The 57671-nt window shown below is 44.7% G+C and carries 48 protein-coding genes and 3 pseudogenes (1 of these 51 running past the window's edge); 18 read left to right on the plus strand and 33 right to left on the minus strand.

The window, feature by feature from the left end; translation table 11 throughout:
• Nucleotides 1–302 (minus strand): annotated as a pseudogene (locus tag Q5691_RS09185) (transposase); the annotation flags it as partial.
• A 75-nt stretch (nt 303–377) separates the two neighbouring features.
• A complete protein-coding gene (locus Q5691_RS09190; protein WP_333344576.1) occupies nt 378–1925 on the minus strand; it encodes a DUF4347 domain-containing protein in 1548 nt (515 codons plus the stop codon).
• A gap of 532 nt (nt 1926–2457) precedes the next feature.
• Here Q5691_RS09190 and mtnA point away from each other — a divergent pair.
• Genes mtnA through Q5691_RS09205 form a run of 3 tightly spaced genes read left to right on the plus strand, consistent with a single transcriptional unit; the run spans nt 2458 to nt 4906 of the window.
• A complete protein-coding gene (mtnA, locus tag Q5691_RS09195) occupies nt 2458–3519 on the plus strand; it encodes an S-methyl-5-thioribose-1-phosphate isomerase (protein ID WP_333211358.1) in 1062 nt (353 codons plus the stop codon).
• Between the two features lie 49 nt (nt 3520–3568).
• Nucleotides 3569–4045, plus strand: a complete 477-nt coding sequence (locus Q5691_RS09200; RefSeq protein WP_333211360.1) for a type IV pilin-like G/H family protein — start codon at nt 3569–3571, stop codon at nt 4043–4045.
• Nucleotides 4046–4048: 3 nt separating this feature from the next.
• Nucleotides 4049–4906, plus strand: a complete 858-nt coding sequence (locus tag Q5691_RS09205; RefSeq protein WP_333344578.1) for a rhodanese-like domain-containing protein — start codon at nt 4049–4051, stop codon at nt 4904–4906.
• Between the two features lie 114 nt (nt 4907–5020).
• Here Q5691_RS09205 and Q5691_RS09210 read toward each other — a convergent pair whose 3' ends face one another.
• On the minus strand, nt 5021–5368 hold the full coding sequence (locus Q5691_RS09210; RefSeq protein ID WP_333211364.1) for a hypothetical protein: 348 nt from the start codon (nt 5366–5368) through the stop codon (nt 5021–5023).
• A gap of 241 nt (nt 5369–5609) precedes the next feature.
• Here Q5691_RS09210 and Q5691_RS09215 point away from each other — a divergent pair, with 241 nt between their 5' ends.
• Nucleotides 5610–6530 (plus strand): cation diffusion facilitator family transporter, encoded by a 921-nt coding sequence (locus tag Q5691_RS09215; protein WP_333344580.1) that lies wholly within the window; start codon nt 5610–5612, stop codon nt 6528–6530.
• Nucleotides 6531–6656: 126 nt separating this feature from the next.
• Here Q5691_RS09215 and Q5691_RS09220 read toward each other — a convergent pair whose 3' ends face one another.
• Both Q5691_RS09220 and Q5691_RS09225 read right to left on the minus strand, forming a co-directional pair.
• Nucleotides 6657–6854 carry a hypothetical protein gene (locus tag Q5691_RS09220; protein WP_333344582.1) on the minus strand — a complete coding sequence of 66 codons (198 nt, stop codon included), beginning with the start codon at nt 6852–6854 and terminating at the stop codon, nt 6657–6659.
• Nucleotides 6855–7072: 218 nt separating this feature from the next.
• Nucleotides 7073–10195 (minus strand): NACHT C-terminal alpha/beta 1 domain-containing protein, encoded by a 3123-nt coding sequence (locus tag Q5691_RS09225; protein WP_333344584.1) that lies wholly within the window; start codon nt 10193–10195, stop codon nt 7073–7075.
• Between the two features lie 361 nt (nt 10196–10556).
• Here Q5691_RS09225 and Q5691_RS09230 point away from each other — a divergent pair, with 361 nt between their 5' ends.
• The gene (locus Q5691_RS09230) at nt 10557–10835 is read left to right on the plus strand and encodes a hypothetical protein (RefSeq protein ID WP_333310209.1); all 279 of its coding nucleotides are present in this window, start codon (nt 10557–10559) and stop codon (nt 10833–10835) included.
• A gap of 15 nt (nt 10836–10850) precedes the next feature.
• Complete coding sequence (locus Q5691_RS09235; protein ID WP_333344586.1) at nt 10851–11384, plus strand: DUF2726 domain-containing protein; 534 nt, start codon at nt 10851–10853, stop codon at nt 11382–11384.
• Between the two features lie 96 nt (nt 11385–11480).
• Here the strand turns inward: Q5691_RS09235 and Q5691_RS09240 are convergent.
• A pseudogene (locus tag Q5691_RS09240) lies at nt 11481–11603 on the minus strand (GMP synthase (glutamine-hydrolyzing)); the annotation flags it as partial.
• A gap of 402 nt (nt 11604–12005) precedes the next feature.
• Between Q5691_RS09240 and Q5691_RS09245 the strand changes: the two are divergent.
• Both Q5691_RS09245 and Q5691_RS09250 read left to right on the plus strand, forming a co-directional pair.
• Nucleotides 12006–13469 (plus strand): ABC transporter substrate-binding protein/permease, encoded by a 1464-nt coding sequence (locus Q5691_RS09245; protein WP_333344587.1) that lies wholly within the window; start codon nt 12006–12008, stop codon nt 13467–13469.
• Nucleotides 13435–14184: an amino acid ABC transporter ATP-binding protein gene (locus tag Q5691_RS09250; protein WP_333211378.1), complete on the plus strand. Its 750-nt coding sequence runs from the start codon at nt 13435–13437 to the stop codon at nt 14182–14184. The genes Q5691_RS09245 and Q5691_RS09250 overlap by 35 nt, the downstream gene beginning before the upstream one ends.
• 172 nt (nt 14185–14356) lie before the next feature.
• Here the strand turns inward: Q5691_RS09250 and Q5691_RS09255 are convergent, their stop codons facing one another.
• Both Q5691_RS09255 and Q5691_RS09260 read right to left on the minus strand, forming a co-directional pair.
• Nucleotides 14357–18925 (minus strand): DUF4347 domain-containing protein, encoded by a 4569-nt coding sequence (locus tag Q5691_RS09255; RefSeq protein ID WP_333344589.1) that lies wholly within the window; start codon nt 18923–18925, stop codon nt 14357–14359.
• A 331-nt stretch (nt 18926–19256) separates the two neighbouring features.
• Nucleotides 19257–20306, minus strand: a complete 1050-nt coding sequence (locus Q5691_RS09260) for a UPF0104 family protein (protein WP_333310199.1) — start codon at nt 20304–20306, stop codon at nt 19257–19259.
• A 384-nt stretch (nt 20307–20690) separates the two neighbouring features.
• On the opposite strand from Q5691_RS09260, the gene Q5691_RS09265 reads away from it, so the two are divergent.
• On the plus strand, nt 20691–22736 hold the full coding sequence (locus tag Q5691_RS09265) for a S8 family serine peptidase (protein ID WP_333344591.1): 2046 nt from the start codon (nt 20691–20693) through the stop codon (nt 22734–22736).
• Nucleotides 22737–22877: 141 nt separating this feature from the next.
• Here the strand turns inward: Q5691_RS09265 and Q5691_RS09270 are convergent, their stop codons facing one another.
• The 4 genes from Q5691_RS09270 to Q5691_RS09285 all read right to left on the minus strand — a co-directional run bounded on the left by Q5691_RS09270 (nt 22878) and on the right by Q5691_RS09285 (nt 29314).
• Complete coding sequence (locus Q5691_RS09270; protein WP_333344593.1) at nt 22878–23357, minus strand: hypothetical protein; 480 nt, start codon at nt 23355–23357, stop codon at nt 22878–22880.
• A 175-nt stretch (nt 23358–23532) separates the two neighbouring features.
• Nucleotides 23533–25197, minus strand: a complete 1665-nt coding sequence (locus tag Q5691_RS09275; protein ID WP_333344595.1) for a glycosyltransferase family 39 protein — start codon at nt 25195–25197, stop codon at nt 23533–23535.
• A 132-nt stretch (nt 25198–25329) separates the two neighbouring features.
• Nucleotides 25330–28305 (minus strand): L-glutamate gamma-semialdehyde dehydrogenase, encoded by a 2976-nt coding sequence (pruA, locus tag Q5691_RS09280; protein ID WP_333344597.1) that lies wholly within the window; start codon nt 28303–28305, stop codon nt 25330–25332.
• 85 nt (nt 28306–28390) lie between these two features.
• Nucleotides 28391–29314, minus strand: coding sequence for a hypothetical protein (locus Q5691_RS09285; RefSeq protein WP_333344599.1), 924 nt, complete (start codon nt 29312–29314; stop codon nt 28391–28393).
• Between the two features lie 239 nt (nt 29315–29553).
• Here Q5691_RS09285 and Q5691_RS09290 point away from each other — a divergent pair.
• A pseudogene (locus Q5691_RS09290) lies at nt 29554–30075 on the plus strand (RNA-guided endonuclease InsQ/TnpB family protein); the annotation flags it as partial.
• A gap of 19 nt (nt 30076–30094) precedes the next feature.
• Nucleotides 30095–30274, plus strand: a complete 180-nt coding sequence (locus Q5691_RS09295) for a hypothetical protein (protein ID WP_333211391.1) — start codon at nt 30095–30097, stop codon at nt 30272–30274.
• 132 nt (nt 30275–30406) lie between these two features.
• Here Q5691_RS09295 and Q5691_RS09300 read toward each other — a convergent pair whose 3' ends face one another.
• The 5 genes from Q5691_RS09300 to Q5691_RS09320 all read right to left on the minus strand — a co-directional run bounded on the left by Q5691_RS09300 (nt 30407) and on the right by Q5691_RS09320 (nt 37363).
• Nucleotides 30407–33106 (minus strand): protein-arginine deiminase family protein, encoded by a 2700-nt coding sequence (locus Q5691_RS09300; RefSeq protein ID WP_333344601.1) that lies wholly within the window; start codon nt 33104–33106, stop codon nt 30407–30409.
• A 101-nt stretch (nt 33107–33207) separates the two neighbouring features.
• Nucleotides 33208–33549 carry a DUF5615 family PIN-like protein gene (locus Q5691_RS09305; RefSeq protein WP_333163649.1) on the minus strand — a complete coding sequence of 114 codons (342 nt, stop codon included), beginning with the start codon at nt 33547–33549 and terminating at the stop codon, nt 33208–33210.
• A 3-nt stretch (nt 33550–33552) separates the two neighbouring features.
• Nucleotides 33553–33879 (minus strand): DUF433 domain-containing protein, encoded by a 327-nt coding sequence (locus Q5691_RS09310; protein ID WP_333211394.1) that lies wholly within the window; start codon nt 33877–33879, stop codon nt 33553–33555.
• A gap of 53 nt (nt 33880–33932) precedes the next feature.
• On the minus strand, nt 33933–34259 hold the full coding sequence (locus tag Q5691_RS09315; protein WP_333211396.1) for a DUF433 domain-containing protein: 327 nt from the start codon (nt 34257–34259) through the stop codon (nt 33933–33935).
• A gap of 20 nt (nt 34260–34279) precedes the next feature.
• Complete coding sequence (locus tag Q5691_RS09320; RefSeq protein WP_333211397.1) at nt 34280–37363, minus strand: type ISP restriction/modification enzyme; 3084 nt, start codon at nt 37361–37363, stop codon at nt 34280–34282.
• 219 nt (nt 37364–37582) lie between these two features.
• Here Q5691_RS09320 and Q5691_RS09325 point away from each other — a divergent pair, with 219 nt between their 5' ends.
• Entirely contained in the window at nt 37583–37924 is a 342-nt protein-coding gene (locus Q5691_RS09325) for a hypothetical protein (RefSeq protein WP_333211399.1), read from the plus strand.
• Nucleotides 37925–37944: 20 nt separating this feature from the next.
• On the opposite strand, the gene Q5691_RS09330 is transcribed toward Q5691_RS09325, so the two are convergent.
• Nucleotides 37945–38640 carry a hypothetical protein gene (locus Q5691_RS09330; protein WP_333211401.1) on the minus strand — a complete coding sequence of 232 codons (696 nt, stop codon included), beginning with the start codon at nt 38638–38640 and terminating at the stop codon, nt 37945–37947.
• 260 nt (nt 38641–38900) lie between these two features.
• Here Q5691_RS09330 and Q5691_RS09335 point away from each other — a divergent pair, with 260 nt between their 5' ends.
• A complete protein-coding gene (locus Q5691_RS09335) occupies nt 38901–39170 on the plus strand; it encodes a type II toxin-antitoxin system HicB family antitoxin (RefSeq protein ID WP_333344604.1) in 270 nt (89 codons plus the stop codon).
• Here Q5691_RS09335 and Q5691_RS09340 read toward each other — a convergent pair.
• Nucleotides 39167–39646, minus strand: coding sequence for a helix-turn-helix domain-containing protein (locus tag Q5691_RS09340; RefSeq protein WP_333226804.1), 480 nt, complete (start codon nt 39644–39646; stop codon nt 39167–39169). The genes Q5691_RS09335 and Q5691_RS09340 overlap by 4 nt on opposite strands.
• Nucleotides 39647–39708: 62 nt before the next feature.
• Here Q5691_RS09340 and Q5691_RS09345 point away from each other — a divergent pair, with 62 nt between their 5' ends.
• Nucleotides 39709–40071, plus strand: a complete 363-nt coding sequence (locus tag Q5691_RS09345; RefSeq protein WP_333211406.1) for a tetratricopeptide repeat protein — start codon at nt 39709–39711, stop codon at nt 40069–40071.
• A 98-nt stretch (nt 40072–40169) separates the two neighbouring features.
• Here Q5691_RS09345 and Q5691_RS09350 read toward each other — a convergent pair whose 3' ends face one another.
• The 3 genes from Q5691_RS09350 to Q5691_RS09360 all read right to left on the minus strand — a co-directional run bounded on the left by Q5691_RS09350 (nt 40170) and on the right by Q5691_RS09360 (nt 43373).
• Nucleotides 40170–41582 carry an NAD(P)(+) transhydrogenase (Re/Si-specific) subunit beta gene (locus Q5691_RS09350; RefSeq protein WP_333280323.1) on the minus strand — a complete coding sequence of 471 codons (1413 nt, stop codon included), beginning with the start codon at nt 41580–41582 and terminating at the stop codon, nt 40170–40172.
• Nucleotides 41579–41872 (minus strand): NAD(P) transhydrogenase subunit alpha, encoded by a 294-nt coding sequence (locus Q5691_RS09355; RefSeq protein ID WP_106150865.1) that lies wholly within the window; start codon nt 41870–41872, stop codon nt 41579–41581. The genes Q5691_RS09350 and Q5691_RS09355 overlap by 4 nt, the downstream gene beginning before the upstream one ends.
• Nucleotides 41873–42224: 352 nt before the next feature.
• Complete coding sequence (locus Q5691_RS09360; RefSeq protein WP_333211410.1) at nt 42225–43373, minus strand: Re/Si-specific NAD(P)(+) transhydrogenase subunit alpha; 1149 nt, start codon at nt 43371–43373, stop codon at nt 42225–42227.
• Between the two features lie 562 nt (nt 43374–43935).
• Here Q5691_RS09360 and Q5691_RS09365 point away from each other — a divergent pair.
• On the plus strand, nt 43936–44448 hold the full coding sequence (locus Q5691_RS09365; RefSeq protein ID WP_333211412.1) for a DUF2808 domain-containing protein: 513 nt from the start codon (nt 43936–43938) through the stop codon (nt 44446–44448).
• Nucleotides 44449–44737: 289 nt separating this feature from the next.
• The gene (locus tag Q5691_RS09370) at nt 44738–46009 is read left to right on the plus strand and encodes an MFS transporter (protein ID WP_333211413.1); all 1272 of its coding nucleotides are present in this window, start codon (nt 44738–44740) and stop codon (nt 46007–46009) included.
• 207 nt (nt 46010–46216) lie between these two features.
• Here the strand turns inward: Q5691_RS09370 and Q5691_RS09375 are convergent, their stop codons facing one another.
• From Q5691_RS09375 to Q5691_RS09420, 10 genes are all read right to left on the minus strand, one after another.
• A complete protein-coding gene (locus tag Q5691_RS09375; RefSeq protein ID WP_333310243.1) occupies nt 46217–46984 on the minus strand; it encodes an ATP-binding cassette domain-containing protein in 768 nt (255 codons plus the stop codon).
• 212 nt (nt 46985–47196) lie between these two features.
• Complete coding sequence (gene glyQ, locus Q5691_RS09380) at nt 47197–48075, minus strand: glycine--tRNA ligase subunit alpha (protein ID WP_333310177.1); 879 nt, start codon at nt 48073–48075, stop codon at nt 47197–47199.
• A 127-nt stretch (nt 48076–48202) separates the two neighbouring features.
• The gene (locus Q5691_RS09385) at nt 48203–48490 is read right to left on the minus strand and encodes an NfeD family protein (RefSeq protein ID WP_333211416.1); all 288 of its coding nucleotides are present in this window, start codon (nt 48488–48490) and stop codon (nt 48203–48205) included.
• 118 nt (nt 48491–48608) lie between these two features.
• Nucleotides 48609–48896: an NfeD family protein gene (locus Q5691_RS09390; RefSeq protein ID WP_333101688.1), complete on the minus strand. Its 288-nt coding sequence runs from the start codon at nt 48894–48896 to the stop codon at nt 48609–48611.
• 775 nt (nt 48897–49671) lie between these two features.
• A complete protein-coding gene (locus Q5691_RS09395) occupies nt 49672–51177 on the minus strand; it encodes an amidase (RefSeq protein WP_333226790.1) in 1506 nt (501 codons plus the stop codon).
• A 66-nt stretch (nt 51178–51243) separates the two neighbouring features.
• Complete coding sequence (locus tag Q5691_RS09400) at nt 51244–51717, minus strand: GNAT family N-acetyltransferase (protein ID WP_333214791.1); 474 nt, start codon at nt 51715–51717, stop codon at nt 51244–51246.
• Nucleotides 51718–51774: 57 nt separating this feature from the next.
• Nucleotides 51775–52416 carry a type I restriction endonuclease gene (locus tag Q5691_RS09405; RefSeq protein ID WP_333344605.1) on the minus strand — a complete coding sequence of 214 codons (642 nt, stop codon included), beginning with the start codon at nt 52414–52416 and terminating at the stop codon, nt 51775–51777.
• A 19-nt stretch (nt 52417–52435) separates the two neighbouring features.
• Entirely contained in the window at nt 52436–53509 is a 1074-nt protein-coding gene (locus Q5691_RS09410) for a DUF1611 domain-containing protein (RefSeq protein ID WP_333344607.1), read from the minus strand.
• A gap of 88 nt (nt 53510–53597) precedes the next feature.
• Nucleotides 53598–54380, minus strand: a complete 783-nt coding sequence (locus Q5691_RS09415; RefSeq protein ID WP_333214797.1) for a Uma2 family endonuclease — start codon at nt 54378–54380, stop codon at nt 53598–53600.
• Nucleotides 54381–54411: 31 nt separating this feature from the next.
• The gene (locus Q5691_RS09420) at nt 54412–55482 is read right to left on the minus strand and encodes a dipeptide epimerase (protein ID WP_333344610.1); all 1071 of its coding nucleotides are present in this window, start codon (nt 55480–55482) and stop codon (nt 54412–54414) included.
• Nucleotides 55483–55603: 121 nt separating this feature from the next.
• Between Q5691_RS09420 and Q5691_RS09425 the strand changes: the two genes are divergently transcribed.
• Nucleotides 55604–56317 carry a hypothetical protein gene (locus Q5691_RS09425; protein ID WP_333344612.1) on the plus strand — a complete coding sequence of 238 codons (714 nt, stop codon included), beginning with the start codon at nt 55604–55606 and terminating at the stop codon, nt 56315–56317.
• Nucleotides 56318–56365: 48 nt separating this feature from the next.
• The gene (locus Q5691_RS09430) at nt 56366–56812 is read left to right on the plus strand and encodes an NADAR family protein (RefSeq protein WP_333209916.1); all 447 of its coding nucleotides are present in this window, start codon (nt 56366–56368) and stop codon (nt 56810–56812) included.
• 454 nt (nt 56813–57266) lie between these two features.
• On the opposite strand, the gene Q5691_RS09435 is transcribed toward Q5691_RS09430, so the two are convergent.
• A protein-coding gene (locus Q5691_RS09435; RefSeq protein WP_333344614.1) for a hypothetical protein crosses the window boundary here: on the minus strand, nt 57267–57671 show its 3' portion. The gene runs 300 nt beyond the window's last position; the window shows 405 of its 705 coding nt (coding positions 301–705); its start codon lies off the right edge, out of view; the stop codon is at nt 57267–57269.

The raw sequence follows: 57671 nt of genomic DNA on the forward strand, positions 1-57671 counted from the left end.
GACAATCGAGAACTAACTGCCAACGTTGATCCATGAGCATTTCTTCAATTACTTCATCGTCAGAAATGCCTAAGTAGGCTTGCAGAATAATTGCGCTTGGCAATTTGTGCAGGAGGAACTGGGCCCTGACCTACTGTGCTGTCTTTAAAAATTGTAGCAAGTTCTTCTTGAAACTCATCATTAAATATGAATGAACGGTTCAGTCGAAGAAACGTGAATAACTTGGCTCGTTTAATGCGCTTGATAATCAACGCTTCTGTTTCTGAGAGTTCAATTGGAGGATGCCATAAGGGAGGGCGCATAAGGTTTCTTCCTTCTTCCTGATTGTCAGAATTTAACAGGATTTTCAATTCACATATCATTTTCAGTGTGTTTTGTCAACTCCTAATACTGAACCGACGCCCTAGGGTTGTCCCGCCAACAATGTTGTTGTTTGCACCTCCCTCGATGGAGACGCCGAAAGCAGCGTTGGGCAAAGCGGCGCTGCCGATAGCGTTAGTGCCGATGAAGTTGCCTGTCAGGGTATTGCCGATGGCACCGGCACCCAGAATGGCAGCACCGTGAATGCTGTTACCGGAAATGACATTCCCGCTAATCGTGTTGCTGGGTAAGCCGTTGATGCTAACGCCGCTGGTGTTGGGCAAGGCCAGGGTGCCGGCAGCGTTGGTGCCAATGTAGTTGCCCAGCACTTGGTTGCCTCCTGTACCGCCAACGATGGTGATACCGTCGGCTGTATTCCCAGAAATGATGTTGCGATCGCCCGGGTTAGTCCCGCCAATTATGTTGCCACTGCCACTCTGAACGGCGATGCCGAAAACAGCGTTGGGCAAGGCCGCAGTGCCCGCAGCGTTGGTGCCGATGTAGTTGCCCAGCATTTGGTTGCCTCCTGTACCGCCAATGATGGCGATACCGTTGGCTGTATTCCCAGAAATGACGTTGCGATCGCCCGGGTTAGGCCCGCCAATTATGTTACCGCTGCCACTCTGAACAAGGACGCCAAATAAGTTGGGTGCAGCGGTGTCAGTGGCGTTGATGCCGATGTAGTTCCCCACTAAGGTGTTGCCGTTGCTTTGGAGGGATATGCCGCTGTTGGTGAAGCGATTAATTATTAATCCCCGCAAAGTGCTGCCACCGCTACCAGCGAGGCTCAAACCCGTGTCAACCGCATTTGCTCCATCGAGTTGGATCAGGGGGGTGCCGGCGAACCCCGGTTGGCTAGTGCCGTCAATGATTGTGGGAACGTTAATATTTGGCAAGGCAGTCAGGGGTGCGATCGTCTGAACGCCTGCACCGGGAATGGCAAAGTTAATATTGTGCGGTGGTGTGGGCGCTGCATTCGCATCCGTAATCGCTTGTCGCAGTGAACCCGGCCCAGCGTCAGCCGTATTAAAAACAGTAAACGTCGCCAAGGTATGTGCGTAATTTGCCATTACCTCCGGCTCGATCGCCAATCCTGTTTTAATCGCTCCAGTAGCGTATTCAAGTACCCAATTTCCGCCTTTTTGAGCACTCCCCGTAAGATCTGAAGAAGCAGCAATATTAGCTTTTGTTAACTTGCTCAGCTTTTGTACAAAACCCTCTCCTTTTTCGCCTGCTGCTACGTTACATCCGTATAGCAGAATTTCAAATCGATTTTGAATTGAGTTGACAGATGACGAAAACCACCGTTTCAAACAGTCGCGATATGTTTCTAAATTGTCGGAATTCAGGATAGTTGGCCCTAGCTGCAAACTTCCCGATTCCCCGTGAGAAATAATGTGAACGCTTTCTATACCTTTGCGGCTCTGCAGTGCTTCGGCAATTTGTTCGATGCCGTCCCGCGCCCGATCGACTAAAATTACCTCTATCCCCGCTTTAACACCAACCGCCAGACTTGGCCAATCTTCAACTGCTGAATCTACGAATACTATTTGTTGGTTTTTCATAATTACTGTTTCCCCATGCACCTAGTTAGGTTTTCAAAATGTTGTTTCCGTGCGATGATAGTCGCTACTTCAATCCACCACAAATACGGCTACCACAAAACCTGCCTTTAACTCAGTACAATTTGTACAGACAAAGCTTTACGATTATCTATTTTGGTGATTCTTGTAAATCTGTTGGATTTGGAAAGTTGCTCGATCGCACTTTTTCATTCTCAACTTAAAAAAACCAGACCCCTGGTACAGCTAGCTTGTTCCCGATTACGGAAATTTTTCAAAAAACGTAAGTATAATTTACACAAGTTAATGTACGGTTTTTTACTAAGTACACTTTTGTGAAAAAAAATCCAACTCTACGCAAATTCCAAACCCAGAGAGTGGTAGGTATCCAGCCATTCTTCAATCTCTAATCTCCAGTCTCGAAGCTAAAACCGCAGGGCTGGGATTTTGGCAAATTCAGCGTGTCCCTCATAACATAGAGGAATAGTCGCCTTCATGGCATCATAGAAACTTGTCCGTCACATAATAGAAATAGATGACCGCTCAAAACTCCCCTGTTTCCCCCGTCACTTGGATGGAAGACCGAGTTCTGCTAATTGACCAAAACCGACTCCCGAAAGAATACGGTGTAGTCGAAATTAGCCGCTACGAAGATATGGCTGAGGCGATTAAAACTATGATAGTCCGAGGTGCTCCGGCGATCGGGGTAGCAGCAGCTTACGGGATGTATTTGGGGGCGCGAGAAATCGAAACCAGCGATCGTACTGAGTTTTTAACTAAACTAGAACAAGTTGGCGAGTTATTGCGATCGACTCGTCCCACGGCGGTTAACTTGTTTTGGGCAATATCGCGAATGCTCAAAACAGCCGAGAGAACTAGCGGTTCTGTCGAACAAGTGCAAAAAACTTTGTTAGAAATGGCCAAAACCATTCAAGCAGAAGACTTGCAAACTTGTAAAGATATCGGCGACAAAGGTTTAGAAGTTCTGCCAGCTACACCCGAAAAATTGAACTTACTAACTCACTGTAATGCCGGTGCATTAGCAACAGCAGGCTACGGTACTGCTTTAGGTGTATTTCGTTCTGCTTGGCGAGAAGGAAGACTCGGAAGAGTTTTTGCAGACGAAACTCGGCCCCGTCTCCAAGGTGCAAAACTTACCACTTGGGAATGCGTACAAGAAGGAATTCCTGTTACATTAATAGCCGACAATATGGCCGCTCACTGCATGAAACTCGGCATGATTCACGCAGTAGTTGTCGGTGCAGACAGAATCGCTGCTAACGGCGACGCCGCGAATAAAATTGGCACTTACAGTTTAGCAATTGTTGCCAAAGCTCACAACGTCCCGTTTTTTGTTGCTGCGCCTCTATCTACCATAGATTTTGAACTTTCCGACGGCAGCCAAATTCCCATTGAAGAACGCGATCCAGTTGAAATGTATCAAGTTGGAACTACGCGGATTTGTCCTGTGGGAGTCGAATTTTACAATCCCGCTTTTGACGTAACTCCGGCCGAATTAATATCGGGAATAATAACAGAACACGGTACGGTTGCTCCTGGGGCATTGAAACAGTTTCAGGCAAAACAATTAGTTTAATTGTATGTTGCTCAACCGCTCATTCCGCCGGTTATCTGTGAAATTAAGCATGATTCCTAGCAGCCGCAACTGGCAGCTCAAAGTTGCGATCGCAGCTCTAACTCTGCCAGTTGTTTTCAGTCCTGTCTCGGAAGCTCAAGTGTCACAAACGCTTACAGCTAAGGAATCACAAGCCAAAAAATTTGTGGGTTCGATGAATAAAGCTCAGCAAGTTTACTATGCTGAAAAAGCAGGCTTTACAAGTTCTCTTTCCAATCTATTGGTTTATCTCGGTCTCCAAGTTAAACCTAACTCAGCCAATTACAGCTACTCGATCGGCATGGTGAAAAAAGGTGCTGTATTTAACTACGGAGTATCGAAGCAAGCTAATCTCAAAAGTTTTGTGGGAGGAGTCTTTTTGGTGGCAAATAAGACCCAAACAATCTTGTGTATAAATGCTGCTCCTGGCAAGACTAAACCACCTAATCCAACTAATACCAAAGGGGTTTTAGAATGCGCTGCTGGTACAGCAAAAATTAATCCATAAATTATGTCGAATTTACTGTATAATTTGGCAGACAATTGGATAGTAAGCGCCGATTTAGCTAAGCAATTACTTTTAGGTGGCGCTACTCTGCTCGATGCTCGTCAACCTATTTTAAAGTGGTTTTGCCGTCTCCCACCAGCTATTTCCGTAACTTGGCAGGAATTTTCTCAATCGCACTTTCCCCAAAAGGGAAAAATTCTCGAAAATAATACAGTTTTAACTCAAAAACTGCAAGCAATTGGAATTTGTCAAGACAAACCTGTCATAGTTGTTGCCGATCAGATTAAAGGGTGGGGCGAAGATGGGCGAATTGTTTGGATGTTGCGGACTTTGGGACACGAAAAAGCCGTTTTTGTAGATGGAGGATATCGGGCTTTAATCAAAGCTGGGATTAATCGAGTAAAAGCTGCAAACAATCCACCGCAAACAGGAGATTTTGTAATATCTCGCCGCTCGAATTGGGAAATTCAGCGGGATGAATTGAAAGCTATTTTAGGCAATGATAATTTAGTAGTTATCGATGCCAGAGAGCGGCGAGAATATGCAGGTAAAACGCCTTACGGAGAAAAGCGGGGCGGCCACATTCCCGGTGCGGTTCACCTCTATTACAAACAGTTAATGGACACACAGGGACAACTGCTGAGTCGCGGGGAGATTGTCGCTATTTTGCAGCAAAAAGGAGTTTCGCAGTCAACTCAAATTGTGAGTTATTGCTCCGGGGGAATTCGTTCTGCATGGTTGACTTGTGTCTTGACAAATGTGGGATTTAATGCTAAGAATTATGCAGGTTCAATGTGGGAATGGTCGGCTTCGCCGGCAGATAGCTATCCCCTTTCAATAAGCCTTTCAGGGGCGGGCTAGAAGCCCAACCCCTACTCCCCACAAGAAAATTAACTCTTTGTGGAACAGGCCGGAAAGCCTGTTCTTCTTCAAGAAGTCGGGAATCTAAAACAAGAGCGTTTCAGGTTGAGATTCTCAACCGACTTGTTCGATATACTGAGCGAGATCGTCGCGCAGGCGGCTGAGTTCGGCTTCGGTGGTAACGCGCACGCGATCGTCCCTAACCGTAATCAGCACTTTTGCAGCAAAAGGAGTTGGCCAGATATTCGGGTTGCAGAAAACTTCCAAAAATACATCCCCTGCATACCGATATTCCATAGGTTTCTGGGGAGAAGCTTTAGCGCCAGCGGTTTTGACGGCTACAGCTTTCAAGCTTTCCATCAAAGCTGCAATTTCGCTTTGCAAATCCCGCGCGGCTTGCGGGGAAAAGCTAAAGGAGACAGAACCTTCGACTAAATTCAGTGTCAGCGGAGAAAGAGACATGGGCAATGAAATTTAACATACTATTGTTAATGATAAAAAATATAGTAACCCAAAAGAAGTACATTCCAGCTCAATTGGACTGCGAAACTGGTATTAATTAAAATTTGTCTCAAGAAGCTAGGCTAAATTAATGAATATAAATCTAGTCGCAAGCTAGATTCCGCAAGAGTTTTAACCTTTTATGACTTGATAAGCTTTAAACTAGAAACCAGAAAACTTGACGGCTGAGCGAGGATATTTTATGGTGGCCGATAACCGTTCCGAAATCCGCAAGGTTTTAATAATTACCTTATTGCTAAATTTGCTGGTGATGGCAATTAAAGCAGCCGTGGGATGGCTGACTGGTTCCCTCAGTTTGCTGGCAGATGCTTTGCACAGCGTCACTGACAGCGCTAATAATATTTTAGGATTAGTAACTAATCATTATGCTAACCCGCAGCCCGATCGCGATCATCCCTACGGACACCAAAAATTTGACGCTCTCGGAGCTCTGGGAATTGCTGTTTTTCTGGGAATTGCCTGTTTTGAAATTCTCAGCGGCGCTGTCGAAAGGCTGCTCAAAGGTGGCACAGTTGTCAAAATATCGCCAAATGAATTGTGGATTTTGTTGCTCGTACTGGGGATTAATATTTTTGTCACTTTTTACGAGCGCAGAGTTGGCCAACGTCTCGGTAGCGCGATTTTAGTGGCTGACGCTCAGCACACGATGAGCGATGTTTGGGTGACAATTATGGTCATCGGCGGGTTGATCGGCGTTTGGCAAGGAGAGGTTTGGAATATACCTCAATTACAATTCCTGGATGTGTTTTTGTCTTTTCCTGTGGCTGTTTTGGTATTTAGCAGCGGTTGGAAAGTTTTAAGGGAAAATCTGCCTTGGTTGGTGGATGAAATGGCGATCGCACCGGAGGTTATTCACGCGATCGCGATCGATGTACCGGGGGTTGTCAACTGTCACTCGATCGCCTCCCGTGGCGTTGTAGGGCGTCAAGTATTTATTGAGATGCACATGATTGTGGATGCTGTCGATGTAGAAACAGCTCACCGGATTACAGAAGAAGTAGAAGCCCGTTTGGAAGAACGTTTCAGCCCTGTACGCATCTTAATTCACGTTGAGCCGCCGGCTTACGAGTCCGACCAAATTAGCTACGATTCTGAAAAATGAAGGCACAACCAGTGATTTTGACACGGATACACCGATTAATTGAAGAATCGGGAAAGTATTTTTACTTACGGCAATTCCTCCAATTTTTTAAATCCTATCAATCGGGTTAGAGCGATCGCACTTAATTTAGTTGCTGTTTTCCACAGGAAAAGGGGGGTTTTCCACAGAAATTGGCAAGTTTTCCACAATAGATCGATCGGCTGTCGTCGATTTCTGTCTTTCTATTTGTATAAATTCCAAGTATTTTGAATTTCTGTAGCCATTTTCCCCCGCAAATGCCAAGGTAGCAAAATCTCCACTTTTGAACCGAGATCTCGCAGCCATCTCAACGGGTAGTGCGGATGGAATTTTTACTTTATTTTATCTGGTGCTAGCCTATCTACTCTCGATCGTAGCGGAAATTCTCCTACTCTGTTTTAGCCGACGATTCTCTTAATTCAGAGAAAGATGAAGAAATGTTTCGATCGAGTTGGATTGGGGGGTGTGAGTGCGATCGCGCCTGAGTTGTTGAAAAAGCGAGCGCCTTCTCCTTAAATCAAAATTCAAGCCTCCAAAACCGCTCGATGCAGCCATTTCAAAACTGCATCGATGAGATTCGGATGGTTAGGAGAAATGCGTTTTACATTGTCGCATGGTCGATCGGTGATGATTGCGATCGTGCCTCCAAAAGCACTCAGTGCAGTTAGAAAAGGTTCGCTGAATTCGCGATCGATTTTAGAGTTGTAGAACACCAAAGCAACTCGTTTTTCTAGGTTTCTCAAATTCAGTCGCCAATAGGCTTTGAGCAGTGGCATAGTTGTGGGTGTTCCTTCTTGTCGTTCTGGACAACCTTGCTCTACCATTTGGATATAGATATCAGTGGCCGGATTATCTAGAGGGTTAAATTCGCTACCATCAATACAAATCAGTTGTACTGCTCGATCGAGTTCTTCATTATGGGAAACCGCAGACTGAAGAACTGACAATTGCTCAACAATGTTGAGGTATTGAGCAGTAGAAGAGTTAGCAACAGAGATGTTTTCAAGTGCCTCTAAGTCAGTACAGGATGGTTGAACACAACAAGCGTCATAAAATTCCGTATAACTCAAGTGATTAGCACAATGCCAAAGCAGTGAATAAACAATTATATATAAATCATTGTCTAACTTAGCAACTGCATCTTCTACATAATCCTTTAAACCAAAAACTAGCCTTTGCAGTTGTGGTTTGTGAGTAATTTGTTGTAATTCGTCGGCAATAAACCATTGAATTTGACTGTCTTTTAAATTGACGATTAAATTTACTAATTCCTCAATAATCGATTGTTTTGAGAATGTCTCCATTAGCAAAACTTTAATACAAATATGGCGTAACATATAATCTTTATTTGTTTGGATTATTTCAATTATTTTATCGGTGACTTCAAAATTAGTTTGTTTGATTTTGGCGAGCGCAACTTCTTCGGAATTAAATAATTTAAATGATAGTAACTTACCAATAACCCCTTTATCCAAAATCTTAGAATCCATTAAAACATTAATGATCGAAATATTTTGTAATTCGTATTGCTCATCTTCGTTTAATAAAGCATTAACTAAAAAATCAACGGCAATTTGCTTGAAATTATCATGTTTTAAAGCTATTTTTGCCACTTCTATGGCACGTCCCTCACGATCGTCTTTTAATAATTTAGGGATTGATACTTTTAAGCATTGATGCTCCGGGTTGATTTTAAATAAAACTTCCAAAAGCCTAGATTGTTCGTATAGTTCTAAATCAGTATTATTATTGATGACTTGACTTATAATATCACAGGCTTCTTTGGGAGCGTAATATTTTAACGATTCTATGATGAATTCCTCATAACCAGGAAGCATTAACTTGTATACTTTTGTTTGTATATTATCATCCGAGCAAACGAAATATACCCGTCCAATAATAAATTCTATGTCGCCAGATTGACACGAGTAAACTATATTTAATGGTAGAAGCTTAAGCCGATACATATTTTTCCATTTATCTTTCTTAAGATTGGTTATTGTGTCGATCAATTCTTTCTTTAGGACTGTTGAGATTTGGGAGTTTTCTAACCATAATATAGCTACTTCTAACCATTGATTTTCAAAAATTCTATAGCGCTCCATAAAAAATTGATAATTATCAATTACTAAAGATGCAAAATATTCCTGGAATGTAGGATGAAAAAATGCGTAAACAGATTCATCTGTTGCAGCTTCTCGATCTACCAAATTCAGCCAACCGAGATCCCAGGCTAATTTAAACAGCCTATCGCCCATTTCTTGCTGAATTAAACTCAGTGGCAACCGAAATCTAGCATCGCTATCCAATCCTGCTATAGACAAACGACCGAGGGCTTGATGTAATTCTTGTTGTAAACCTGGTTGAGTCGCCCAATCAATAACCGTTTGGGATGGTTTCCACTCATAGAAATAGCGGACAAAGTGTTGATAGAGTTCGGCTTTTGTTTCTGGTAATTCGGCTTGTTTATTCTGGCTGAATATTTGACACAGTAGAGATAAGCGAAGCGGATTTTTTACGAGTTGGCGGATGCGTTCCTTTTGGGGTTCTTGCAGCTTTTCCTGTAACTCCTGTCCCCGTTGAATATTTTTTGCTTCAGCAAACCACTGCTGAATAAAATCATCTACTTGCTCTTGTTTAAACTCCTGAGTTTTGTAAGTATTAAAGCCTGTGAGGGGATTGTTGAGACGGGCATCCCAAACATTGGTTCGACAGGTCAAAACAACTCGCACATTAGCCAACCAATCAGTAAGCTGGTTTTTGATTCCCTCTAAGGACAAACAACTATTCGCCCCTACAGCCATTTCATCGACACCATCGAGTAACAGCCACACTCCACCGTGACTCAACCGTTTTTGTAGAGATGTTTTGTGAGACTTCTCTACATCAATATCGGGATAAACCAGAGCCAGAGCTTCCGGTAACCATTCCTGAAGGATATAGTCTTTCAGTGTCTTTCCTTGCAAACTTGCCAGCGCAATGCAAATCGGCAAATCTTGATTATTTTCCTGAATGTGAGTGGCGATTTTATCTAACAGTGTTGTCTTTCCTGCTCCAGGTTCGCCGACAATAGCAATATGCTTATTTTTTCCAGTAGGGTTTTGTTCAATAACGTCAGTCATGAATTCATCATGTTCGTAAATTCGGGTAACGACTTCCGGTTCTAATTGATGCAACAGTTCCATAGGCACATTACCACTGCGACGCTGCTGCTGTTTCCGTTCGATTAAACCTAGCGGTACAAAAACATTGATTTCAAATCCCAATTCTGTCGCTCTCCGTCTGAAGCGTTGCTCCTCTTGCTGTTCATTTAACATTTCTTGGCAAACTCGCTGCCAATCAATCGCAATGTTTGGCTGTGGCTCTAGTTCGGAATTCTGCAAGTTTGAGTCATGTTCGGCAATAAATTTTATGGGTTCAAATCCTAATGCTTTAAGAATGGAGGTAGTAGAGTCCCTACCCACTGGAATTCCTCTGAGAAAGCGTTTTACTGTGCTAAGACTCACAAAGGTTTGATCCCTCAGATGTTCCTCAGTCCAGCACTTTTTGCCTCTTTTATCGAAAGTGTCAGGCTTCTCCAATTCAGCCATCCGTTGACGAACTTTATCCAAACCTGCGCCATCAATCCGAACAGTGCTAGATGCCATAGTTTGACTCATTCCTAAAAATCAGAGTGGAAAAAATTGAGAATTTTGCATCAGTTGCATAGCCCGCCAGGGGTTTAAACCCCTGGCTCATAGCGAAAGTCCTCTAAAAGAGGACTAAATGCTGACCCAAAAAAGCGCTCTTCTGTCCACTTAAGTGGACAGTAGCTCTTAGCCGTGGACTTGATTCCACGGCGGGACAACAGCACAGGCGCAAAATCTCAATCAAAACTATCCCTAGCATAGTCAGCATCAAGTTTCTTGACCAGTTCAGATCAGTTCACTTTTTTCTGAACCGTTTTGCTCTGGAGAAATCCAGTTGACCCCAATAGGCTTGAATCATTAACACTCAAAGGTTCAGCTTATGACAGCCTTCCAACTCAGCCTTTTCCCAGACGAGCCACCCACTCCCATCGACTCCCTTAACAAAAAGAGAAGGGTAAAACTCCCATCCCAACCAACTGTAATTGAGCAATCCTGCACAACCCATAGAGCCGCACAACTTTTGGAGGTATCCACCACAACTCTCTACCGCGCTCGGAAAGAAGGCAAACCTTACCAGAAGGGCGCTTGGACTGCTACCGCTCTTGGTGCAAACGCTTGGACAGTCGTCTACAACCCCTTTAATTCCCACTCACCCTAATCTGAAATAAAACTCATGCTATACGCCTTTGACTATGACAATTCTTTGTCTTCATTTCCCCAATTCCAAAGCGGAGAAATCATCAACGAGTTAGAAACGATCGCTATCGATATTCTAGAGATGATTTTAGGCGATCGCTTCCGTTACTGTCCCCAAGTTCCCCTAGAAATCATCTGTTCTCGTCCAGAAACTTTCACCCGTCTTCCCATTGAACTTTGGAAATTTTGGGTGAGTTCCAGAGTCGATATCGCCTTGATGGAACGCGGTTATTGTGCTAGTCGCAAAGCCAAACTGGTGATAGAATGTCAATCTCATTGGCACGATCGCCCAGAGGTGCAGGTGCGCGATCGCAAAAAAGCCCGACTCCTTGCATCTGTTGGCGTTCCCTTAGTATACCTGCGACCAATCGATCGAGATCGACGCTTCTATCGTTTCTACACTCCCAATGGACAAAAAGAAGTCTTCTACAACTCAATTACCCAACAAGGACGGACAGAACTGGAAGCATTTTTGCAACACTATTCAACACAGTTGACAGTTGACAGTTGACTCTTAGACTATAAATTTTCTGTGTAAGTCCTGTAATTAACACAGGACTTACAGAGGGCATCTATCCAAATCGAAAATCAATAATCGACAATGGTACTACTCCCACTCGATCTTTCCCGGCGGCTTAGAAGTAATATCGTAAACCACCCGATTCACCCCCTTAACCTCATTCACAATCCGATTCGAGATCAGTTCCAACAAATCGTAAGGAACCCGCGCCTAATCAGCTTTTGCTCTGATCTACTGAATACCTTGTACCACATATAAATGGAAGATGCTAGATGATTACAAATATCGATCGCAACTTGGACAACGGTACAACATGGGTGGGAGTTGTGCGGACAAGCTTTACTTCCTAAAATGTTAAAAATTGTGGAGGTCGGACATTTTTTAAATATAAGTTGGTGGCAGAATTATCTATCTTTAGCCCTGGGCGCATTAATACCTTTATAACCGGGTTTTTTACCCTTGTAAAAGGCTAATTATGCAGTTTGTTTGTCCATCAAACCCGGTTTCTGGCAACCCGTGCGTCCAGGAGTATATCTTCCTTTACAAAGGTGACTTGATTCCGATTTGTGGTATGTTTTCTGGGCGAGGGGATTTTTTAGGACAATGTTCGATATGAAACGTTTAAAATTAAAATCAATGCTGGCGGCGGCGATCGCGATCGCCTTTTGTTTAATTGCGATCGCCAGCTACGCCCAAGCCAACAAGACATTAACACTGGCGACTTCCCCAGACTACCCGCCCTATGAATTTAAAGATACGGCTGTTAGCGGCAACGAAATCATCGGTTTTGACATCGATATTGCCAAATATATTACTAAAAAATTAGGCTACGAACTCAAAGTAGTTGGCATGGATTTTAACGGCTTAATTCCCGCTTTGCAGGCGGGAAGAGCCGATTTTGTGATGGCTGGAATGACGCCCACAGCAGAAAGAAAAAAAAATGTTGATTTTTCTGACCTTTACTACGAAGCTCAAAATACAATTGTCGCCAATAAAGGCAGCAATTTGACCAAAGCTGAAGATTTATCCGGGAAAAAAGTAGGCGTTCAACTCGGAAGCATTCAGCAGGAAGCTGTGAAAAAAATGCCCGGTGTGCAACTGGCTGCTCTCAATAGGATTCCTGATATCATTCAAGAAATTAAATCGAACCGCATCGCGGCGGGAGTGATCGAGGATACTGTTGCTACGGGTTATGCAGCAGCGAACCCAGACTTGGAATTTAACACAATCCCGAATACTGAAGAAAGCGGTTCGGCGATCGCCTTTCCGAAAGGTTCGAGATTAGTTCCAGAATTTAACCGAGTCCTCCAGCAAATGAAAGCCAGCGGTCAAATTAAGGAACTAGCTACTAAGTGGTTTTCTCGACCGATTCCGCAAGAAGCTGCTCAAGCAAATCAGCCTGCGGTAGCGTCCAAGTTCGGGTTAGATTTTGGCAAAATCGTGCCGAGTTTGCCTTATATTTTGTCGGGGCTTGGGGTAACGCTAACTTTTACCTTGCTGTCGGCATTTCTCGGATTTATCTGGGGAATCGTCCTGTCTCTGTTTAAGATTTCTAGCATTAAACCGCTGTTCTGGTTTGCCACTGCTTACACCTCAATTTTTCGCGGAACACCGCTAATTTTGCAGTTGACGTTAGTTTATTTTGCAACACCGCAGCTTACGGGCTATAATATATCGGCGCTGCAAGCTGGCGTGATTACTTTTTTCCTGAATTCTGGGGCTTATATTTCCGAAACAATCCGCGCCGGAATTCAAGCCGTAGATAAAGGTCAAAAAGAAGCCGCAGAATCCCTTGGCGTTCCCTACAAACTGATGATGGGCGATATTATCTTGCCGCAAGCGTTGAAAAACATCTTGCCTGCATTGGTGAATGAAAGTATTGCTTTGCTGAAGGATTCAGCTTTAGTTTCAGTAATTGGCGTAGAAGACTTGCTGCGTCGCGCTACAATTGTGGGAGCAGAAAAGTATATTTACTTTGAACCTTTGATATTTGTCGGCGCAATTTATTATTTGATGGTGCTTAGTTTAACTTGGGGGGCAAATGTACTCGAACGTAGACTCCAAACTAGCAGTTAAGGTCGATCGCCTGTATAAATCTTTTGGCAATCTGAAGGTTTTGCGCGAGATAACTACTGAGATTCATAAAGGAGAAGTGATTGCCATTATCGGCCCTTCGGGGTGCGGCAAGTCTACTTTTTTGCGGTGTTTAAATTTACTGGAAATTCCGACTTCTGGACACATATACATTGACGGGGTGGATATTACTCGGCCGAAGACAGATATTCTGAAAATCCGCCAGAAAGTGGGGATGGTTTTTCAGCATTTCCACTTGTTCCCGCACATGACTGTGCTGCAAAATGTGATCTATGCGCCTGTAAAGGTGAAGCAGGTGGCTAAGGATGAGGCGCGTCTGAAGGGGTTAGAATTGCTGGAAAAAGTGGGTTTGTCAGATAAGGCGGAGGTTTATCCTTCTAAGCTTTCGGGGGGACAAAAACAGCGGGTGGCGATCGCCCGCTGTTTGGCTATGGAACCGGAAATTTTGTTGATGGACGAACCGACTTCTGCACTCGATCCTGAAATGGTTAAAGAAGTGTTAGATGTGATGAAAGCTTTGACGAAAACGGGAATTACGATGGCGATTGTAACTCACGAAATGGGTTTTGCGCGGGAAGTCGCCCACCGGATTTTGTTTTTGGATGGCGGAAAGGTGGCGGAAGATGTGCCGCCGCAGGAGTTTTTTAGTAACCCGAAGTGCGATCGCGCCAAGCAATTTCTGGAAAAAATGCTTTAATTCATATAACAATTAGAGTTTTTAACCGCAGAGGACACAGAGGACACAGAGAGAGTTAGAGGAGAAAGAGACTGTTGCGGTAGGCAGCGTCAGGTTGCAGATGCTTGATCGGCACAAAAATTCGAGTTCCGGGATACCCTTTGTTGCCGACCTGCATTAGTGGTGAGCCTGTTTAAATGAAACTGAAATCACTGGCGCTTATTATGCTAGCAGCAACTCCGTTTAAAGCAGCTATAATTTCTCCTGTTTCCCCAAACTGAATCAAGGTTGCACCGCTATTTTCAGTAAGAGTTAATTGCTCGAATGTCAAGCCATTAGCTAGGATCAGCAAATCTTTTCCAACTTCAAAATCGGCAATAATATCGATACCAGAATTGGCAGACAGTAAAAAGCGATCAATCCCAGCACCTCCAATTAAACAATCATCCCCCAAACCGCCAATCAGGGTATCATTACCTTTGCCACCAATCAAAGTATCATTTCCCTCGCACCCGTCTAGCAAATCATTGCCAGCACCTCCACTCAGATAATTATTGCCAGCACCTCCGCAGAGGGTATCATTACCATAATCGCCGTAGAGAGAATCCTCGCCTTCGCTGCCGAAGATTATATCATTTCCCTTGCCTCCCAATGCGAGATCGCTGCCTTTGCCACCGTCGATAAAATCATCACCTTCACCGCCAAAAATTAAGTCGTCGTCTTCTTTACCATTTATTGAATCATTGCCGCCATTTCCGAAGATGATATCTTCGCCTTCACCGCCAAAAATGATGTCATTATTCTTGCCGCCAAAAAGGATATCATCTCCCTGGTTGCCGTCAATAAAATCATGGCCTCGGTTGCCGTAAAGGAGGTCGTTTCCTTCACCGCCGTAGAGGTTATCATCCCCTAAATCCGCATCAAAAATATTCGGATTTGGACTGCCGTAAAAAGCATCATTTTCTGACGTGCCAAACTCAATTTCCTCGCTACCATTGCCGTTGATAATGTTGTCAGCTTGGTTTGGGCGATCGACTTTTGGATACTCAATAGTATGGCAAATGCAATCAGTATCACTTCCTGGTGTAACAACGGGTACTGATGGTGTTGGGGTCGGTGTTGGCGTCGGAGTTTCCGCAGGCGTCGGAGTTGGAGTCGGAGTCGGAGTCGGTGTCGGTGTCGGAGTTTCCGCAGGCGTCGGCGTTGGCGCCGGAGTCGGTGTCGGAGTTTCCGCAGGCGTTGGCGTTGGTGTTGGCGTCGGATTTTCTGCTGGAGTCGGCGTCGGAGTAGAAGTTTCCGCAGGCGTTGGTGTTGGCGTCGGAGTTTCCCCAGGAGTCGGAGTTGGCGTTGGTGGAGTCGGCGTCGGAGTTTCCCCAGGAGTCGGAGTTGGCGTCGGTGGAGTCGGCGTCGGAGTTTCCCCAGGAGTCGGCGTTGGAGTTGGCGTCGGTGGAGTCGGCGTCGGAGTTTCCCCAGGAGTCGGAGTTGGCGTCGGTGGAGTTGGCGTCGGAGTTTCCCCAGGAGTCGGCGTTGGAGTTGGCGTCGGTGGAGTCGGCGTCGGAGTCGGAGTTGGCGTCGGTGGAGTTGGCGTCGGTGGAGTTGGCGTCGGTGGAGTTGGCGTCGGTGGAGTCGGCGTCGGAGTTTCCCCAGGAGTCGGCGTTGGAGTTGGCGTCGGCGTCGGTGGAGTTGGTGTCGGTGGAGTTGGCGTCGGTGGAGTTGGTGTCGGAGTTAGTGGGTTGACGGTAATATCCACACGATCGCTATCGGTTTGAGCACCGCCTAATTCTGCCGATCCGCGATCGTTTGTCGTCAAAGTCAGCGTATCCGTTCCGCTAAAATTCGGATTCGGCGTATAAGTTAAACCCTCTAAAGCAGCATTAATATCAGCCTGTTTTCCCGTATAAATCAGGCTGTTGCTGCCATTCCCCGATCCGGTAACTCCCGTCAGCGACTTGAGTGTAAGAGTCCCGCTGGTAACGCTGAGATTAACTTCCACCGACTCGCTATCTGCATCCGATACAGAGATACTGTTGCCGTTGCTAGCCGAGAAGATGCGAGGAGTATTTTGATTCGTCGTTTCTTTGCCGATATCGGTCGAAATGTCTACACTCCAACTGGCAATATTTCCGGGAGTAGTAGCATTGGAAGCTTTACTATTCTCTTGGTTGGCATCAACTGCATACAATTTCCAAGTGCCGTTGGGGTTAGTTTTATTAAAAACAGAAAGAGTCGAACCGTAAGGCCCTTCTGGTGCCCCTGTCGGTGTTGGCGTTGGCGTATCGTTATACAAAAAGGGATAAACATCAAGAAAACCGCTCAGTGAATAGTTGGTCGGTTTGTAAGTTCCTGAAGCGATAGTTGGTACTGTAACAAAAGGAAAACTAGAAAGAAAAGAGGCTGCATTATCATCCAACTTCAGCGTGACGTTGTTGAGTGGTTCAGATGGAACGTGAGACATTAACACCACATTTTGTCCCTCGGGCCCAACTAGCAAGAGGTTGATGTTCTGCGGTCCACCATTGGCAGAGTTAGAAGTTTGAACATTGTTGAGAGTGATGGTAACGCTGTCTACTTTTCCTGTTACACCTGAAACGTCAATAGCAGACGGATAGGGTGTCGCTAAAACGTTATATACGAAGTCTCCGCTGTTGAGGGTAATGTTATTCGGGTTAGTTGTAGTGGTTGTGGTTCTTCCCGGTATTGAATTAATAGGAGATTGATTGCGACGAGAAAATTCCGAGGTATCGCCTGTGGTTTTATTAGTAGCAGTAGCAGCTAGAACCTGTTTGCCTGCTACTGGAGTGTAGGCGAAGTTGATATTACCATTGCCAGCGCTATCTGTAGTAACGTCTTGGAAGCCGAGGAAAGTTTGACCTTGACCTGCGCCTGCGGGGTCATAACTGGTATTTGCAAAGAATTCGACGCGGAAATTGGCATTAGGAGTGCTGTTGAGAATGCCGCTAACTGTGTTGCCGCTAACTGAGGTCAGAACCGGGTAATTTTGCAGGTTGTTGCTGCCTGTATCGGCGTCGCCTAAATCGTTGGAAGTGACACCATTATTACCGATTAAGTCAATTCCTAATCGTTTGTTGTTAAAAACGCTATTGCCTTGAATAGTGTTACTGGTGGCATTTTTACTAGCAACCTCCATACCGCTGCGATTATTGTTAGCAATGATATTACCTTCTCCAGGTGCAGTGCCGCCGATAGTATTATTCGAGTTTTTGCCTAAGATAAAAATGCCATCACCCTTGTTACCTAAAGCTATTGTCCCCGTGGCATCAGTCCCGATGTAATTGCCAGTAATTTTGGTGTTGGTGACTCCCCCTGACCCTGGTCCAGCAATAAATATACCTCCAATACCTTCGTTGCCAGAAATGACGTTGCGCGAGATAATATTGCCTGTTATGGGGGTGACATTAGGAGGATTGTTTTGAGTGTAACTTTGGATTCTGAGCCCAGCTAAAGTGTTGGCTACAGCAGTCGTACCGCTAATATCAGTACCAATGTAGTTGTCTTGGATGGTATTGTTGTTAGTCTGTACTCCAATGCCGTGACCTAAGCCGGAATTTCCGCCCTTTCCAAATCCGTTAATAACCAATCCTTGAATGGTACTGCCACTGGAATCTTCTGCGCCACCAAAAGGGCTTTTGCCTAAATCTAAACCATTAATATAAGGAAAATTGGCAGATGAGGCTGGTTGTTGTACTAAACTACCCTTGAGTTCGATAAGGGGTTTGCCAGCATATCCTGGTTGAGATTTGCCATCGATAATAACTGGGCTGGTGATGACAGGTAAGGCTTGACCGAAAAGGTTAATGGTATAAGGGCCAGTACCGGGAATGTTAAAGTTAATTGTGTCTAATCCGGGATTGGAATTGGCTTGTTGGATCGCATTTCGCAGAGAACCCGTAGCGCCATCTAAAGTATCGGTAACAGTATAGGTAGCCAAAACTGACGCATAATTTTGCATCGCGTTTGACTCGAAGGCTAGGGGCGATTTAATGTTGCCGATTTTTTCTTCTAGTTCCCAGTTGCCACCTAATTTTGCACTCCCTGTGAGATGCTTGGATGCGGCGATATTTGCACCAGTGAGGGATGCAATGCGGTGGAGGAAGTGCTTACCATCTACGGCTTGTTCATCGAGTCCGCTGGAGGTTTCAATTCTCGTTTCACCAAAGTATTCTAAGGCTAGTTCGCCCTCGATTCCGCCGTTCGTTTCAACCCCCGTCTCATAGCAAAAATCCTCTAAAGAGGACTGTTTAATGAAATTGTTTTTAGTCGGTTTCAACCGACTTTCGCTTTGAGACAGGGAATTTATTCCCTGGCGGACTTTCTGACAAGCGCGGGATGCTGCTGCTACATTGCAGCCGTAAATCAGGATGTCTGCATCCAGAGTTAAAGCGCGTCGCCATTGCTGCAATTGCTGGCTATAAGCTTCGACGTTATCGACAGACAGTCGGGTTTTACCGAGTTGCAAGCTTCCTGGTTCGCCGTGGGAAACTAGATGAATGCTGTCAATATTAGTGCGATTCGCTAAGACTTCGCTAATTTGTTCGACTCCATCTCTGTGCGAGTCGATCACTATTGCTTCTACTCCAAATTTCACTCCATCTAGGAGATTTTGATAGTCTGCTACTGCCGTATCGATAAATACTATTGTACTGGGGTTATTGGGGATCTCGCTCTTTTCCCCAAAACTCCCATTGCCCGCGTTGATTTGATTCGGAAGTTCGATCGCTCTTGCTGATAAAACTGGCATCATGGCTGTGTACCCTATATCCTAAAGTTAACAATTTTTCATAAATCCAGGACAAGCACACCGGAACTAAAAAAACCGTTTTCTTCACGGTATAAATACCTAAAACTGTAGATTTTATGAGAGCAACTCGGTTTGTTTGCAGGTCTTAAATTTATGGATTCAGACTCTATTGTTTGTGGCTTTTTTTCTTAGCAGCTTAAACAAATGAGTTGAGATTTTTTTTATTGACTCAACTATACCAGTATACGTACGTATACAAAAAATCTTAATAAAAATACATATTTTCGAGTCCTGCTAATCGGGGCAAGTCCGCTGGCCTCATATATTTTCCCACTCACCGACTGTGCCGATCGCGCTGGCGATCGAGTTTAGCTAAAAATGCACCCGAAACATCCGCCACAATGCTAATTATCCGATACAAAGCCACGGCACCCAGAATTATACCCGTAGAAAAGCGATCGGAAAGCAGGGCGATCGCTGTTGCTTCAAATACTCCCATTCCCCCCGGTGCACCAGGCACAACTAAACCGACAACAAACGCAAAACAAAAAGCACCGAACAAGTTGGGAATATTGCTAAATTCCACCGGAGTTAAAGCCGTTACAGTTAGCAAAAACCCGCAGCCCCGCAACCCGATAAAACATATTTGTCCGATTAACGGCACTAAAGGATAGCGTTTAATTGGCAAATTAATTTTGCGGCTGGACTTGACATTAGATGTTTTTTTAGATATATTGGAGGTAGACTCTACACGAGAATTCAGTGGATCGCCCGCAGCCTCCCCTGTATTTAAATTTTCCCTATTATTCTTTGATAACTTCAACCGCTCTACAAACAGAACGATCGGATTTAAAATTCGGGGATGAATCGCCGTTAAAATAGCAGCACAACCAACAATCCGCAAAAACCAATTGAATTTGTCAAAACAAATCAACCCAATCAAAACGCCCGCAGAAGCCATCAGCAGCGGTTCCAGCAACACGCTGAGAGTAGCAGCTTTCGGGAAAATACCTGCTTTTTTGGCGTCCAATATTCTACCCCAAAAATGCCAAATATTCCCCGGCAAATACTTGGCAATATTAGTTTTGAGAAAAACTTGAATCGCCCAGGCCGCAGTTACAGGTTGCCGGAATTCCCGCAAAATCAACATCCACACCCAGCCGACAAAAATTAGAGAAAATAAAGTGACGCCAAGGGCGATCGCCAGCAACGGAAAACTTTCGGCTCGAATTTGGATATTCGCGACTTCTCGCCAGTGAGTTAAAAAAGCTTTGGCAATAAATAAAAACGTCCCGCCTAAAATCAAATAGCGCAAATAAGGTTTTAAATGCGATTTCGCGAGATTGAAAAAATTCTGAATTCGATGCAAGTGTTGTTTTCCCATTTTCTGATCCCGATTTTGAATTTGGGATTAAGTTATACTGTTTTAGATTTTATATTTTAGATGAGCCAAGGCAGAATTGTGGTTGATTTACACGGCATGATATGACGGAATAAATCAGTTTGACCTGAAATGTTGCACCATTGTCAAGAACGAGCTCTCCGGCCCGTTCCACAATAACTCAACATTTTTGTGGAACAGGCATCTTGGCTGTTCCTAAACAAGTAATTGAGAATGGTGTAACATCTCAGTTTAACCTAACCTATGGACACTTCTACAGACAGTCCGTAATGCCCGCCTTACAGACTATTTAAGGCATTTTTAACCACAAACTAAAATTTAAAATCTAAAATTTAGATCGATATACCTCACTAGGAGTACATTTCTATGCCCGGCCCGAGCCCTGACGGTCTTTCCTATCTTTTAGATGATAGCCCCAATAGTTTCGCCTTGACTCCGGGCTTTTTGACTCCTTATCCTAACGGATTTTTTGCCCTCGGTGGCAACGATTTTATTGTCGGTTCGTCGGATGCCGAAATAATTAGCGGTGATAATGGTAACGATCGCATTCTCGGCGGTGGCAATTCCGATACGCTGTTCGGGGGTGCGGACAACGATGTGCTTAACGGCGGTGCCGGCGCAGACTTCCTGTTTGGCGATGTCGGCAGCGATACCTTGCAGGGAGGTAAGGGAGATGACGCCCTCAACGGTGACTCTGGCAGTGACGTTTTAGTGGGCGATGGTGGCAAAGATATGTTGACAGGGGGTTTGGGCCCAGATACCTTTGTCCTCCGCAGCAACTCCGCAGTCTCCGATCCGGTGGCTGCAGACGTGATTACTGACTTTAACAGTTTTGTGGATGCGATCGGACTGACTGACAATCTTACCGAAGCTGACTTGATTCTGGAAGAAATATCGATCGCCCCCGGTATTTCCAATACATTAATTAAAATTCGTCAATCCAATGCTATTTTAGGCTTGGTAGCCAACGCATCTCCACAAGACCTCGCCAATACATTCATCTCTGCAACTACCGTATTGGGCAACCAACTTGATCAAGCTCGCGATTTAGGCGTTTTGGGCGGCACTCAAACGATCGCAGACTCGCTTAGCAACGCCCGGCCAGACGGCCTTTACCGCTTTATTTTGCCTGCAACTAGCGACTTTAAATTAACTGTCAGCGGTTTGACGGCGGATGTTGACGTTGCTCTAATTAAAGATATTAACGGCGACAATTCTATTGACTTCACCGATATTATTGCTTCTTCTCAACAACCGAATTTATCGCCGGAGTCGATCGACATCAACGGTTTAGCCGCAGGAACTTACTTTGTCCGAGTTTATCAATACCAAGGCAGTACAGATTTCTCCCTCAATCTGTCAGCAACTCCTGCAACTGTTTCTCCTAACAATCCGAGCAACTTGCAGGGTTTTGACTCTCGTTTTGGGTTCGGTTTGGTGAATGCAGCGGCAGCAGTTGCTAAAGCTCAAGGTACTGCAACTTTTCCTGATGTTCCCGACTTGGGCGGCGAGGATTGGGGCAGAGATTTAATTAAATCTCCAGAAGTTTGGGCCCAAGGCTTGACGGGAGACGGAATTGTGGTGGCAGTTATCGACAGCGGAGTTGACTATAATCACCCGGATTTGATCGGGAATATTTGGAGCAATGTGGGGGAAACTGGTGTTGATGCGATCGGTCGCAATAAAGCTAGCAACGGGGTTGATGATGACAACAATGGCTTTGTTGATGATTTCCGGGGATGGGATTTTGTCAACAACGATAATGACCCGATGGATGATAACAATCACGGCACTCATATCTCAGGTTTAGTTGCTGCGAAAAAAGATGGGGTTGGGATTACTGGAACTGCTCCAACTGCGAAGATTATGCCTTTAAAAATACTCGATAGGGTCGGGGTGGGTAAAATTCGGGATGAAATTAATGCAATTAATTATGCGGTGGCAAATGGAGCAAAGATCATTAATGTGAGTTTGGGTGGCCTACAGTTGAATGTTCAAGAATTGGATGCGATTCGAGTGGCTGAAGCTCAAGGCGTGATCGTGATTTCGGCGGCGGGAAATGATGCTCGCCCACAAGCAGATTATCCGGCTCGGTTTGCCAATGAGGTAGGAATTGCTGTCGGTGGTGTTACCCGAAATGGCTTGTTTGCAAATTATTCTAACCGGGCGGGTGCGGAGACAATTAATTACTTTGTTGCTGCAGGCGGCGACGCTGGCACGGCGGATTCTGGTGACATTTATTCAACTGTGCCACTTTCTCAACCGGGGATTCCTTATCGATATTTTGCGGGTACTTCAATGGCAGTGCCACAAGTATCCGGCGTGATAGCTTTGATGTTGCAAGCTAATCCGAATCTGACTCCTGCTGATATTAAAAGGATTCTTGCGGAAACTGCGAATCGAGCGGTTTGAATTGGATTTTGTGCGATCGCGATCTACAATCCTCAATCTTCTACCAATTATTAAAAGAAAACCGTGGGGACAGGGCAATGCCGTGTCCTACTCCCCGCACCGGACACGGCATTGCCCTGTCCCTACTTTTGAGAATTGGTATTAAAAATTGGCGGCGTAAGTTAAGTCAAATTGGCGGAGCAGAGTGATGCAGCAGTAGCTTGGTCGATCGAATACTAACTCGTAATTTATCTGGCCGTCTATTTTGGTGATCGGCTGCTTTAAAGGGATGCCCTGAATGTCGTATTGCCGGCGTTCTAAGGCACTCCAGTCGATAATTTTGAAGTCGATTTGGTTCTGTAACTCACTTGCGATGAGATATAGGTGCATCTTGTCTTGAACTTTCCCAGTCAAGGGAACTTTTATTAACACTGACTGGGTGACGAGGGGTTTTTGGTCGTTGGGATGCTTCTGGGTGTGGCAGCTTTTGAATTCTATATCGTAAGGTTCTACCTTGAATTTCTCTCCACTGGCGATCGCAGATGAGTGCAAATCTTTCAGGCACTTTTCAAGGTGAGGAATCAGCCCTAAGTCTGGATCACACAGCAGTTTACGAATGTTGGAGGTTTCAGTGACTGTCATTTGAGATTTTTGATGTTATTTTTTTATTCTTAACTTCTAGCTTACCACGAAAAGCCAACCTATCGAACTCTACTTGCGACATACTTCCATAAATGCCGTTTATAGGCAGATTTCGCAGTGAATAAGACATTTATTTCTGGGCAGCAAACCCGTGTTTTTTGCTTCATGTTTTAGATTATTTTTTGGTAATTTTCCACAGATTAAGCTCAACATTAGTGTCAGCCGGATCTATTTGATAGTTTTGTTGCTGAATTGCCAATCGCAAAGTAGAGGACGGTCTGTATAAAAACAACTCACTGAAACCGCTGGGAATTTGCGGGGGTTGGGGTTTTTTCTTTGCCAATTCTCGATTTTTGTAGCAAGATGTGTAACAGCGGGGTTCTATTAGCAGTTTGACTTTTGGTTCTAGGTAATAACTTAAAGGCATAATATATGCGATATTGGCATCGCTGATAAATAGGGGGTTGCTGGCTTGATTGACAACCCCAGCTACTTCCAAAGCACCCAACCAACCGCTTCCTTTATTCCACCAAATATCTGCTTGAGAACTAACTCCACCGGATATAATACCTGCGGAAAAAACTGTAACTATAACAATTTTCCACAGTTTTTTCTGTTGGAAGTTCTCCAAATTGTTACTAATTTTCGCAGACAGCAGGTAAGCCACTGCTAGCTGAATTCCCACATAACAAGGAACTAAATATCGCGGATTTGCCGATCGCCTTCCACCCTTAATTATATCAGGTACTGCTAAAAACAAAGCAGTTGTTGCAATTAATAACAATACAATCAACCACACTCGCTTTGGTGTTTGTCGGCATAAATAATAAATGGCATAGCCGACTAAAGCTAGAATCATGATACCAACTGGAATTAGCAAGGCTAGTTCTGTGGCGTTGGCAGTTCCATCAATGCCAATATCAAAAAATGCTATGCTTACGGAACCAACCCACCTGCTGACTAATCTTAAGTAATTTGTTTGTTCTGCCCATGCTGTTGTGCTTCTAACTTGATTGAAGTTTTCTACAGTATTTACCAGGGAAGGCATGAAGCCGATCAAAGCGATTAAAGATGCTACATAATAGGAAATGAATGTTTTCACATCGCGCCAGTTGGCAATAACTGCGACGTAAATTGCGTGGGCGGCAGCGACGCAGACAAATAACAAGTGGGTGTAGAATCCCAGTGTTGCTGTGCCTGCATAAAGCGCCCAGGAAAGAACGAGGGCGACAGCATTTTGGTCAGAGCGCATTGCTCGCAGCAAGGCTGCACTGGATAAAATAGTAGTTAATGTCCACAAACTGTACTGTCTTGCTTCTTGGGCAAATAGGATGTGGTAGGGAGAAATTGCGAAAATTGCGATCGCCATCCACGCTACGGCTGAAGATTCAAATAACTCCCAAGCCAGCCAATAAATTGCGGGAAATACTAGCAGGCTAATCACGGCGGCCAAACTTCTCATTGCTGCAACGGAACTGCCGAACCATTGCGCCCAATATCGCGCTAGTACGTAATACAGAGGGGGGTGTTGGGGATCTTCTGTTGCTAAAGAATGTAGCGTGTCAGTTAAATTGTGTTCTGAATTTATCTGCTGATATTTTTGTAAATCCGCAGGCGAGGTTATTTTCTGGTACGAAATTTCTTTGATTATTTCGACTTCGGTGTAGCCAGAAACTCTCAAAGAAGTATATGTTTCGTCGATCCAGTAAAATTTGCGATCGAGATTGGCGAAGCGAAATAAAATACCGATGACTAATACGGCGATAATTAAAAATCGCAGCCACTTGTCAAGTGCAGGGTTGTGAGAATTTAGTCGATCGCGATCTTTCGTAGATTCCATTTTATAACTAGCTAATCTCGCACAAATTTTTTCTGTTACCCCCCCCGTAGGGTGCGCTAGGCGCACCCTACTAACTTAACAGCTTAACAGCCAGAGAAAGGACTTCAGTCCTTAGTGCGAACAAAGGAATGATTAATCATCCACTCCTTCAATCGGCGCAAAACCCTGCCGCTGAATATTTTCGGTTATGGTGCGGGGTTCGAGGAATTGCAGCAAATAATCCGGGCCACCCGCTTTAGAACCAACTCCCGAAAGTTTGAATCCTCCGAAGGGTTGCCGCGATACCACAGCCCCGGTAATTCCGCGATTTATGTACAGGTTTCCGACTTCAAAATCGGATGCAGCTCGATCGATATGTGAAGGCGTGCGAGAATACAATCCGCCGGTTAAAGCAAAATTCGTGCCGTTAGCAATAACAATCGCTTCGCTGAAATTTTTTGCCCGAATCACCGACAAAACTGGGCCGAAAATTTCTTCTTGGGCGATAGTTGCTGTCGGCGATACTTCGGTAACAATGACTGGGCCGACAAAATAACCGGTTTCTGGTGCCGGCATTTCTAAAGCTATGTTAGCTTCGGCGCGACCTTTTTCGATGTATTCGCGGATGCGCGAATGGGCATTTGCATCGATCACAGGGCCGACTTGAGTGCCGGGATTTTCTGCTGGGCCGACATTGAGCGATCGCGTCGCTTCTACCAATCTTGCCACAAAATTATCGTACACTGATTCGACTACAATTACTCGCGAACAAGCGGAACATTTTTGGCCACTGTAGCCAAATGCCGAATAAACTACGCCTGCAACTGCTTGGTCTAAATCCGCACTTTCATCGACAATAATTGCATTCTTGCCGCCCATTTCCGCAATTACTCGTTTCAGGTGTTTTTGTCCAGGCTGCAAAATCGCAGCATCGGCATAAATCTGACAGCCCACTTCCTGAGAACCGGTGAAAGTAATCATGTGAACATCAGGATGTTTCACCATGTAAGCGCCGACGGTTGAACCTTTGCAAGGCACGTATTGAAATACCCCTTTGGGGATTCCGGCTTCTAGCAAAATCTCTGTGATTTTTGCTGCAATTACTGAGGAAACTTCCGCTGGTTTGAGCAAAGTACAATTACCAGCTACCAGCGATGCAACTGTCATGCCGACGGGAATTGCCAGGGGGAAATTCCAAGGTGAAATGATTAAAGAAATGCCGCGCGGCTGATAGCTGTAGCGGTTAGTTTCTCCGGGAATGTCGTAATTCTTCCCTTGTTCTAACCGTTCCATTTCGTCGGCGTAGTAGCGGCAAAAATCAATAGCTTCGGAGACTTCTGCATCGCATTCTCTGACAGGTTTGCCGACTTCAAACACCATCCAAGCTGATAGTTCGTGCCGCCGCTGTTCCATCAATTCTGCAGCTTTGCGGAGGACGCCGGCGCGCTGGCGGACGGGGGTTTTTCGCCAACTGGTGGAGGCTGCTTTTGCTGCTTCCAGGGCTTGTTTGGCCTGTTCTTCGGAAAGCAATCCGATGTTGCCAACTACTTCTGTAGGATTGGAAGGGTTGAGGGAATTAACTGTTGCTTCAGTATTTTGGTACTCGCCATTGATTAGGGGTAAATAGGTTTTACCTAAGTTAGCCCGCACTGATTTGATGGCTGTTTCTGCTTGTTGCCGCAATTTGGTATTAGCGTAGTCGGTATCGGCAACGTTGGGAAATACTTTGCTGTAAACTAGCTGGTCATTTCCATTAGCAACGGGCGCGGCTAACAATTGTTCGATCGGCATTTCTTCGGAACTTTGCCGGATGAAAGAACTGTTGGCGGTATTTTCCAGCAAACGGCGGATCAAATAAGCCATTCCCGGCAGCAAATCGCCGTAGGGGCAGTAGACTCGGACGCGATAACCCCGATCGACCAAAAGCTTAGCCAATTTGTCGCCCATGCCATACAGCACTTGCATTTCAAAGCGGCGGCGCGGGATGTTGAGAGTTTCGGCAATGGCGATCGCCCTGGCTTGCGATCGCACATTATGACTGCCAATAGCTGCATACAAATATTCGTGATTTTCGAGCAGCAACTGCGTCATCTGCTCGAAATTGGCATCGGTAGCAACTTTGTCATTGTAGACCGGCTGTGGCCAATCTTTCTGCATCGCTTTGATAGTTTCCTGATCCCAGTAAGCGCCTTTTACCAGCCGCACTGTTACTGGATTTCCGCGTTTTTTTGCCCAGGAAATCAGGTTTCGCAAATCTTGAGCACTGTCGCGCAAATATGCTTGCAATGTAATTCCAATATCCGTGCGACTGCGAAACTCTTCCTCTAACAATAAATCTTTGAGAATGCTCAGAGTCAAACTCTTGTAAGCATACTGTTCCATATCGAAATGAACCGCCGCGCCCAACTCGTTCGCGCGACGCAGTAACAGGCGAATTCTCTCGCTTACTTTCTCCTCACTACCTTTAGCATCCAACGGGTCAAACTGAGAATAAAAAGCTGTTAACTTTACCGATACTTGCACTCGCGGCAGAGTTTCGCCGTCTGCTTTGTCAATTGCATCTACCTGCGGCCAATTCTTCGCTGCCTTCGCCAGTTCCTCCATCAATTCCAAATATCGGTTAAGATAAATTTGCGCCTCAGTTTCAGTGATGACAGCTTCCCCCAAAAGGTCAACTGTAAAACCCATTTTATCTTTGCGAAGTCGCTCTAAAGTTTTAACTACCTGCTTGATATTTTCCCCAGAAATATACTTGTGCGCCAAAGTTTCCACCGCAGGCGCAACCGTCGTCGCAGCCAATTGTCCAGGAATCGAATCGGCGTTAGTAAAATTGAGCAATTTTTTCAATGCTTCGGGCAATTCTACCTCTTCAGTGGTCAGGTATTCTTGCAAGTGGCGGGCAATTTCCGGCTTGCTGCGGAGGGCCGGCAAACAGTCAATAAATCGAAACAACTGCACCCGCAGTCCGGGGCTAGCCATAGCCCAATCCATTAGTTTGTCGTCCCAGCGCATTTGGTCTTGCAGTTGACCGAAAAAAGATCGCTTTTTGTCTTGAGTTGCCTTCAGTATTTCTTTGGCAATTTCTTGGGTTTTTGCTTCGTAGATGCTTGGAGATATTTGTGCAACCATTGGTAATTAGTAATGGGTAATTTGTAATTGGCAACCAGGGCGGGTTTATGTATTGTGTAACTACCCCCTGATACAATTATAGTTGCTATTTGACTTCAATTTTAACTTGGTAGTTTGCTTGGCGATCGCCTGAAATTTCAATAGTATAATCGCCACTACTGGCTAGTTGACCTTGCCACTGACCTGTGCTGTTAGCAGTACCTAAGTTTTCACCGTTAGGAGCAATAATTGCGGCGCTAACTTGACCTTCTTGAACATTAATTGTCATGCTTTGGCCGCTATTGCACTCCAGTAAGTAGCGCCTGGATAGGTTGGCTCGCAAACTATTGCTCAGAGTAGTTCCCGTAGCACCGGCTGGAAAGTAAACTCGCTCAGTTACAGGGGTTTCAACCGCAGCGGGAGTTGGAGTTGGAGAAGGCAACGGCAACGGCGACGGTGACGGCGAAGCAAGTTGCGGAAGTCCAGACAGAGAGGGTATTTGAGTGGGACGGGGCGACGGAGAGATTGTGGGGGGGAGTCCATTTCCAGGGGCTGGGGGAAGTCCGGGCCGGCGGTTGAGGGGCGCTGTTGCGACAGGGGGAGGGCTTTCGGGGAGGGGTACGTCAGCGGGTAGTTTGATTTGAAGGTTCGCTCTTTCCTGATACATTCTCCACGCTAGCAAACTGCCGAGACTCAGGACCGAACCGACTAACATTCCGCTGAGAAAAACTGCTAATATTTGCCACGAGCGAGCTGGTTTTGGTTCAGGGTTGGCAGTTGGAATTGTTGGAGGCGGATAACTTGCAAGTGGAGTTGTTTCCGGCGCGATATCGGCGGCAATTGGAATTGTTTCGGTTTCGTCGATTGGCGCTGAAATATCTTTGGTCGCGGCAATTTCAGCGGGAGTTTCTGCCGGTGCGGAAGTTGAATCGCCACTGGCAATTTCACTGCGCTCGAACTCATCGCTGGCAGTGGAAATTGTTTCCGGTTGCTGAGTCAAAATTTGTTTTTTTTCCTGTTCGTCGCTCATGGGGCTAAATTTATTTTACCTTTAATGTCGAAAGAATGCTCACACCGTACCGTAGGTCGGTGTTGAGATGAATGGAGACCAACAAATAAACGCGCGGAGCGCAACCTTATGGTAAAATAAAGCCATAAAGTTAATCACTTGGTCATGTTTGTACTCGAAGCCAAACTCAGAGGTTCGACAAGACAGTTTGCCATCATCGACGAGATGATACGCACGGCTGGCTTGGTCAGAAACAGTGGGTTAATCGCAAAAAGAAAGGCTCCAACAAGCGTAAAAAAGCGATTAACAAACTGGGAAAAAAACACCTGAAAGTCTCTCGCCAGCGTAAAGACTTTGCCGTGAAATTGGCAAGGTGCGTGGTTAAATCTAGCGATTTGGTGGTGTTTGAAGACTTGAAGGTGCATAACATGGTTAAAAACCATCGCCTTGCCAAAAGTATTAGTGATGCGGCTTGGAGACAATTCTTTGAATGGTTGGAATATTATGGGCAAGTATTCGGCAAAATTGTCATTACCGTGCCTCCTCAATACACCAGCTCTGAATGCAGTTCTTGTCATCGAATTGTCAAAAAGTCTCTGTCCCAAAGAACTCATGTCTGTCAATGTGGATTGACTCTGGATCGGGATGAAAATGCTAGTCGCAACCTTTTGGCAAAAGGATTGGAAATTGTGAGTAGGGGGGGACACTCCCGAATTAACGCTCAAGGACATTTGAACCTCTGTCAAATAAGTGAAAGCTTGCTTGATAAGTTTGGTGGTTGATTTGGGAACCCCACGCTGTATGCGACAGCATCAGCGTTGGGAGGATGTCAGAAAGACCGCTTTTAGACATTTTACGTTACTGGTGCGATCGCCTGCACTGCACCCATACGGCACGGCTATTGACAAAATGCCGTCCGTGTCGATCGAGAAATCTCTCTGCTGGGGCGATCGCAATTTACCAATTTTTGGTAAATATTGAGCACAAATTGCGATCGCAACTTACTATAGCAATCCTAAATCATTTGTGAATTTCTTACTCCCTCCCCTTGGTAAGGGGAGGGTTGGGGTGGGGTAAAAAATTTACGACTCATTTAGGATTGCTATACCGGACTCAATTATTAGGCAAAGACTGCCAAAAAGGCCGCTCTTCTGGCTTCCTCACAGTATTCGTCGCAGACTGCACGTTTCCTTTCAATTCTTGATAATACCTGTCATCCAGAAAACTAACGCTGACGCCCGCAGGAAGCAGCAGTTGGCGCAATCTTTCCTGAGTGTAATCTACACCGTCAATCATTGGCCCGCGCGGATTTGAAACTAACAACTTGCCGTTAACTGGCACCGAATTGACCATATTCGGCCACCAAGCATAACCGCTGTAGCCAAACATCACCGGAACTTGAATAATTTGGTCGTCTCCGAGTAAAAACTCTCTTTTCAACTTCTCTATAATCGGATTAAGTTTCTGATTTTGCAAATAGAGATTGTGTTGAATTAAAGCGCGATTTTGCAAGGCGGCGCTGACTGTTGTTTGAGTGCTCAAACCACGATTGATCGCCACATCGCCGTAACCTCTTCCCTCCAATTCTTCCAACAGCTTAACTCCGGCTTCGGGACTGGCGATCGCCATTACATATTGTCCGGGAGTTTGAGTGGGAATAAAATTGATAATTTCATCGACTTGGCGAGTCAAAAGCCAAGAAGTATCAATATCCACTGGCGGCCCTTGAATTCTCTGAGCTTGAATAAAATCAAGTACCTCTGGATTAAAACTAGCATTTCCCGAATTCCCATAATAAACTCGACCCATTGGGTGTCCGGGAATCGGCGGTGTCACCTGCAAATTACCGTATCCGTCAGACCACTGACTTACAGGATCTAAAGAACGAGGATTGCCAATTTTAACTACTTTCAAATCCCGGTCTTGAGTTGATTTAACAGGCGGGTTTTTCTCTGGCTCGCTATTGGTTTTTAGGGCTACATTAAACAGGCGTACTTCCGATTGTTCGGGGAGTTGAACGTAGCCGTTTTTCTGGGTATCTTGCATCCAAGTGTGATCGCCCTGGAGAATTTTTACTTTGGCGCCCGTGGGTTCTACTGCTTGTTTTAGTTGCGAGATAAATTCGCTGTTGACCGCGCCTCTGTCGCTGACCTGAACTTCAGTTACTGGTGCTGTATTGGGCGCTATCATCCAAGGACTAACGCCCATTTGAATAGTTGTAGATGCGATTTCTTGACCGTTGTTTTGGGCAGTTGCTTTAAGATTAACAGTGCCGTTCCAGTTGCGATCGGCAAATTGTTTAGCTTCGACACCTAAAACAATATTCGTGCTGAAAACTAGAGGTTTAGCACCGGATATATCTACAGGTTGCCAGCCGTCGCCCGTCTTCTGGAAAACGCTGATGTGAGGGCTAGCAATGCTGTCAGCCGTGATAAATAACTGAGAGGTTTTGAAGTTTTCAGACAGGTTCAAGTTAACTTGAGAAAGCATTGCTGCACGGCGGGGAGCGCTAACTTTGGTTTGTTTCCAAGTCGGTATCTTGCCGCGATCGTTATTGCGATCGTTAAATAAAATTAGCGCGCCCTTGGACAAAGACCATTGTTCTTTTCCGGCGTCGTCTTGCTCGTTAATTTGGCCATCTCGGTTGGTATCTCCCGCAAAGAAAAAGTTCGGCGACGACGCGGCGGGTGTAACTGGGGTGGGGGTTGGTGTTACAGTTGATTCAGGAGTTGGTTGAGGAGTTGCTTGCTGATTTCTCTCTAACTCTTGTCTTTCAAGTTCTTGTCGGGCTAATTCTTGTCTGGCTAACTCTTGCCTTTCAAGTTCTTGTCGGGCTAATTCTTGCTTTTCAAGTTCTTGTCTTTCAATTTCTTTACGGGCTAACTCTTGCCTTTCAAGTTCTTGTCTTTCAACTTCTTTACGAGCTAATTCTTGCCTTTCAAGTTCTTGTCTGGCTAACTCTTGCCTTTGGAATTCTTGCCTTTCAACTTCTTTACGGGCTAATTCTTTCCTTTCAAACTCTTGCCTTTCAAGTTCTTTACGGGCTAATTCTTGTCTTTCAACTTCTTTACGGGCTAATTCTTGCTTTTCAAACTCTTGCCTTTCAAGTTCTTGTCTAGCCCGGTCTTTTTTCTCTTGCTCTTTTCTCTCTATTTCTCGACGAGCAAATTCTTTTTTCTCTTGCTCTTTGCGGGCTCGCTCTCTTATCTCTTCTTCCTCTGCTCTAATTTTCTCAATAGAACGTGCAACTTGCATTTCATAGGTAGCGACACTGAGGTTTCCTTGGTATTCGATGGTTTTGTCGATCGCCCCATCGGCCAAAAAAGATTCGTGAGGAATGAGTCGCAGCGTATTGATAGCCAACTCCCACAGCCGCTGAGACTGTTCCCAAGTAGCAGAAGAAGGATTAGAAGTGCGTCCAATTTCGACTGCTTTGGCGGCTAATTTAGCAGCATCGTCCCAATTATATTTGGCTCTTTCTTCTATTTGAATCTGACTTTGAACATTTTGGAGTTGCTGCGTCAGAGTTTGGGATTGCTGACGGTGGATTGCTGATTTCCAAAGTTCACCAGGAAACGGGGCGCTGTCGGAAGTTTTGGCAAGGTTATCTAATTGTACTTTCAGCCGATCGCGCAATTTGTAGAGTTCGGAAAGGGATTGCGGAGTTTCGCCCTCTGACTGTCGCCCAGAGAGTGCGAGTTGGTAGTTTAGGGAAGGTTGAGCCACTGTTGTGGGGACTGCAACCCAAATAATACCGATGACGACACCGAAACCATTGATAATGGCGATCGCAATATATCGAACCCAGCGCATATAGTTTATCCTCAGACACGCCAATAATTTTACCTAATCTTGGGAGCAATGGGGGATTTAATTATAAGGTTGTTGGGTCGGGAAGGGCGATCGGCTTTTTTTCATGTCGAAGGACGGTTAACTCGAATCAATTTACCGTTCAAAGTATCGATCGCAGAAATAGCCTCATTAATTCGGGTCGCCTGTCTTTCCCAGTTGCTATCTTGAGTACAAATGATAATACCAGCATGGTTGGGTTGTGAGCGATGCAGTCGAATGAAATCCCCTCGATTGAGAGTCAAAACTGCTCGCTCATTACTCACTGCAAAAGCCAATACATCCTCATCAGGAATTCCTAATCCTGCGTTTCCGGCTTCTTGAACTGTTAAAACATCGTGACCTAAAGGTCGAAGAAACTCAACTACTGGCAACGGATACTGTTCGTCTGCATAAAGTCGCGCCATGTTTTAGGCTTCCTCATTTTCTTTGATTGCTTGTTCAATTTCTTCTGGGTAAGCATCAGCATAAGCCCAAGCATTGACTAAATCAGCCGCAGTCAAATGGGGATAGCACTTAAAAAGTTCCGCATCGCTGCATCCGAGACGGCGATAACCCACCAGTACCCAAACTTGTATGCGAGTATTGCCGACACAGGCATCCCCTCCACAGACACCGGGAGTCTTTTTAATGCCTAAAGAACCGTTAGTTAAATTTTGAGTTAGGATGCTGATTAGTTTAGCTTTATCAGCGAGATTTAAGGTTAAGACTTGAGTTTCTAATTCTTGTATAGTCATAAGTGCGATCACCGGAATATATTATCTAGATTATAGCAAATTCCCGCCATGTTTTATGCGGCCTCATTTCTAGTGATCGCAGCTTCAATTTCCTCTGGGTGTGCCTCAGCATAAGCCCAAGCATTCGCCAAATCTGCTGCACTCAAATGAGGAAAGTCTTGCAAAATCCGCACATCACTTGCACCCAGAATGCGATAATTTACCAGCGACCAAATAGGTATGCGAGTCTTGGCAATTCTAGCATCGCCACCGCACACGCCCTGAGTTTTTTCTATTCCTTGCCAAGTATTGCTTAAACTTTGAACTAATAGCTGTATTGCCTGAGTTTTTTCAGCGGGAGTTAAGGCAAGGAGTTGTTTTTCTAATTCTTTCAGTGTCATTGTTTACCATCTCATAAACTTTACTCTATGGGGAAGCCAGGAATCAGTAGATCGATTTCTACCATCAGTTGCATGGTTTCTTTGAGCGCAACTACCACTTTTTGATAGTGCAGTACATCATCAAAAGATAAGGTGCGTTTGGCTTTCTTACGGTCTTTGAGCCATTTGTCTAAAACCTGATAACCGCCAATTTTAAACTCCCAAACTTCGGGGGCGATGCCTTCAAAATAGCGGGTTTTGTTGATATAAACTCGTTGTTCTGCGGGTTTATAGGTAACTTCGGTAACGGCATTGTCACCATCGCCACTCATTTTAGTAATCAGCTTATTCAGCTTTTTCGATTTCATCAGGTGCAGGTCTACCAATGCCTGACCTTTTGCACCCAAGTCTTTAAATAGCTGGTCGTTGCTGGTCAAAGGCACACGGGGAAAGTCGATTTTGAGGAATTCGGCGTAGCGTTGGCGATAGGTGGGGCTATGGAAGATGGCGTAGATGTAGTAAAAGATGGCTTCTGGGGTGGGGACGTAGCCAAGTTTTTCACGAATTGCTTTAATGAAATCCGATGACAAATTCGGAGATTTTTCCACAAATAAATTACCTTGATTGTTTTGAGTGTCAGGGTAAAGATAGAGAGGAAAAGCATTACTACCATCTTTCAACTCAACAAACAATGCTGGGGTTGGGGTGTTAGAGATAATTGCATGCGCCCATTCTTCAGCTTTTGTTTGTCTACAAACATTGATAAAATAATTTTCTGAAATTGAATGTTGCTGAAAAATCAATCGAGGACGATCCATTATAATCGAACTAAAACAGCAAAATCTTTTATCAAAAGGGCGATAAAAGCACTCAATAATTGAGCTTTCCCAAGTGGGATTTTGACGTACCTGAGTTCTAACAGTTGCCACGTTCCATGTCTGACTATCTTCAATAAGATATTTAACCTTTATTTCATTGTCTGTGAGTTGGCGATTTTGAAGGTCATACAATCTCTGTTTCATTTCCTCCTTTGAAAAGCTGAGCGCGAAATGATCTCGATGACTTTGAAAACCCAGAGTGTTCACAGGAAGAATTTTAGTAATTTGCCAGCCTGTGTTGTACTCAGCTTTTACTTTTGAATTTTGTTGTATGAAAAAATACTCTGGTGTCTGAGGTTCAAGCATTTCCCATTCAACTTCATCAATATCTAGCAAATTTAAACTTTCATATTTAGATGCGCGATCGCCCCATAACTCTGCATGGTGAACTTTAGCGGGTGTATCCTTTCCAGGTGCTTTAACAAAAATTCCAATACTCACACCCTGTTGAATATCAAAGACATTTTGATCTGGTGAACCATCGGGAGAAACTTCTTTCTTCTTAGAATTACCGTGTAAATCTAAAATGTAGATATCAGTAAAGGTTTGCATCAAGTTCTGGCGCATTCCTCGAAACGTTGGATTATCCAGATAACTGTGATTAGTAACAAACGCTAAAACACCATAACCAGTTTCACTGACTCGCCATTGTCCAAAGCGAATGAATTTAACATAATCATCTTGCAACCATTTAGGATTCTTTTCACCTAATGGCACACCATCCACATAGTAATAATCTTTAACTAAACCCGCGATCCACTCGCTTTTATTTGCCGAATGTCCTGAATAGGGCGGATTGCCCAACACCACCATCACAGGTGTATCTCGTTTTACCATCGAAGCTTCATTTGCTTCCTGTGCCACAAACTGACCAAACAAAATCTCTGACTTTTTCATTGCCTCATCTAGCGTATTGGTGAGGTAAATACCTAATCGTTGTTTGCCCTTAAATTTGTAACCAAGTTCTTCAAGTTCTAGCCCTAGCTTGAGGTGAGCAATGGCATAGGGAGCCATCAATAACTCAAATCCAAACAACCGATTCAGCAAATTGTCTCGCACATAGCTATCCCACTGATTCGCCATGCCAATTTCTTCTAAATTGCGGTAAATTTGCTTCACCACTTCATACAAAAACGTACCCGTACCCGTTGCAGGGTCGAGAATTTGTACTTTCGGCTTTTGTGTTACTGGATCTTTGGCGTTATCAGCTAATCCCAATGGCAAATCGAAGCGGTCTTTGAGAATGGCATCAACCGATCGCACAATAAACGACACCACAGGTTCCGGTGTATAATAAACCCCTCGACTCTTTCGCAAAGCTGCATTGTACGCCGCCAAAAACGTTTCATAAAAATGCACCACCGGGTCTTCTTGCCGAGTGCGCTGCCCAAAGTTTTCGAGAATGCTACCCATATCAACCTGAGACAGCAATTGCACCAAATCGTCGATCGCCCAATCGATCTGACTGACTGCATCCGTTTCGACGATCGTATTAAACAATCGCTTCAAAAATGGGTTTGTTGCCGGAATATACGTGCCCGCCGTGCGCCGAGTAAACGGTTCACACCCTGGATTTTGAGCATGACCAACTCTTGCCGCAAATAACCCATAAGAAATCGTCTGAGCATACATATCAGCAAAATCAGCATCATTCAAATCGGGCAACAACACCTCACTAAAGCCCTGTTTCAGTTGATGCAATTCGCCGTCTTTCCTTTCTCCCTCCAGCGCAGTTGTTGTTGCTAACCTAATTGCCTTCGTCAACCTCGCCATCTGTCGCGCCAGGTCTTCAGGACTGCTGATAATCTCGCCTGTATAATTGATAAACTGATCTAGCAGAGCCGCAATCTTTTCTGTAGCCCTTACTTGCAGCTTATTCTCATTACGATCTGCTAAAATTTCCTTCTGCCTGCGCTTCCCATTCACATACCAACGAAACTCTAAATAATTAGTCAATACTAGATTCGGAAACGCTTCTATATACCGCTGCAATTGCTCCGATTTTTCTATCTGATCCAAATCTAGCCCAACGTCTTTGGCTTCTACATAACCCACCAGTAGTTCCCGCCGCCGCACGGTAAAGTCTGGAATCCCTGCCTTGTTTCCTTTTTCTTCAATGACGGCATCAATGCCCTTGTCTGAGTCATCCAGCAAATCTTTCAGCGCTGGATAATGGCTGCGCTCGCTACCTTTTTGCAGGTTATTTTGAATCGACTTGAGGTAAGCATCAAAAGATATAGATGGCATTGAATCAGTTTCCTGGTTTAGTTTGGAAATGTTTCCTGAATTCGTTTAATGCTATTATAGTAGATAGAATAGTCCTGGAGATACGGGGCCAGAAACCGGGTTTTTTAGGAAAATACTTCGTGGCTACCGACAGATTAGATAAAAACCCGGTTTCTTTGTCGGAGTAAGTAAGCCCTATATGGATTTATTCTCTTTTTCGCTGACCGAAAGGTAAAAATCATGAAATGTCGCTGTTATTTCTTAATTTTTATCCTTATTGGATTATCCTTAACAAGCTGCGGGCCACCGCCGTCATTTCGAGAAATTGATCGCACATTGAAAGATAGTAATGCGATCGCAGAACTTAGTTTAAAGCTGCAAACAGACGATGTAACTAAGAATAACATCCCCGCGAGTCCGAAGAGTGGGAAGTTCGATCGAACTACCAACTCACCGGAAGAAAGTGCGATCGTATTAGGGATATTCGGGTTTCAGTTGATATGTTATTTGTTAGTTTGGAAGTTTCGCGGGAGGGAAGAAGCTAACAGGATGCTGAGAAGAATCAGAAGAAGAGTGAAGTGAGGATAGATACTTGCTAAACCTCATTTTTTCTTAGTGCGGTTGCGTTTTCTCGATTCAGCCGCCGTATTTTTTGCTTTTTTTTGTTTTTCTTTACTTGCTTTAGATTCATTGACAGCACTACCACTTATCGGTTTGCTGGAAAATCCCGATGTATCGGAGTTTTTAGCTGCCATTATAGGAGCAATGCTAGCATTATATATCTCCTGAAATTGTGTTAGACCTTCCCCCGTACTCATATCAAACCCTGCTTGCTGACCTAGCGTTACAAAGGATTTGGCAAATCCAAAATTAGAGGAATCTTCCATAATTTCCTGAAATTCCGACTCGATATCCCGCAGGTATTTGATAATTGAAGTGGCATTTCGCAGTTTAAATTCTCGCTTCAAAAATTGCCAGAACGCCAATAATTCCGGGATAGCATTTTCACCTTCTTCCGGCGAAAGCAAACTCACTTTCCTGGGAAACAACTCTTCGACTACAGTTTCCGCATCTTCCACTTTCATGCTAGGCAGCGTAAAACCTTCATAGCCGAAACCGTAATAAATGAACTGCGAGATCCAAAATCCAACGTCTGGATAAGTTTTACAGTATTCTTCTCCTTCGGGAGAATTGACAAATAGCTCGATTAGCGTTTCCTGATAATCTTCCAGGAGTGGTTCTGCTTCGTCATAATCTAGGCCATTTAGTTGGCGGATATTAAAAGGTTGATCTGACATAGTTGAAAATTTTTTAATTTAATTGACGTTAGCTCTAATGTTAGTACAATTTTTGCAGCTCTATTAATTCTTTAGGATTTCATTATATTTAAAAAATCTCCGATCGCAGGTATATTTGACTAGCACCGATCGCCCGTGACTATTTAAACCAAGCTAGCATTGTATAGGGCGATCGCCCTATACACCGAACAGCGAAAGATGTGATATAATCTCAAGTAAAACTATAATTGTTTGAGCTTGGCAGTCCGCCACTTCAAATTATGAAGTCAACACAACAGTTGACAGCAATTATTGAACGAGAAGGCGACGGATATGTATCCCTTTGCCCAGAAATCGATATTGCCAGCCAAGGTGACAATATAGAAGAAGCGCGACGGAATCTGATCGAAGCGTTGGAACTATTTTTTGAGACAGCAGATCCTTCTGAATTCAAAAACTTGCTGCATAGCGATCGCCCTTCACTACAACCTACGAAATATTCTGATAATAACGTTGAATCTTATCTGCAAAAATCGGAATCAACCTGCTAGCTGTATACTCTAGTCTCATGCAATTCCTCTTCTTGGCTAAACTCAGCTAATTCCTTGAGAATTTCACGGCGCTTAACACTACGCTGCTGTTTATAGGCGATCGCACTTGCCAAACTTATCCGCCGCTGGTTTCCTACTTTTCCATAGGCAATTTCCCCATCATCGAGCAATTTGACTACAAATTGTGGCGACACATTGAGCAAAGTCGCAGCTTCTTCAACAGTCATATCTTGCTCAATTGGCACTAAAGACACTGCTTTACCAGCGGCCATTAAATGTGCAGCTTGACACAACAATTGATAGAGTGATTCAGGAAGTGCGATCGCTTCCCCGCCAACTTCCACCAATTTTACTTTGGATGTCTCAGCATCACCACTTTCTGTCTTGAGACATAGCATTTTATCCAACAATTTGATAGCTTTTGTTTCTGCTTCTGTTGGTAAAACCGGATCTAGAAGTATTTTTTGTCTGTTCATGGTAATGTTTCCTGAATTGGTTTAATGCTATTATAGTATATTGAATTTATTAATGACCGTTAATGCCTGACTTAGAAAAAGGTCTAGCCGCTTTTAATAACCAAGATTATACCCAAGCCTTTACCTTGTTAAAACCACTAGCAGAACAAGGAAATGCTGAATCCCAGTGCATAATTGCCAGTATGTACCATTTAGGATTAGGTCGAGAAAGGATGATATTAGAAGCAATTAAATGGTACATCAAATCCGCTGAGCAAGGCTATGGTGTTGCCTCAAACAACTTAGCAGGAATTTATCTATGCGGTGCTGATGGTGTAACAGCCGATCGCACTGAAGCAGAAAAATGGTTTCAAAAAGCCAGAGAACAAGGATTTTCACATACACCGATTTCCAGTGAATATGTGAACAAAGCTAGCATTGCATAAAACAACACCAAAACAAACTCCAAACAAAAACCCGGTTTCTCCAAGAAACCGGGTTTAATCATCCGCGTTAATCCGCGTTCATCTGCGGTTGCAAAATCCTACAACTGCTTCACCTCAGAAACCAATTTGGCAACCACATCCTTAGCGCTACCAAACAACATCATCGTCTTATCCTTGTAGAACAACTCATTGTCTACACCCGAAAAACCAGCACTCATCCCGCGCTTAATCACGATCGTATGCTTAGCTTTATCAACCTCCAAAATCGGCATCCCATAAATCGGGCTCGCCGTATCGTGACGCGCCGCCGGATTCACCACATCATTCGCCCCGATTACCAACGCCACATCCGTTTCTTCAAACTGCGGATTGATATCGTCCATATCGTACAACTGCGGATAAGGCACGTTTGCTTCCGCTAAGAGCACATTCATGTGCCCCGGCATCCGCCCAGCCACCGGGTGAATCGCGTATTTCACGTCAACACCCATTTTTTCCAAACCGTCGGCTAACTCGCGCACGGCGTGCTGTGCTTGCGCTACAGCCATCCCGTAACCGGGAATAATTACAACCGATCGCGCATAACCCAACATCATCGCACTTTCTTCGAGATTGATGCTGCGAACAGTTTTGTCGATCGCATCACCAGCAGCCCCAGCAGCACCCGCAGCACTACCGCCACCGCTACCAAACGCGCTAAACAGCACACTACCAAGCGATCGATTCATCGCCTTGCACATGATTTGCGTCAAAATAATCCCCGACGCGCCCACCAATGCACCAGCGATAATCAGCATATTGTTCATCAAAATGAACCCAGCCACACTCGCCGCAATCCCCGAATAAGAATTAAGCAGCGAAACCACCACCGGCATATCGCCGCCCCCAATCGGTAGCACAAACATGATTCCCAGAATATTGGAAATCGCCACCAACGCCAGGAATACCGGCACATCCTCCGGCTTCGTCAGCATATAACCGCTGCCGGCTAAAAGTGCGATCGCCAGCATGGCATTAAACGGCTGTTGCAGCGGAAACGTCATGGGCGCACCCGGTAGCAATTCTTGCAGTTTCGCAAACGCCACAAGGCTACCAGTGAAAGTAATTCCGCCAATCAGCACACCCAAAAGGATAGTGATTGTCGCGTCTGGAGTTGGCGATTCCGGGATGCTGAGATAGCGCCAGAATTCGCCCACAGCAACGAGTGCAGAAGCCGCGCCCCCGAAACCGTTAAGCAAACCCACCATCTGCGGCATATCCGTCATCGCCACGGTATTCGCCATAATTGTTCCCAAAATGGAACCGACGATAATTCCGACAGCAATCAATTCGTAGCTGACTACTTGCTTTTCCAGCAACGTACCGACGATCGCAATTAACATCCCGATCGCAGCTAACACATTCCCTTGACGCGCAGTTGCAGGGGAACCCAACTGTTTCAAACCGATAATAAACAAAGATGCGGCAACTAAATAACCTAGTTGAATGCCACTGGGCAGAAAATCGCTCACGCTTTAACCTCTTTTTTCTTGAACATTTGCAGCATTCGATCGGTTACTAAGAAACCGGCGACAACGTTAATTGTGGCCAGGGCGATCGCGATCGTCCCCAAAATCGAAGTAACAGTCACATTGCCTTGGCCAGAAATCAGAATTGCACCTAAAACGGCAATTCCCGAAATCGCATTGGAACCCGACATCAAAGGTGTGTGCAGCGTCGGCGGGACTTTATTAATTACTTCAAATCCCACAAACGATGCTAGAGTAAACACCACTAAACCTGCAATCAATCCTTCTGCCATGACAATTGGTAATTGGTAATTGGTTATTAGTCATTAGTCATTAGTCATTAGTCATTAGTTGTTAGTTGTTAGTCAATAGTCATTAGTCCTTAGTCATCAACTGTAAAAGCTTTACCGTTTCCAAACCAGGTCAAACGTCTTCACAGACTGCTGTTTACTGCCGAGATCAGATCCCCCCTAGCCCCCCTTAAGAAGGGGGGGACAAGAAGCATTCAAAGTCCCCCTTCTTAAGGGGGATTTAGGGGGATCTGGCCTTGACTACCAACGAGATTTATCAACGGTTTTAGATTTAAGCTGACACTAATGAAACCACCCATTTTCCTACTAATGACTAATGACTGTTGACTATTAACTAACTAACGGCTGAAGCCTCAGCCGCCAAAGCATCCCGCACTCGCTGATTACTAATCTCACCGTCGCGGGCAACGCAAGCACCAGCAATGATATCGTCTTCAAAATTCAAATTGAGTTCCTTATCCTTCAGCATCAACTGAAGTAAAGAGGAGATATTCTTCGAGTAAGTTTCGCTAGCGTGGACAGGCATAGACGAGGGCACATTAATCGGGCCGATGACATTAACGCCGTTCCATTCAACATCTTTCCCCGCTTCCGTGCATTCGCAATTGCCGCCTTGTTCGCCCGCGAGGTCAACAATTACCGATCCGGGCTTCATTTGAGAAACCATTTCTCTAGTAACTAAAATAGGTGCTTTTCTGCCGGGAACTTGAGCGGTTGTAATAACTGCATCGGAAGCGCTGACGTGTTGGGTGAGCACTTGGCGGGTGTATTCTTTGGCTGCTTCTGATAGTTCTTTTGCATAGCCTCCGGCGGCGACGGTTTCTTCCTTGAGTTCGACATCAAGGAATTTAGCGCCCAAACTTTGTACTTGTTCTTTTGTTTCCGGGCGGATGTCGAAAGCTTCGACTACCGCACCCAAACGACGCGCCGTGGCGATCGCCTGCAAGCCCGCAACGCCCACACCCATTACCAATACTTTCGCGGGGCGAATTGTACCCGCCGCCGTTGTCAGCATCGGAAAATACTTTGGCAAAGCTGCGGCTGCGATCAGTACCGCTTTGTAACCGGCAACGTTGCCCTGAGATGACAGCGCATCCATGCTTTGAGCGCGGCTGGTGCGCGGGATCATTTCCATGCTGAATGCAGTTACTTTGCGATCGGCTAAACGCTGCACTAAAGCTGGATCTCCCAGAGGATTCAAAAATCCGATGAAAACGCCTCCTTCCCGGAGTTGATGAACTTCTGATTCTTGCAGGACTCCGATTTTCACGACGACATCGGCTTCGCCCCACACCCTAGCGGTATCGGCGACAACCTGAGCTCCCGCTTCTTCGTAAGCAAGATCCGAGAAAAAGGATTGTGCGCCGGCACCGGCCTCAACCCAAACTTCTACGCCCTGTTTGACTAATCGGGCTACAGCGTCGGGGACTAATGCCACCCGGCGTTCGCCTGCTGCTATTTCTTTTGCGATCGCTAATTTCATGAACTCTCCTTATTTAAGCCTTCCCAGGGCGGTTGAAACCGCGCCTACACAGACAAAACCTGCCTCCGCAGGTTTCTTGAAGTGCGATTTTTAATCGCCCGATGCCTTGCTTTACATTGAAGCAGCCGTTGCCCTAAACTTCTCTCGTTGATACTAAAGCCGATCGCCCAAATTCGACCCGTATCTTTAACTTATCTTATACATTCAAATTCGCTAAATGGTTAAGTTTGCCACCGATTATGATATAATTTTATGTCGCCTAATTCTGTAGTTTGAATGTCTGTTATCAGTATTACGCAAAAATTACGCAAAAAAAAGTGACCGAAAGCATCCAGGATACAAGCCCCCGGATTCATCCGTCCAGAAATAAAAAACCTGTATCCGAATTTATCCGTGGGGTCAATCTAAAATCTAAAATCTAAAATCTAAAATCGATTGACCTCAGCCGGCGGTCCCTCGCCCTCATCAAATTGCTGAGAGATTCGATATATTGTAGGCACGATCGCAAATTTCGGGCGAGCAATATTTAAGGTTCACCAAGAGTTTAATTAGAGGAGTTGTTATGCGACGATTATTTTCAGCACTAGCGGTTACAGGTTGCTTGGTGGCTGGATTACCCGCCATCAGTTTAGCTCAGTCCATGCCAGGATTGACGATTTTCGGAGGCCCCGATCGCGCCAACCAATTAAGCTATCGCTTGGATTACGGTACAGCCGGGATGAGTGGCGATAGATATCGGCTGCGAATTCCTTCCAAGAAAGTAAGTTTGGCGATCGCCCAACTGAACATATCCTATCCAGACTACTACAAAGGCGAATTTGACCAAAAAGACATTAAAGTGCGCGTCAAAAACAAAACAATAGAATTGCAAGAAGTAATCTGGGACAAAGAAAATCGATTCATAGAAATTTATCCCAAAGAACCAATTGCCGCCGGCAACAATGTTGAGGTTGTACTCTCCAACGTCAGAAACCCATCTCCTGGCGGAATGTACCATTTCAACGTCCGCATCCGCACCCCTGGGGACGTTCCCTTGCTGCGTTACCTCGGTACTTGGCTGTTGAGCATTAATTGAGGGAAGAGTTCGGGGAAGGAATTTCTCGTTAGTCAAGCGATCGCGACAGAAAAATTTAAATGTGGCGATCGTTTTCCTTCGAGCAAAAACTTAACCATACTCAAATCCGGGTTTTCGGGAGTAGTAAAATAGAACCTTCGGCTCATATCGCAATTCTCAATGATTGGTAATAATGAGTCTAGGGGCAGTCTCCCGATGGTTGCCCTTCGCTAATTAGGGGTAGACCCAGGGGCGCTACCCTAAAAAATGTTTACCAATCAAATAGGATTGCTTTAGCCGTACTTGCAGCATGAATCTACTAGCAAAAATCAAAACAATAAAACTTCCTCCAGCGCTGCGATCAAGAAATTATCGCCTGTTTTTTGCCGGACAAGGCATCTCCCTAATTGGGAATTGGATGACGCAAGTCGCTACTATTTGGCTTGTCTACAATTTGAGCGATTCACCTTGGATGCTCGGCGTGGTGGGATTTACAAGTCAAATACCTACATTAATTTTACTGCCTTTTGCAGGAGTTTTTATCGATCGCTGGAACCGCCACCGAGTCCTAATTGCCACTCAAATATTAGCGATGGTTCAATCCTTAGCGCTAGCATTTTTAGCACTAACAGGAGTCGTTAACATTTGGCAGATCCTGGTACTGAGTTTCTTTCAAGGCGCAATTAACGCCTTTGACGCGCCGGCACGGCAAGCTTTTGTACCGGAACTTGTAGAAAAGAAAGAAGATTTAGCAAATGCGATCGCCATTAATGCTTCGATGTTCAACGCAGCCAGACTAATCGGCCCAGCAATGGCAGGTTTGCTGATAGCTACAGTCGGCGCAAGTTATTGCTTTCTTATTGACGGACTCAGCTACATTGCTGTAATTGCAGGCTTATTAGCGATGCAAATCAAACCCCGTAAAATTGCAGCAACTAATACCAAACCCTTACAAAGATTAAAAGAAGGATTCGTTTATGCCTTCGGGTTTCCCCCGATTCGAGCAATTTTACTGCTATTAGCATTAGTCAGTTTAGCCGGAATGTCCCACACAGTTTTAGTCCCAATTTTTGCCACCAAACTCCTGCACGGCGACGCACAAACCCTCGGCTTTTTGATGGCATCTTCGGGAGTCGGCGCCTTCGCGGGGGCGATTTATTTGATTTCGCGCAAAAGTATAATTGGCCTCGGCAAATGGATTGCGATTTCACCGGCAATTATGGGATTCGGATTAATAGGTTTTGGTTTGTCCCGCGTCTTGTGGCTGTCATTAATCATGATGTTGTTCGTTGGCTTTGGTTTCATTATCCAATTTGCAGGAGGAAACACATTTTTGCAAACAATTGTGGAAGACGACAAACGCGGAAGAGTGATGAGCATATACACGATGGCATTTTTTGGAGTGACACCGTTTGGGAATTTAGTTGCAGGCGGATTGGCAAATTATATCGGCGCTCCCTATACAGTCATCATTGGAGGTATAATTTGTATTTTAGGCTCCATAGTTTTTACCAAACAGTTGCCAGCTTTAAAAAACTTAATCCGACCACTTTATCAAAAAATGGGTTTAATTCCGCACTAGCGATTTAGCGTCAAATCACAAATGCCAACATTAAACAAGATTCCCAAAGCTAATATCTGACTGTCTCTCTCTCTAGGAATCCTCAACAACTGGTAAACTTCTCTCTTTCCCTCTTATCTTCTCTTTCTCTGCGCCCTCTGCGCCCTCTGCGGTTAAAACATCCAAATTAATTACGCAACCCGTCGCAGAAAGTGTTTTTGAGCTTGTTTACCATTCTTGTTGGGCTTCTGCTTCTGCTTGGATTAAATTTTGCCGCAGTTGCACCCAATTTATTTGATGAGAGGGCAAATCTTCAATGAGCTTTCCGCGCTGTAAATGCAGAATTCGCGTGCTAAATTGCTCAGCTAATTCTAATTGATGGTTAACCATTACAATTGTGGTTTGGCCGTTTGTTAGCTGTGTCAATACTTGCAAAAGGTGGGCGGCTTTTCCAGCGTCTAGGGCGGATGTTGGCTCGTCTAAAAGCAAGATTTTTGGTTGCAGGATGATGCCGCGGGCGATCGCCACAAGCTGTTTTTGGCCTGTGGAAAGCTGCAATTCGGTGCGATCGAGCCATTCTTGGGGTATGTGCAGTTGTTCGATCGCCCCGCTAATTCTCTCAGCAATGTTTGATGAAGTTACGCCCCGCAGCTTCAAAGGATAAGCCAATGCTTCTCGCACCGACATTCCCAAAAGCTTGGATTCTTGCAGGATGAGGGTGATTTGTTTGCGGAGTTCGATCGCAGGTATTTGGCGATATTCTGTATTTTCCAGATAAATGGAGCCGCTGCTAGGACTGCTGAGCCGATTTAGCAGTCGCAACAGCGTTGTTTTCCCCGCACCTGAAGGGCCAACAATTGCCACGCGATCGCCCTTATGTACCTGAAACGATATATTGTCCAACAAATAACTTGAGGCGATCGGTGTTTTCAAACTTACACCGTCAATTCGCAGTTGAGGAGTTATTTCTGTATTATTTTCCGAATAATTAGGCATTGAATTCATTAAAAATCCCAAAAAATTGCACATATTTCGATCCCCCTAAATCCCCCTTAAGAAGGGGGACTTTGATCGGAATCTTGTCCCCCCCTTATTAAGGGGGGTTAGGGGGGATCGGAATTCTCTGAAACGACCTATAAAATTGGTATGAGTCGAGGACGATCGCAACTAAATTCATCCGTGTATCCGTGTCGTGACCCTTTTCCTTCTCACACTTTTACAGATTTTTCTAAAGGAAAACCCAGCTTTTCGCGCTGTTCCAAATAAAGCTGAGCAACTCGCCGCGCCAAGTTGCGAATTTTGGTGATATACCGAGTTCTTTCCGTTACCGAAATCACGCCTCTAGCATCGAGTAAATTGAAAGTGTGAGAACATTTTAACACATAATCAAGGCTGGGTAAAACCAATCCTTTTTTGGTCAATTGTTCAGCTTCTTGCTCGTACAATCCAAATAAAGTAAAGAGCAATTCGGGATTGGAAGCTTCAAAGTTATAAGTACACTGTTCTATTTCTCCTTGCAGGTGAACGTCGCCGTAAGTGATGCCATCTTTCCACTGAATTTTCGTCATCGCATCGACTTCTTGGAGATACATTGCGAGGCGTTCTAGTCCGTAGGTAATTTCAATAGAGACGGGGCGACAATCAATGCTACCGCACTGTTGAAAGTAGGTAAATTGGGTGATTTCCATGCCATCGAGCCAGACTTCCCAGCCGACGCCCCAAGCTCCGAGGGTGGGCGATTCCCAGTTGTCTTCTACGAAACGAATGTCGTGATCTTCTGGGCGAATTCCTAATGCTCTGAGGGAGTCTAAATAGATGTCTTGGATGTTGGGAGGAGAGGGTTTAATTAAAACTTGATATTGATAGTAATGTTGGAAGCGGTTGGGATTTTCGCCGTAGCGTCCGTCGGTGGGGCGGCGACAGGGTTCGATGTAGGCGACTGACCAAGGTTCGGGGCCAATTGCTCTGAGAAAGGTGTGGGGATTCATGGTTCCTGCACCTTTTTCTGTGTCGTAGGATTGCGCGATCAGGCATCCTCGATCGCTCCAGAATTTGTTTAAGGTGGCAATGACTGATTGAAAGTTCACTGGTTTAAATATGGTTAGCGAGTGTCTCAACTTATTTAAGCATATAAAAGGCAGGGTTTATTTGCATAAACCCTGCCGAAATCAGATATGGTTGTGAAAAGTTAGGCAGTTTGGAGCGAGTTGTGATTTAGTCTGCAGGAGCGAGGGAAACTAACAGAGTGATGTTGTCAACGCCGATGACAAAAACCGTGTCTCCAGGTGTGAGGGTGATTTGGCGATCGCACCGTGCGGGCCACCAGCTACCTTGAAAGCGGACGCGACCTGTTTGATTCGGGTAAATCGATTCATCGACGACTGCTTCTTCGTTGAAATAGTTAAAATTGGTATTGATGTAGTTATCCATTATGATATTCTTTTCTGTGCTGTAGATGTGAGTAGAAAAAATAGAACCGAAAGCTTTTACTACGTTGAACATTTTCCTGACTCCTTTTGTGTTAATATATATCGAAGTTTAATCGCCTATTTATGCTATTTAAGAGGTTGCATTTCCCGGATTGAGATTTATTTGTTGCCCTTGTATTTCAATCTCTGATTTAGTCTGCAGGAGCGAGGGAAACTAACAAAGTGATGTTGTCAACGCCGATGACATAAACCGTGTCTCCAGGTGTGAGTGTGATTTGGCGATCGCACCGTGCGGGCCACCAGCTACCTTGGAAGCGGACGCGACCTGTTTGATTCGGGTAAATCGATTCATCAACGACTGCTTCTTCGTTGAAGTAGTTAAAATTGGTGTTGACGTAATTTTTGATAAGCATATTGTTAGCTGTGCTGTATCCTTGGGTAGAGAAAATAGAGCCGAAGGCTTTTACTACGTTGAACATGATATTTACTCCTGTGGTGTTAAAATATAGGGATGTGTAATTGTCTGTTTATGCTATTTGAGAGGCTGCATTTCCTCTGTTAAGATTGATTACCTTGATATTTCATTGTTCTTGCCTTCCGTGGTTTTATCAGGATAAAAACCCAAGAATTTTTGAAATGTTGAGGGGATTTCAGAAGCGGTTGCGGGGAGTATAAATCCAGTAATTCCGAGGTATTGAATTACGGATTTCGTTGTTGAGCCGTTGGTGGGATTTACCTTAAGGGTAGATGTGGTTAGCTACATTAGAGATTGACTGATTCCGCATTACTACTGCTGTGAAAATGTTTTATTTTTGGGTTGTATGTTTTGATTGGGGTGTGACTCACTTGCTTTACACTTACTAATTTGCCAGGAGTCGAATGTCTTTGGTGCGATCGCCAGTCCACTTTCCGAGTCTGGTACTGGCACATGACACTGAGAAACCCGCCAGCAACGATTTTGCAACGGTTTTTGCCTAGCTATCAGGCTGGTAGCTGTGCCAATTTAGCTAACTGGACTACCGCAAACGGTGAATCATGAACTTACGCAGTCTCGATCTCCCAATCCGGAATATCCATAAATATCTAGTCCGTAACTTACGCACCAAACCTCTAAAAACCCGGTTTCTGACACTCTGTGCGCCATTAGCGGCCCGTAAGTGGATCTATGATACAAGCTAAGTAAACTTGGCAACTCACCCGCCCTCCCCATGCGATATTGATTTGTACCTACCTCTTTCTACATTCCGTTCCGGTTCAGCGATTTGTTAACTTGATGATGGGTAGGCGATGGCTCCAAGGTTTAGCATACTCCAATTGACCAGCTAACCGAAAAAGTGTAGCTTCCATCCCAAATTTTCCCACAAACTGCATCCCAACAGGTAAACCTGCTTCATTCCAATACAAAGGCACAGACATTGCAGGCTGCCCTGTTACATTGAATGGTGCTGTATAGGGAGTGAAGTTAAAGACTTGTCTGGCGAGAGGCTCAATCACTTTCATGACTTTCAGTAACCAGCTTGCATTTGTTCTCGCAACCAAATTCATCAAAAATTCTTTCCCTGATGACGGTTGAAGTGAACCAATAGGAATTGGAGGTTGAGAAAGGGTGGGAGTCAGCAAAACATCATATTGTTCAAAAAATGGGCCTATCTTCCGTGCCTCTACCTGTAATTGACGAGCTGCTTTAGCATAGTCAGCCGCACTCAAAGCCTCACCTAACAGGCCTAAACAATAAGTCCCTAATTCAAAATCTTCAGCAGTCACTTTTCGTTGTGTTGATTTAGCCGCCCACTCAATATCTGCACGAGTTTCCCCAACAACAATTCTCATAAAATTTAAGGCAAAAGCTTCTCCATCAAATTTAGGCCGATCTTCTACAACTTCATGCCCAAGTTCTTGAAGTAATTTAATGGTTGCTTTCAATCCCTCTATGCAATCTTCATGAACCGCATCACCCAAAAATGGATGAGTGGTAAAAGCAATGCGAAGTTTTCCTGGTGCAGTCGTAACTTCGTCCAAATAGGGTCTTACCTGTGGCGGAGATAAATAGGTGGCTCCCACATCAGAACCACTGATTGCATCCAGCATAGCTGCACTATCGCGAACAGAACGACTTAGCACCGTTTCAGTTGAAAATCCACGCCACAATTCACCTGCAATCGGACCAGTGGGAATACGCCCCCGACTGGGTTTTAGTCCAAAAATGCCACAACAAGATGCTGGAATTCGGGCAGAACCGCCGCCATCCCCCGCCCCAGCTATGGGAACCATTCCTGCTGCAATCGCGGCCGCAGAACCTCCACTAGACCCTCCTGGTGTACGCTCCAAGTCCCAAGGATTGCGAGTCACTCCCCAAGTCTGAGGTTCGGTGTAGGGTGTAATACCAAATTCTGGAGTATTTGTCTTACCTAAAATGACAACTCCTGCTGCTTTGAAACGTCTCACCAATTCACTATCATGGCTGGCTGATATATTTCTAAGTAAACGATTGCCACTACTGGTAGGAACACCCGCATACATCGATCTCAAATCTTTTAATAGAAAAGGGACGCCTTTGAATGAACCCTCTGGCAAGTCATGATTGACTAACATCCTTGCTTGTTCATACATTTTGCAAATGACAGCATTAATTACTGGATTGTACGCTTCAATCCGGGCAATCGCTGCATCCAATAACTCGGCTGGAGTAACTTGCTTTGCTTGTACTAACTCAGCCAAGCCTAAACCATCATATTGTTGATAATCGGGAAAGCCAGACATATTGCACTCCTCAGTTATTGAGTAATTGTTCTAAATTACAGCGGGAAGCGCTGTATACCCTAGACTTCACTCTATACAATTTGCTTGATACTGCATAATTGTTACAGGAATTCTGAATAAAGTTTTAGCTAATTGAGACAAACTGAACTTGAATTTAAGCGACTCCGGCAATTCTTGTACGGAAACTTCTCCGAAGCCAAAGCGAGTATAAAATAATGCAAGTCGCTTTCCCAAACATTCTAAATATAGCGGTTCTGTAGCTTGTTGAATTAAATATTTTGTGAGGTAGCTTCCCAAACCTCGATCGCGCCAATCTTTCGCCACCACCAAACTGCCCAATTCTTGCGCGCCCGCAAAGTTCCGCAACTGTCCGCAAGCTGCCAATTTTCCCTCGCATTCTATGACCCAGAATTGCTCCCAGCGCAACTGAGTTGGATCGAGTTTGGCGCTCCAAACTAACCTTCTAATTGATTTGATATCTTGAGCACAGGCCTGGCGGATAACGCATTGTGGCGGCAACTCCAAAGAATTTTCATTCATTGTGATTTTTGTTGGCTGTCTCGTTTAGTTTGAGTTCTCAACAGGCTTATTATCTATTTAAGTAGAAGATGTGTTACTCGAAATTATACCAGCTAGCCGCTTCAAAATGCGAAAGACTTCGTAAAGTTCGTTTCCTGGACTCCCAATATCGAAAAGTTTAGACACGGCATACTCCGGTATGTCTCCTTTGGTCACTTTGATAAATCGAAAGCTGCTACCATTTGTCAGAAGCCCAAATCTTAGTGGTTCTGGACTGGGGTCATTCAGCATATAAAATAGTAACTGAGGAAGTCCAGCTTCAACGGAATATTGTGCTCGCTTCGCTTCGATCGCAACAACCCAAAAAGATTCAATTAAAAGCAGAAGATCAATACTTCCTCTGACAAGTATACCTTCATCCACGGTGACAAGTTCCACCGATTTTTCTGCTTCTATATGAAATGGATTCAGGTATAAATCTGCTAAAAAGAGCAAGGGAGCAAGTACCACCATTTTTACGGTATCTTCTATCATGGAGTGGTCGGCACTGTTAGTATAGCCAGCCTTTACTTTGTCTAGATATCGCTTTTCTTCATCAGTAATTTCTGGTAAATCGTCAATCCACTCCCGGAAGAATTGCTCGTCTTCACAAAGTTGGAAGTTAAATTTTGTTTTGACATCGTGCAGGGTCAGTGTTTTTGCTTGAAGTGATTGTGTCATAGTTTTCAGTAGCTATTTGCTAGTTGTAATTTATTCTAGCAGAGCAACTGTCGATCGCCTCCCACAAAACCTCCGCGCCAAACCTTACGGGATCGGTACAAGGCAACCCCGTTTCTGCTTGAAGTTCAGCTATTGCTAACAGCGCATCTGCCTCATTTAAGTGATGAGTGTTGAGGGCGATCGCGCTCACTTTTCCCCCTGCAAAAGCACCTGCAGCAGCAGCTACCATTTCGTACAATTCAATTACTTTTGATACCCTGGGAATCGATACGTGCGGGTGATTGCGAATGCGAGTTTGTCCGGCTCTGTGGGCTAAAATTAAGTGAGTTGGCTGCGAACCCCGCAGCAGCGGCAGAGTCGCGGTCGAACCCGGATGCAATAGCGAACCTTGCCCTTCTACGTGCAGGATATCGCATTCAGAACCCAATTTGAGCACCATTTGTTCTACAGCACCAGCGGCAAAATCAACTCGCACTGCATCCAAAGGAAGGCCTTCATTTCCAATCATTAAACCCGTTTGTCCCGTTGCCAAAAATTTGGAACGCAAACCCCGCTGCAAGCAAGTGCGATTGAGTTCTAAACTGGTTGACATTTTGCCAACGCTCATATCTGTGCCGACGGTTAACACGCGGCGACAGCTTAATTTAGCAGCGGCGGCAGAGGCGATCGCACCCACAGATTTCGGTTCCTGACGCACGTCCCAAATCCATTGATTTTCGGTTAACGGAACTGTTATCAAAGGGGCAAGTTTCGCGTGCAAACCATTGACAACTGACAAACCTGCTGCTACCGCTTGATTAATTTCTGGCAGCCATTCTGCCGGCAAAACACCGCCGGAAGGAGCGATACCAATTAGCAGAATATTCGGCGCAAATTGCAGTGCTTCTGCAACGGAAGCAACTATCGGTACTTGTTGAGGAATGCCAGTTAATTCAGGTAAAGATTGTCCGGCACATTGGCGGTCTATTACTGCTACAATTTGTGCTTCGCTGTAGCGCAAAAATGCTAAACCTGTTTTCCCGGAAGAACCGAGAATTCCCTCGTGGAACAAGATAGCAACTTTGCCATTTTTGATCGGATAGTTTTTAGTCATTGATTTACTTGTGATACGGGCGATTTTAGATTTTAACTTCAATCTAAAATCTAAAATCTAAAATCTAAAATCTAAAATCGATTGGGTGTTAGCTGTGATTTGGGTTCAGGATAAGATCATTCGGATCTTCTCCCAATTCTCGCAATCTGGCCTCTAGTCGCGAGGCTCGCTGGCGTTCCTGTTCCGCTTGTTGTTGAGCGGCTTCGGCTTGCTGTTGAGCGGCTTCCTCCGGCAACAAAACTAAATTGCCATATTCATCGAAAAAACGCACCCAAGTCGCTGTTTCTCGATCGACAATTCCTTCCCAAGTGCCCAACCAAAAACCTAACGTTTCGCACCACAGCCAACCCCGCTCGTCGGGCACTAACGGCTGATAGCGCAGGGTGGCATCTAAACGCCATCCTTGCAAAGAATTCGGCTCGAAAGGATCGAAAACAAAGTAATCAGGAGTTCTAAAAACCTGCTCGTAAATATCCTTTTTTTTGCCTGTATCCTGATTTGCCGTTGACGGCGACAGCAGTTCCACAATCACATCCGGGTAACGTCCGTTTTCTTCCCAAACTACCCAGCCTTGTCGGGAAGTATTGCTGTCTACACCCAAAACTGCGAAAAAATCTGGGCCTCGAAAATCCTGATTCCGAATCTGTTTAGCGCTGTAATAAATAAACATATTGCCACCGACAAAAAAATCGTTCCGGTTAGCTAAACCTTGTTCTAAGGAACGGATTAAAACGGTCATCGCTATACGGTGGCGGTTGCTTTCCATTTCTGCACCATCATCAAAAATCAAATCAGTCGGTGGCTTGTGTTCTTCAAAGAAAAGCTTGGCTTCTCTATTAATTTGCTCTCCTATTGATTCTACTGGTATCATACTATCTCCAGATTTGTTTTGAGCGATACTTCTATTCTACAATCTCAACTCGCCGCACTCCCAATCCCGATCGCCCGTTTGGCAGCAAACACCCATTTTCGACGATCGCACCGGTGAAAGGATCGTCTAATAAATTTAAGTGACTGTCCAAATCCAAATAGTCAGCTAGCGGTGAAAGTTGTGCTGCTGCTGTATTTGCGATCGCGCTATCTGAATAACAGCCGAACATTACTTGCAAATTGCAGGCTTTTGCTGTGTGGATCATCCGCATTGCTTCAGTTAATCCCCCTGACTTCATCATTTTGATATTGATGCCGTGGACGCAGTGCGCTAACTTGGGTATATCGGAAGTATTAAAGCAACTTTCATCAGCAAAAATTGGCAGGGGCGATTTACGGTACAGTTCTGATAATTCATCCATATCCGCGACTGGTGAAAGGGGCTGTTCGACATAATTTATCTGGTATTTTTCTAGCCAGTGACACATTTCAATCGCACTGCTCAAACTCCAACCGCCGTTAGCATCTACACTGATTTTAACGTTAGCGGGTGCTTCATCTAGCACTGCTATTAACATAGCTTTATCGGCTTCGATTCCTGCGGGATTTCCTAATTTCACTTTAACGGCGCGGTATTTGATACCTGCTGGATCTGTGCCAAACCAATCGCGCACTCTTTCTCTTGCACTCCTCGGCGAATTAATGCCGATTGTGACCGAGGTGGGGACGATGCGCGATCGATCTAATCCCCACATTTTCCACAACGGCAAGCCTGCTTTTTTGCCCAGCCAGTCGTGCATTGCCATGTCGATGCCGGCCCGGGCGGCTGAGGGTAAGTTGACCTCTGTTAATACTTGTTCGATTTTTTGGCGATCGAACGGAGTAAACTTTTCTAGCAGCGGTGCAACTTCCTGCAATGCAGCTAGCAGCATTTCGGTAGTTTGGGGCCGAGAACCTGTGGAAAAGGGCGATGCTTCTCCCCAACCTTCGATTCCTTCGTGTGCTAATTTTACCCATAAATTCGTACTTTGGGCTGTTGTACCGCGGCTGATGGTAAGGGCAAACCGCTTGCGGACAGTGAAAGTTTCAATTTGAAGGTGCATTGTCAGTGATTGGTAATTTTTTCTAAATAAAAATCCGAGGGGGCGGATTGTGCAGCTCTTGCGATTTGTAACTTTTTACTTTATAGTTTGATTTTGCTTGTTCTAGTTTATCAAAAACTTGATGAAATTCCTTATTTCTGTTTCGCCGAAGAGAGTTGCCTTCTCTCTCAGCATTTGGGTGTTCTTCTTTGCTGTTGCTGGTTGCATCGTACAAGTTCTGCGCTACGGTTTTAACTATAAAGAACGCTGGATTAGTTTGTTTAACTTAGACCAAGAAATAAATTATCCTTCGTGGTACTCGTCATTTACTTTGCTGTTTTGCGCGATTTTGCTAGGTATTATTGCTAGTGCTAAGAAGAAGCAGGGCGATCGGTATTTTGGACACTGGAAAGCGCTGGCGTTGATGTTTGTATTTTTTTCTTTAGATGAAATATTGAGTCTGCACGAAATATTAATTATTAACGACTTGCGAAAGGCACTGAATTTAGGGGGAATTTTTTACTTCATTTGGGTAATTCCTGGGGCGATTTTTGTTGGGATTACTGCGCTGGCTTATCTCAAGTTTCTCCGGCACCTACCCCGGAAAATAAGAGACTTTTTCTTACTAGCAGGCAGTATATATGTGGGTGGAGCACTTGGCATGGAAATGGTTACTGGCTATTATGCAGATGCGGTAACTCAACGAAACTTGATATACGGTTTGATGGTTTGTGTTGAGGAAATTTTGGAAATGGTAGGGGTGATCGTATTTATCTACGCCCTGCTGTCTTACATCGGTTCCCATCTTAAAACTATTGATTTGCGGTTGAAGATAGTGGATAATCCAGAGAGGTAAAACTGACGATAAACCAAGATTCTTAACGAAATTGAAATCGCAGACTTTATGGCTATCTACTTCTACACCACTGCCAGCGAATACGGCTGTTTTTCTAATTTTTCCAGTCATGGATTCGAGTTAGACGGAGAATATTGGCCAACTACCGAGCATTATTTTCAAGCACAAAAGTTTCCCAAAACGGCTCATTGTGACCAAATTCGCCAAGCAAAAACACCGAAAGATGCCGCAAAAATGGGACGTGATCGCTCTCGTCCCCTCCGTAAAGATTGGGAAAAAGTAAAAGATGATATCATGCGAAAAGCCGTACTCCGCAAATTTGAAACTCATGCCGAAATTAGAGAAATTTTACTCGCTACTGCGGATGAGGAAATAGTCGAAAATTCCCCTGTTGATTACTATTGGGGTTGCGGTAAAGATGGCAGCGGCAAAAATATGTTGGGCCAGATTTTAATGGAAGTAAGGGAAATATTGCGAAAACGCACATCAGAGTAAAACAGAACTTAAATTTCCCAAACTAAAGCAGGACTTATTTAATCCTAAGTCCTGCAATGCTCGTCAGCGAGCATTTCCTCAATTTTCTTAAACACTGAACTTAAAAATCGGCATGAGCAACTGTCAAAACTTGTGTCAATCTCGTCGGGCTGTTCTAGTAGAGGGTTTAGCCTCTCCTCAGAGACTGCGAAGCAGGGGAAACGGTAAAAACCCTGCACCACTTTTTTTGTTTTAACAACTACTCTCAACCGGAATTAACTTTTATGGTTGCAAGTACAGCATTGTTACCCAGTCGCCTCCCGGACACCGTTCCCCTAAAGTTGGCGATTCACAGGTAAAACAGCAAAACACCTGTTCTGGTTAAAGTTTGTTTTTTATTTATGCTGTATCTTTACTATTGTGTACGATTTGTGGAAAGTGTCAGCAGTGCTACAGAATTCTTTACATTTGTGATTTATTTGGATACCATCGCGCCACTCTGTCGCAGTTGCTGTTGAATTTTGTTAAATTCTTTCTGTTCTGCGCTTAGCAAACTATTGTCGATCGGCGATCGCATATCCCACTGCAATTCGGACAATAACAACAAACAACCAGCCATAATTATTCCTGTGGTTAGATATTGCCAAGGTGCAACAAATGTTAATAGAGGGATGCTAAATAAATGAGTTAGTCCAATCAGGAGAAAAGTGCGCGATCGCAAACCTAATCCCGTCAACAAATAGCCGATCGCGCTCAACCCCAACCACAAATCGCACAGATGCAGCAACAAACCTCCCCAACCGGCAAAAATACTGCAATCCGTTAGAACCAAACCAGTTATCATCAAAATCGCCCAAGAGTAAAGAATCCAGCTAACTCG

Origin of the sequence: Microcoleus sp. w1-18aA5 (assembly GCF_036701705.1) — a bacterium.
In the GTDB taxonomy this organism is placed as follows: domain Bacteria; phylum Cyanobacteriota; class Cyanobacteriia; order Cyanobacteriales; family Microcoleaceae; genus Microcoleus.

Coding starts and splice junctions, on each gene's coding strand:
- Q5691_RS09190 (WP_333344576.1), bottom strand. CDS start 1,925: ATGAAAAACCAACAAATAGTATTCGTAGATTCAGCAGTTGAAGATTGG.
- mtnA (WP_333211358.1), top strand. CDS start 2,458: ATGACCGCTCAAAACTCCCCTGTTTCCCCCGTCACTTGGATGGAAGAC.
- Q5691_RS09200 (WP_333211360.1), top strand. CDS start 3,569: ATGATTCCTAGCAGCCGCAACTGGCAGCTCAAAGTTGCGATCGCAGCT.
- Q5691_RS09205 (WP_333344578.1), top strand. CDS start 4,049: ATGTCGAATTTACTGTATAATTTGGCAGACAATTGGATAGTAAGCGCC.
- Q5691_RS09210 (WP_333211364.1), bottom strand. CDS start 5,368: ATGTCTCTTTCTCCGCTGACACTGAATTTAGTCGAAGGTTCTGTCTCC.
- Q5691_RS09215 (WP_333344580.1), top strand. CDS start 5,610: ATGGTGGCCGATAACCGTTCCGAAATCCGCAAGGTTTTAATAATTACC.
- Q5691_RS09220 (WP_333344582.1), bottom strand. CDS start 6,854: ATGGCTGCGAGATCTCGGTTCAAAAGTGGAGATTTTGCTACCTTGGCA.
- Q5691_RS09225 (WP_333344584.1), bottom strand. CDS start 10,195: ATGGCATCTAGCACTGTTCGGATTGATGGCGCAGGTTTGGATAAAGTT.
- Q5691_RS09230 (WP_333310209.1), top strand. CDS start 10,557: ATGACAGCCTTCCAACTCAGCCTTTTCCCAGACGAGCCACCCACTCCC.
- Q5691_RS09235 (WP_333344586.1), top strand. CDS start 10,851: ATGCTATACGCCTTTGACTATGACAATTCTTTGTCTTCATTTCCCCAA.
- Q5691_RS09245 (WP_333344587.1), top strand. CDS start 12,006: ATGAAACGTTTAAAATTAAAATCAATGCTGGCGGCGGCGATCGCGATC.
- Q5691_RS09250 (WP_333211378.1), top strand. CDS start 13,435: ATGTACTCGAACGTAGACTCCAAACTAGCAGTTAAGGTCGATCGCCTG.
- Q5691_RS09255 (WP_333344589.1), bottom strand. CDS start 18,925: ATGATGCCAGTTTTATCAGCAAGAGCGATCGAACTTCCGAATCAAATC.
- Q5691_RS09260 (WP_333310199.1), bottom strand. CDS start 20,306: ATGGGAAAACAACACTTGCATCGAATTCAGAATTTTTTCAATCTCGCG.
- Q5691_RS09265 (WP_333344591.1), top strand. CDS start 20,691: ATGCCCGGCCCGAGCCCTGACGGTCTTTCCTATCTTTTAGATGATAGC.
- Q5691_RS09270 (WP_333344593.1), bottom strand. CDS start 23,357: ATGACAGTCACTGAAACCTCCAACATTCGTAAACTGCTGTGTGATCCA.
- Q5691_RS09275 (WP_333344595.1), bottom strand. CDS start 25,197: ATGGAATCTACGAAAGATCGCGATCGACTAAATTCTCACAACCCTGCA.
- pruA (WP_333344597.1), bottom strand. CDS start 28,305: ATGGTTGCACAAATATCTCCAAGCATCTACGAAGCAAAAACCCAAGAA.
- Q5691_RS09285 (WP_333344599.1), bottom strand. CDS start 29,314: ATGAGCGACGAACAGGAAAAAAAACAAATTTTGACTCAGCAACCGGAA.
- Q5691_RS09295 (WP_333211391.1), top strand. CDS start 30,095: ATGCGACAGCATCAGCGTTGGGAGGATGTCAGAAAGACCGCTTTTAGA.
- Q5691_RS09300 (WP_333344601.1), bottom strand. CDS start 33,106: ATGCGCTGGGTTCGATATATTGCGATCGCCATTATCAATGGTTTCGGT.
- Q5691_RS09305 (WP_333163649.1), bottom strand. CDS start 33,549: ATGGCGCGACTTTATGCAGACGAACAGTATCCGTTGCCAGTAGTTGAG.
- Q5691_RS09310 (WP_333211394.1), bottom strand. CDS start 33,879: ATGACTATACAAGAATTAGAAACTCAAGTCTTAACCTTAAATCTCGCT.
- Q5691_RS09315 (WP_333211396.1), bottom strand. CDS start 34,259: ATGACACTGAAAGAATTAGAAAAACAACTCCTTGCCTTAACTCCCGCT.
- Q5691_RS09320 (WP_333211397.1), bottom strand. CDS start 37,363: ATGCCATCTATATCTTTTGATGCTTACCTCAAGTCGATTCAAAATAAC.
- Q5691_RS09325 (WP_333211399.1), top strand. CDS start 37,583: ATGAAATGTCGCTGTTATTTCTTAATTTTTATCCTTATTGGATTATCC.
- Q5691_RS09330 (WP_333211401.1), bottom strand. CDS start 38,640: ATGTCAGATCAACCTTTTAATATCCGCCAACTAAATGGCCTAGATTAT.
- Q5691_RS09335 (WP_333344604.1), top strand. CDS start 38,901: ATGAAGTCAACACAACAGTTGACAGCAATTATTGAACGAGAAGGCGAC.
- Q5691_RS09340 (WP_333226804.1), bottom strand. CDS start 39,646: ATGAACAGACAAAAAATACTTCTAGATCCGGTTTTACCAACAGAAGCA.
- Q5691_RS09345 (WP_333211406.1), top strand. CDS start 39,709: ATGCCTGACTTAGAAAAAGGTCTAGCCGCTTTTAATAACCAAGATTAT.
- Q5691_RS09355 (WP_106150865.1), bottom strand. CDS start 41,872: ATGGCAGAAGGATTGATTGCAGGTTTAGTGGTGTTTACTCTAGCATCG.
- Q5691_RS09360 (WP_333211410.1), bottom strand. CDS start 43,373: ATGAAATTAGCGATCGCAAAAGAAATAGCAGCAGGCGAACGCCGGGTG.
- Q5691_RS09365 (WP_333211412.1), top strand. CDS start 43,936: ATGCGACGATTATTTTCAGCACTAGCGGTTACAGGTTGCTTGGTGGCT.
- Q5691_RS09370 (WP_333211413.1), top strand. CDS start 44,738: ATGAATCTACTAGCAAAAATCAAAACAATAAAACTTCCTCCAGCGCTG.
- Q5691_RS09375 (WP_333310243.1), bottom strand. CDS start 46,984: ATGCCTAATTATTCGGAAAATAATACAGAAATAACTCCTCAACTGCGA.
- Q5691_RS09385 (WP_333211416.1), bottom strand. CDS start 48,490: ATGTTCAACGTAGTAAAAGCTTTCGGTTCTATTTTTTCTACTCACATC.
- Q5691_RS09390 (WP_333101688.1), bottom strand. CDS start 48,896: ATGTTCAACGTAGTAAAAGCCTTCGGCTCTATTTTCTCTACCCAAGGA.
- Q5691_RS09395 (WP_333226790.1), bottom strand. CDS start 51,177: ATGTCTGGCTTTCCCGATTATCAACAATATGATGGTTTAGGCTTGGCT.
- Q5691_RS09400 (WP_333214791.1), bottom strand. CDS start 51,717: ATGAATGAAAATTCTTTGGAGTTGCCGCCACAATGCGTTATCCGCCAG.
- Q5691_RS09405 (WP_333344605.1), bottom strand. CDS start 52,416: ATGACACAATCACTTCAAGCAAAAACACTGACCCTGCACGATGTCAAA.
- Q5691_RS09410 (WP_333344607.1), bottom strand. CDS start 53,509: ATGACTAAAAACTATCCGATCAAAAATGGCAAAGTTGCTATCTTGTTC.
- Q5691_RS09415 (WP_333214797.1), bottom strand. CDS start 54,380: ATGATACCAGTAGAATCAATAGGAGAGCAAATTAATAGAGAAGCCAAG.
- Q5691_RS09420 (WP_333344610.1), bottom strand. CDS start 55,482: ATGCACCTTCAAATTGAAACTTTCACTGTCCGCAAGCGGTTTGCCCTT.
- Q5691_RS09425 (WP_333344612.1), top strand. CDS start 55,604: ATGAAATTCCTTATTTCTGTTTCGCCGAAGAGAGTTGCCTTCTCTCTC.
- Q5691_RS09430 (WP_333209916.1), top strand. CDS start 56,366: ATGGCTATCTACTTCTACACCACTGCCAGCGAATACGGCTGTTTTTCT.